Annotated in this window: 43 protein-coding genes, 2 tRNA genes and 3 rRNA genes (1 of these 48 cut by a window edge); 35 read left to right on the plus strand and 13 right to left on the minus strand. The window is 66.5% G+C overall.

Annotated features, from left to right (window positions below):
* Positions 1-439 precede the first annotated feature (439 nt).
* From ACTWJ5_RS10655 to ACTWJ5_RS10745, 19 genes are all read left to right on the plus strand, one after another.
* Positions 440-1,510, plus strand: coding sequence for an acyl-CoA dehydrogenase family protein (locus ACTWJ5_RS10655; RefSeq protein WP_444438455.1), 1,071 nt, complete (start codon positions 440-442; stop codon positions 1,508-1,510).
* A gap of 40 nt (positions 1,511-1,550) precedes the next feature.
* Positions 1,551-2,690 carry an acyl-CoA dehydrogenase family protein gene (locus ACTWJ5_RS10660; protein ID WP_444439566.1) on the plus strand — a complete coding sequence of 380 codons (1,140 nt, stop codon included), beginning with the start codon at positions 1,551-1,553 and terminating at the stop codon, positions 2,688-2,690.
* A gap of 21 nt (positions 2,691-2,711) precedes the next feature.
* Positions 2,712-3,617, plus strand: a complete 906-nt coding sequence (locus ACTWJ5_RS10665; protein WP_253391764.1) for an SDR family oxidoreductase — start codon at positions 2,712-2,714, stop codon at positions 3,615-3,617.
* 36 nt (positions 3,618-3,653) lie between these two features.
* Complete coding sequence (locus tag ACTWJ5_RS10670) at positions 3,654-4,820, plus strand: acyl-CoA dehydrogenase family protein (RefSeq protein WP_444438457.1); 1,167 nt, start codon at positions 3,654-3,656, stop codon at positions 4,818-4,820.
* A 10-nt stretch (positions 4,821-4,830) separates the two neighbouring features.
* The gene (locus ACTWJ5_RS10675) at positions 4,831-5,676 is read left to right on the plus strand and encodes an FAS1-like dehydratase domain-containing protein (protein WP_256514818.1); all 846 of its coding nucleotides are present in this window, start codon (positions 4,831-4,833) and stop codon (positions 5,674-5,676) included.
* A complete protein-coding gene (locus ACTWJ5_RS10680; protein ID WP_444438459.1) occupies positions 5,670-6,500 on the plus strand; it encodes an HpcH/HpaI aldolase/citrate lyase family protein in 831 nt (276 codons plus the stop codon). Before ACTWJ5_RS10675 ends, ACTWJ5_RS10680 begins: the two co-directional genes overlap by 7 nt.
* Positions 6,497-7,246 (plus strand): electron transfer flavoprotein subunit beta/FixA family protein, encoded by a 750-nt coding sequence (locus ACTWJ5_RS10685; protein WP_256514820.1) that lies wholly within the window; start codon positions 6,497-6,499, stop codon positions 7,244-7,246. The genes ACTWJ5_RS10680 and ACTWJ5_RS10685 overlap by 4 nt, the downstream gene beginning before the upstream one ends.
* Positions 7,246-8,175: an electron transfer flavoprotein subunit alpha/FixB family protein gene (locus ACTWJ5_RS10690; RefSeq protein ID WP_074985899.1), complete on the plus strand. Its 930-nt coding sequence runs from the start codon at positions 7,246-7,248 to the stop codon at positions 8,173-8,175. Before ACTWJ5_RS10685 ends, ACTWJ5_RS10690 begins: the two co-directional genes overlap by 1 nt.
* Positions 8,176-8,195: 20 nt before the next feature.
* Complete coding sequence (locus ACTWJ5_RS10695; RefSeq protein WP_074985901.1) at positions 8,196-9,392, plus strand: acetyl-CoA C-acetyltransferase; 1,197 nt, start codon at positions 8,196-8,198, stop codon at positions 9,390-9,392.
* 16 nt (positions 9,393-9,408) lie between these two features.
* A complete protein-coding gene (locus tag ACTWJ5_RS10700) occupies positions 9,409-10,644 on the plus strand; it encodes an acetyl-CoA hydrolase/transferase family protein (RefSeq protein ID WP_074985903.1) in 1,236 nt (411 codons plus the stop codon).
* A 179-nt stretch (positions 10,645-10,823) separates the two neighbouring features.
* On the plus strand, positions 10,824-11,729 hold the full coding sequence (locus ACTWJ5_RS10705; protein WP_074985906.1) for an alpha/beta hydrolase: 906 nt from the start codon (positions 10,824-10,826) through the stop codon (positions 11,727-11,729).
* Between the two features lie 37 nt (positions 11,730-11,766).
* The gene (locus ACTWJ5_RS10710) at positions 11,767-12,705 is read left to right on the plus strand and encodes an alpha/beta hydrolase (protein ID WP_074985908.1); all 939 of its coding nucleotides are present in this window, start codon (positions 11,767-11,769) and stop codon (positions 12,703-12,705) included.
* Between the two features lie 292 nt (positions 12,706-12,997).
* Positions 12,998-13,465, plus strand: a complete 468-nt coding sequence (locus tag ACTWJ5_RS10715) for a MarR family winged helix-turn-helix transcriptional regulator (RefSeq protein ID WP_253392655.1) — start codon at positions 12,998-13,000, stop codon at positions 13,463-13,465.
* On the plus strand, positions 13,462-15,480 hold the full coding sequence (locus ACTWJ5_RS10720) for an FUSC family protein (protein ID WP_444438463.1): 2,019 nt from the start codon (positions 13,462-13,464) through the stop codon (positions 15,478-15,480). Before ACTWJ5_RS10715 ends, ACTWJ5_RS10720 begins: the two co-directional genes overlap by 4 nt.
* The gene (locus tag ACTWJ5_RS10725; RefSeq protein ID WP_256514824.1) at positions 15,477-15,686 is read left to right on the plus strand and encodes a DUF1656 domain-containing protein; all 210 of its coding nucleotides are present in this window, start codon (positions 15,477-15,479) and stop codon (positions 15,684-15,686) included. Before ACTWJ5_RS10720 ends, ACTWJ5_RS10725 begins: the two co-directional genes overlap by 4 nt.
* Positions 15,683-16,558 carry an efflux RND transporter periplasmic adaptor subunit gene (locus tag ACTWJ5_RS10730; RefSeq protein ID WP_074985917.1) on the plus strand — a complete coding sequence of 292 codons (876 nt, stop codon included), beginning with the start codon at positions 15,683-15,685 and terminating at the stop codon, positions 16,556-16,558. The genes ACTWJ5_RS10725 and ACTWJ5_RS10730 overlap by 4 nt, the downstream gene beginning before the upstream one ends.
* A complete protein-coding gene (locus tag ACTWJ5_RS10735) occupies positions 16,555-17,991 on the plus strand; it encodes an efflux transporter outer membrane subunit (protein ID WP_444438466.1) in 1,437 nt (478 codons plus the stop codon). Before ACTWJ5_RS10730 ends, ACTWJ5_RS10735 begins: the two co-directional genes overlap by 4 nt.
* A gap of 49 nt (positions 17,992-18,040) precedes the next feature.
* Positions 18,041-19,003, plus strand: a complete 963-nt coding sequence (locus ACTWJ5_RS10740) for a LysR family transcriptional regulator (protein ID WP_074985922.1) — start codon at positions 18,041-18,043, stop codon at positions 19,001-19,003.
* A gap of 32 nt (positions 19,004-19,035) precedes the next feature.
* Positions 19,036-19,971 carry a LysR family transcriptional regulator gene (locus tag ACTWJ5_RS10745; RefSeq protein ID WP_074985924.1) on the plus strand — a complete coding sequence of 312 codons (936 nt, stop codon included), beginning with the start codon at positions 19,036-19,038 and terminating at the stop codon, positions 19,969-19,971.
* Positions 19,972-19,995: 24 nt separating this feature from the next.
* On the opposite strand, the gene ACTWJ5_RS10750 is transcribed toward ACTWJ5_RS10745, so the two are convergent.
* Positions 19,996-20,265 carry a DUF2790 domain-containing protein gene (locus ACTWJ5_RS10750; protein WP_249919527.1) on the minus strand — a complete coding sequence of 90 codons (270 nt, stop codon included), beginning with the start codon at positions 20,263-20,265 and terminating at the stop codon, positions 19,996-19,998.
* Between the two features lie 1,041 nt (positions 20,266-21,306).
* On the minus strand, positions 21,307-22,239 hold the full coding sequence (locus ACTWJ5_RS10755; protein WP_074985928.1) for an AraC family transcriptional regulator: 933 nt from the start codon (positions 22,237-22,239) through the stop codon (positions 21,307-21,309).
* A gap of 531 nt (positions 22,240-22,770) precedes the next feature.
* On the opposite strand from ACTWJ5_RS10755, the gene mexA reads away from it, so the two are divergent.
* From mexA to ACTWJ5_RS10780, 5 genes are all read left to right on the plus strand, one after another.
* Entirely contained in the window at positions 22,771-23,907 is a 1,137-nt protein-coding gene (gene mexA / locus ACTWJ5_RS10760) for a multidrug efflux RND transporter periplasmic adaptor subunit MexA (protein WP_444438469.1), read from the plus strand.
* 15 nt (positions 23,908-23,922) lie between these two features.
* Positions 23,923-27,063 (plus strand): efflux RND transporter permease subunit, encoded by a 3,141-nt coding sequence (locus ACTWJ5_RS10765; RefSeq protein ID WP_444438471.1) that lies wholly within the window; start codon positions 23,923-23,925, stop codon positions 27,061-27,063.
* A gap of 1 nt (position 27,064) precedes the next feature.
* Positions 27,065-28,504 carry an AdeC/AdeK/OprM family multidrug efflux complex outer membrane factor gene (locus ACTWJ5_RS10770; protein WP_444438473.1) on the plus strand — a complete coding sequence of 480 codons (1,440 nt, stop codon included), beginning with the start codon at positions 27,065-27,067 and terminating at the stop codon, positions 28,502-28,504.
* Between the two features lie 89 nt (positions 28,505-28,593).
* Positions 28,594-29,049, plus strand: a complete 456-nt coding sequence (locus ACTWJ5_RS10775; RefSeq protein WP_261746511.1) for a MarR family winged helix-turn-helix transcriptional regulator — start codon at positions 28,594-28,596, stop codon at positions 29,047-29,049.
* Positions 29,050-29,191: 142 nt separating this feature from the next.
* On the plus strand, positions 29,192-30,277 hold the full coding sequence (locus tag ACTWJ5_RS10780; RefSeq protein ID WP_370311546.1) for an MBL fold metallo-hydrolase: 1,086 nt from the start codon (positions 29,192-29,194) through the stop codon (positions 30,275-30,277).
* 778 nt (positions 30,278-31,055) lie between these two features.
* Here the strand turns inward: ACTWJ5_RS10780 and ACTWJ5_RS10785 are convergent.
* From ACTWJ5_RS10785 to ACTWJ5_RS10810, 6 genes are all read right to left on the minus strand, one after another.
* Positions 31,056-31,727, minus strand: a complete 672-nt coding sequence (locus ACTWJ5_RS10785; RefSeq protein ID WP_253410462.1) for a YoaK family protein — start codon at positions 31,725-31,727, stop codon at positions 31,056-31,058.
* A gap of 55 nt (positions 31,728-31,782) precedes the next feature.
* A complete protein-coding gene (locus ACTWJ5_RS10790; protein ID WP_074985944.1) occupies positions 31,783-32,055 on the minus strand; it encodes a XapX domain-containing protein in 273 nt (90 codons plus the stop codon).
* Between the two features lie 75 nt (positions 32,056-32,130).
* A complete protein-coding gene (locus ACTWJ5_RS10795) occupies positions 32,131-32,823 on the minus strand; it encodes a hydrolase (RefSeq protein WP_253392636.1) in 693 nt (230 codons plus the stop codon).
* A gap of 96 nt (positions 32,824-32,919) precedes the next feature.
* Complete coding sequence (locus ACTWJ5_RS10800) at positions 32,920-34,197, minus strand: OprD family porin (RefSeq protein WP_444438476.1); 1,278 nt, start codon at positions 34,195-34,197, stop codon at positions 32,920-32,922.
* A 46-nt stretch (positions 34,198-34,243) separates the two neighbouring features.
* Positions 34,244-36,082: an amidohydrolase gene (locus ACTWJ5_RS10805; protein ID WP_444439568.1), complete on the minus strand. Its 1,839-nt coding sequence runs from the start codon at positions 36,080-36,082 to the stop codon at positions 34,244-34,246.
* A gap of 463 nt (positions 36,083-36,545) precedes the next feature.
* On the minus strand, positions 36,546-37,466 hold the full coding sequence (locus ACTWJ5_RS10810) for a LysR family transcriptional regulator (protein ID WP_074985952.1): 921 nt from the start codon (positions 37,464-37,466) through the stop codon (positions 36,546-36,548).
* Positions 37,467-37,783: 317 nt separating this feature from the next.
* Here ACTWJ5_RS10810 and ACTWJ5_RS10815 point away from each other — a divergent pair, with 317 nt between their 5' ends.
* The 4 genes from ACTWJ5_RS10815 (at position 37,784) to ACTWJ5_RS10830 (ending at position 45,912) form a co-directional block, all read left to right on the plus strand.
* Positions 37,784-38,587: a helix-turn-helix domain-containing protein gene (locus ACTWJ5_RS10815; protein ID WP_444438479.1), complete on the plus strand. Its 804-nt coding sequence runs from the start codon at positions 37,784-37,786 to the stop codon at positions 38,585-38,587.
* A 136-nt stretch (positions 38,588-38,723) separates the two neighbouring features.
* Positions 38,724-39,266, plus strand: coding sequence for a flavin reductase family protein (locus ACTWJ5_RS10820; RefSeq protein WP_444438481.1), 543 nt, complete (start codon positions 38,724-38,726; stop codon positions 39,264-39,266).
* 338 nt (positions 39,267-39,604) lie between these two features.
* A complete protein-coding gene (locus ACTWJ5_RS10825) occupies positions 39,605-42,574 on the plus strand; it encodes a DNA methyltransferase (RefSeq protein ID WP_444438483.1) in 2,970 nt (989 codons plus the stop codon).
* Complete coding sequence (locus tag ACTWJ5_RS10830; RefSeq protein WP_444438485.1) at positions 42,574-45,912, plus strand: DEAD/DEAH box helicase family protein; 3,339 nt, start codon at positions 42,574-42,576, stop codon at positions 45,910-45,912. Before ACTWJ5_RS10825 ends, ACTWJ5_RS10830 begins: the two co-directional genes overlap by 1 nt.
* A gap of 24 nt (positions 45,913-45,936) precedes the next feature.
* Here the strand turns inward: ACTWJ5_RS10830 and ACTWJ5_RS10835 are convergent, their stop codons facing one another.
* Complete coding sequence (locus tag ACTWJ5_RS10835) at positions 45,937-46,239, minus strand: hypothetical protein (RefSeq protein WP_249920242.1); 303 nt, start codon at positions 46,237-46,239, stop codon at positions 45,937-45,939.
* A 69-nt stretch (positions 46,240-46,308) separates the two neighbouring features.
* Between ACTWJ5_RS10835 and ACTWJ5_RS10840 the strand changes: the two genes are divergently transcribed.
* A complete protein-coding gene (locus ACTWJ5_RS10840; RefSeq protein ID WP_444438486.1) occupies positions 46,309-47,118 on the plus strand; it encodes a hypothetical protein in 810 nt (269 codons plus the stop codon).
* A gap of 123 nt (positions 47,119-47,241) precedes the next feature.
* Here the strand turns inward: ACTWJ5_RS10840 and ACTWJ5_RS10845 are convergent, their stop codons facing one another.
* Entirely contained in the window at positions 47,242-47,514 is a 273-nt protein-coding gene (locus ACTWJ5_RS10845) for a hypothetical protein (RefSeq protein WP_444438488.1), read from the minus strand.
* 136 nt (positions 47,515-47,650) lie between these two features.
* On the opposite strand from ACTWJ5_RS10845, the gene ACTWJ5_RS10850 reads away from it, so the two are divergent.
* The 5 genes from ACTWJ5_RS10850 to rrf all read left to right on the plus strand — a co-directional run bounded on the left by ACTWJ5_RS10850 (position 47,651) and on the right by rrf (position 52,807).
* Positions 47,651-49,187, plus strand: a 16S ribosomal RNA gene (locus tag ACTWJ5_RS10850).
* Positions 49,188-49,265: 78 nt separating this feature from the next.
* Positions 49,266-49,342 (plus strand) — tRNA-Ile (locus tag ACTWJ5_RS10855).
* 14 nt (positions 49,343-49,356) lie between these two features.
* A tRNA-Ala gene (locus tag ACTWJ5_RS10860) sits at positions 49,357-49,432 on the plus strand.
* Between the two features lie 234 nt (positions 49,433-49,666).
* A 23S ribosomal RNA gene (locus ACTWJ5_RS10865) occupies positions 49,667-52,557 on the plus strand.
* Positions 52,558-52,691: 134 nt separating this feature from the next.
* Positions 52,692-52,807 (plus strand): 5S ribosomal RNA (gene rrf / locus ACTWJ5_RS10870).
* The 16S, 23S and 5S rRNA genes sit together here with 2 tRNA genes alongside, the layout of an rRNA operon.
* A 642-nt stretch (positions 52,808-53,449) precedes the next feature.
* On the opposite strand, the gene fabB is transcribed toward rrf, so the two are convergent.
* The 3 genes from fabB to ACTWJ5_RS10885 all read right to left on the minus strand — a co-directional run bounded on the left by fabB (position 53,450) and on the right by ACTWJ5_RS10885 (position 57,364).
* Positions 53,450-54,667, minus strand: coding sequence for a beta-ketoacyl-ACP synthase I (gene fabB / locus ACTWJ5_RS10875; protein WP_061562189.1), 1,218 nt, complete (start codon positions 54,665-54,667; stop codon positions 53,450-53,452).
* A gap of 11 nt (positions 54,668-54,678) precedes the next feature.
* Positions 54,679-55,194 (minus strand): 3-hydroxyacyl-[acyl-carrier-protein] dehydratase FabA, encoded by a 516-nt coding sequence (fabA, locus tag ACTWJ5_RS10880; RefSeq protein ID WP_009618534.1) that lies wholly within the window; start codon positions 55,192-55,194, stop codon positions 54,679-54,681.
* A 241-nt stretch (positions 55,195-55,435) separates the two neighbouring features.
* Positions 55,436-57,364 carry an ATP-binding protein gene (locus tag ACTWJ5_RS10885; protein ID WP_043314254.1) on the minus strand — a complete coding sequence of 643 codons (1,929 nt, stop codon included), beginning with the start codon at positions 57,362-57,364 and terminating at the stop codon, positions 55,436-55,438.
* Between the two features lie 197 nt (positions 57,365-57,561).
* On the opposite strand from ACTWJ5_RS10885, the gene ACTWJ5_RS10890 reads away from it, so the two are divergent.
* A protein-coding gene (locus tag ACTWJ5_RS10890) for an NAD(P)H-dependent glycerol-3-phosphate dehydrogenase (protein ID WP_009618538.1) crosses the window boundary here: on the plus strand, positions 57,562-57,671 show its 5' end (the start). The gene runs 913 nt beyond the window's last position; only the first 110 of its 1,023 coding nucleotides appear in the window; its start codon is at positions 57,562-57,564; the stop codon falls past the right edge of the window.

The following is a 57,671-nucleotide window of genomic DNA, read 5'->3' on the forward strand; positions in this document are numbered from 1 at the left end:
GGGATTTTAGCGGCATCGTCGATTGAAATGAAATTTCAGATAATGAAATATCGATTTCAACCTCTGGCACGCAGCGAAGGCAACACGAAAGGGGGCGCCACATGATTGCTGGAACCAGCGCACGACACGGGGCCGTCGGGACTGCGGTGCGACGCGTCCGCCAGCGCCGGGCCGCCGTGATCCACGCGTTGCTCCTGGGTGTCGTGCTGGGGCAGCCGCCGCTGTGGAGCGGTGGCGCCGCGCTGCGATCCGGCCATGACGGCAATGCCGGCGGGCGAGAGGCGCGGGTGGCCCAGGCCAGGCTGGCACTGCAGCAACCCCTGCTGCCCGGACGCGAGCCCGGGCAGCACGAGGGCCAGGCGCGGCGTGGCGACTTGAAGCGTTATGCAACTGACATGGCTCGGCTGTGAGCGGCATGTCGGGTAATCGGGAGAACGGGATGTATTCGTCTGAAGAGCGTTTGGAAAATATCCGCATGATCCGCGACAGCGCCTCGGCCTTCGCCCCGGCGGGCGAGCTGGCGCGGGTGCGCGGGCTGCGCTACCAGGCCCCAGGGTTCGACAAGGCGGTGTGGCGCGAGATGGCCGACAACGGCTGGCTCGGCCTGCCGCTGGCGGAGGCGCAGGGCGGCGCCGGCCTGGGCATGGCCGAATATTGCGCGCTGCTGGAAGTGCTGGGCGCCGCGCTGGTGCCGGAGCCTTTCGTGCCGGCGGTGCTGGCCGCGCGCCTGTTGAACGGCGAGCTGCTGGCCGCCCAGCTGACTGGTGAGCGCCTGCTGCTGCCTGCGCTGCAGGAGCAGTACGACAGCCTGGAACCGCAGGCCGGGGCTACGCGCCTGGTCGATGGCAAGGTCAGCGGCAGTAAGGTCTGCCTGCCCATGGCCGCCGGCGCCGATGGCTTCCTGGTCAGCACGGACCGGGGGCTGGCGCTGGTCGAGGTGGGGGCGCCCGGCGTGACCCTGTACCTCGCCCAGACCCAGGACGGCGGCCACCTGGGCAGCCTGCTGCTGGAGCAGGCCCCGGCCGAGCTGCTGCCGCTGGACGCCGAGGCCCTGGCCGACGCCCTGGACGAGGCCGCGCTGGGCACCGCCGCCTATCTGCTGGGCGCCGCCGAGCAGGCCTTCGCCCTGACCCTGGACTACCTGCGCACCCGCAAGCAGTTCGGCCAGGCCATCGGCAACTTCCAGGCCCTGCAGCACCGCGCGGTGGACCTGAAGCTGCAACTGGCCCTGTGGCGCGCCAGCCTGGAGGCCGCCGCGGCCGCCTGTGACGCCGGTGCCCCCGTGGCCCAGCGCCGCGCCGCGGTGTCGCGGGCCAAGGCGCGCGCCGCCGACGCGGCGCTGCTGGTCACCCGCCAGGCCGTGCAGCTGCACGGCGCCATCGGCTACACCGACGAGTGCGACGTCGGCCTGTTCCTGCGCAAGGCCATGAGCCTGGCCAACCTCTACGGCTCGTCCGCCCAGCACCGACGCCGCTACGACGCCTGCATGCCGCGCCTGGGCGACGCCTGACATCCGCTGGAGGAGAACGACAATGAGCGACAAACCGCAACTGCCCGACTTCAACGCGCTGAGCGACGACGCGTTCCGCCAAAGTGTGCGCGAGTTCCTACGGGCGAACTTCCCCGAGGAGCTGCGCGACCTGCCCAAGCGCCTGCACTGGAACGAGGTCAAGGACTGGTACATGACCCTCTCCGAGCACGGCTGGCTGTGCCCGGGCTGGCCCCGCGAGTTCGGCGGCATGGGCCTGTCGGCGGCCAAGCAGCTGATCTACACCGAGGAGTTCGAGAACTACGGCGTGGCCCGCACCCCGGACCACGGCATCATGCTGCTCGGCCCGCTGCTGATCCGCTACGGCTCGCCCGAGCAGCAGCAGTACTTCCTGCCGCGCATCCTCTCCGGCGAGCACATCTGGTGCCAGGGCTACAGCGAGCCGAACGCAGGCTCGGACCTGGCCAGCCTGCGCACCGAGGCCGTGCTCGACGGCGACGAGTGGGTGGTCAACGGCCAGAAGATCTGGACCACCCTGGCCACCGACGCCGACTGGATCTTCCTGCTGGTGCGCACCGACAAGACGGCGAAGAAACAGGAGGGCATCAGCTTCCTGCTGGTGCCGATGGACAGCCCCGGCGTGACCGTGCGGCCGATCCTCAACCTCGACCTGCACGACGAGCTGTGCGAGGTGTTCTTCGACGACGTGCGCGTGCCGCGCGGCAACCTGGTCGGCGAGATGAACGCCGGCTGGACCATGGCCAAGGCGCTGCTGGGCTTCGAGCGCATCTTCCTCGGCTCGCCCAAGCAGTCGGCCAACGCGCTGACGCGCCTGGAGCTGCTCGGCGAGCACCTGGGGCTATCCGACGACCCCGGCTTCCGCGACCGCCTGACGCGCCTGCGCCTGGACCTGGACGACCACAAGCTGCTGTTCGAGAGCTTCGCCGAGCGCCTGCGCCGCGGCGAGAGCCTGGGCGCCGACGTGTCGCTGCTCAAGGTGCACCAGACCGAGCTGTTCCAGCGCATCACCGACTACATGCTGGAAATTTCCGGCGAGTACGCCGCGCTGCTGGAGCCCATCGAGGGCAACGGCAACCTCAACCCCACCGGCCTGTTCCTCCAGGCGCGCCCCGCGACCATCTACGGCGGCAGCTCGGAGATCCAGCGCAACATCCTGGCCAAGGCCGTGCTCGGCCTGTAAGCGAACGACGGAGAGAACGACATGCTCGACAACAAAGTAGTGGTGGTCACCGGTGCCGGTGGCGGCATCGGCCGGGCCATCGCGGTGGAAATGGCGCGCGCCGGCGCCTCGGTGGTGATCAACGACGTCGGCGTCTCGCTGGGCGGGGAGGGCGGCTCGGCCACCCCGGCGCAGGAGACGCTGAAACTGATCGAAGGCTTCGGCGGCCGCGCGGTGATCAACACCGACAGCGTCGCCGAGTGGAGCGGCGCGCAGCAGATCGTCGCCTGCGCCATGGACAGCTTCGGCCGCATCGACGGCGTGGTGAACAACGCCGGGATCATCCGCGACGTGATCTTCCACAAGATGAGCGTGGAGGACTGGCTGTCGGTGATCCAGGTCCACCTCAACGGCAGCTTCTTCGTCAGCCGCGCCGCCGCCGAACGCTTCCGCGCGCAGAACGGCGGGGCCTTCGTGCACATGGTCAGCACCTCGGCGCTGATCGGCAACGTCGGCCAGGCCAACTACTCGGCGGCCAAGCTGGGCATGGTCGCGCTGTCCAAGTCCATCGCCCTGGACATGCAGCGCTTCAACGTGCGCTCCAACTGCATCGCGCCCTTCGCCTGGAGCCGCATGACCAGCGCCATCCCCGACAGCACCCCGGAGGAGAAGGCCCGCGTCGAGCGCCTGAAGCAGATGACCCCGGAGAAGAACGCGCCGCTGGCGGCGTACCTGCTGTCCGACCAGGCCAAGGGCGTCAACGGCCAGGTCTTCACCGTGCGCCGCAACGAAATCTTCCTGATGAGCCAGAACCGCCCGGTGCGCTCGGTGCAGCAGGGCGAAGGCTGGACCGCGCAGAGCATCGCCGAGCACGGCATGCCGGCGCTGGCCGGCTCCTTCACGCCGCTGCAGGTCAGCGCCGACGTGTTCTGCTGGGACCCGGTCTGACCGGCCCGCTGCCACTGTATCCATGAGGTTGAGTTGATGAACGCTGAGCGTGCCCAAGAGAGCTACCAGGACATCCGTGAGGGCGTGCGCGCCCTCTGTGCGGAGTTCCCCGCCGAGTACTGGCGCAAGATCGATGAAGTGAAAGGCTTCCCCGAAGCCTTCGTCAAAGCCATGACCGAGGCCGGCTGGCTGTCGGCGATGATCCCCGAGGAGTACGGCGGCTCCGGCCTGGGCCTGGCCGAGGCCTCGGTGATCCTCGAAGAAGTGAACCACTGCGGCGGCAACTCCGGGACCATCCACGGGCAGATGTACAACATGTTCACCCTGCTGCGGAACGGCAGCGAGGAGCAGAAGCGCTACTACCTGCCGAAGCTCGCCAGCGGCGAACTGCGCCTGCAGTCCATGGGCGTCACCGAGCCGACCACCGGCACCGACACCACCAAGATCAAGACCACCGCCATGCGCCAGGGCGACAAGTACGTCATCAACGGCCAGAAGGTGTGGATCTCCCGCGTCCAGCATTCCGACTTGATGATCCTGCTGGCGCGCACCACGCCGTTGGCCGAGGTGAAGAAGAAGGCCGACGGCATGTCGATCTTCCTGGTCGACCTGCGCGAGGCCATCGGCAACGGCCTGACCGTGCAGCCGATCGCCAACCTGGTCAACCACGAGACCAACGAGCTGTTCTTCGACAACCTGGAGATTCCCGCCAGCAGCCTGATCGGCGAGGAGGGCAAGGGCTTCCGCTACATCCTCGACGGGCTCAACGCCGAGCGCACGCTGATCGCCGCCGAGTGCATCGGCGACGGCCGCTGGTTCATCGAGAAGGCCAGCCAGTACGCCCGCGACCGCGTGGTGTTCGGCCGCCCGATCGGGCAGAACCAGGGCGTGCAGTTCCCCATCGCCGAGGCGCACATCGAGGTGGAAGCGGCCGACCTGATGCGCTGGAAGGCCTGCGCGGAATACGACGCCGGGCGCAACGCCGGGGCGGCGGCGAACATGGCCAAGTACCTGGCGGCCAAGGCCAGCTGGGAGGCGGCCAACGCCTGCCTGCAGACCCACGGCGGCTTCGGCTTCGCCAACGAATACGACGTCGAGCGCAAGTTCCGCGAGACGCGCCTGTACCAGGTGGCGCCGATCTCCACCAACCTGATCCTGTCCTACGTGGCCGAGCACCTGCTCGAACTGCCGCGTTCCTTCTGAGGCGAATGCGATGACTGCCAACGATCTGGGCCCGCTGCAGGCCTGGCTGGGGCGCCAGGAGTCCTGCGAAGCGCTGATCACCCCGCAGATGCTGGAGGCCTACCGCGCCACCCTGGCGCCGCACCTGTGGGAAGACCAGGGTTTCGCCCCGCCCGGCCTGCACTGGTGCCTGGCGCCGAGCCCGGCGGCGGCGGGCATGGCCGAGCTGGGCGAGGACGGCCACCCGCGCCGTGGCGGTTTCCTGCCGCCGGTGCCGCTGCCCCGGCGCATGTGGGCCGGCGGCGAAGTGGAGACGCTGGCGCCGCTGCCCATCGGCGAGCCGATCCTGCGGGTGTCGAGCATCGACGACATCCGCTTCAAGGAAGGCCGCAGCGGCAAGCTGTGCTTCGTCACCGTCCGGCATGAACTGTCCTGCGCCGGCACCCTGGCCATCCGCGAGCGCCAGGACATCGTCTACCGTGGGCCGGCCTCTGCTGGGAACGTGCCAGTCGGGGGCGAACCGCGCGAAGGCGAGCGGCAATGCTGGGTGGAAACCCCGTCGACATTGCTGATGCGCTACTCGGCGCTGACCTTCAACGCCCACCGCATCCATTACGACCTGCCCTATGCCACCGAGGTGGAAGGCTACGCGGGCCTGGTGGTGCACGGGCCGCTGCAGGCCAGCCTGCTGTTCAACCTGGCCGCCAGCCATGCCGGGCGCGTGCCCCTGCGCTTCGCCTACCGCGGCCAGGTGCCGCTGATCGCCGGCCGGCCGTTCCGCGCGGCGGTGTCCTGGCAGCACAAGGGCGACAGCCTGCAGGCCTGGACCCAGGACGCCGACGGCAACCTCAACATGGAGGCCAGCGCAGCATGCTGAACGACGCCTTCCAGGCGCCGCTGGCGCCCCTGTTCGTACCCGGCGACCGCCCCGAGCGCTTCGCCAAGGCCGCCGCCAGCGGCGCCGATGCGGTGATCCTCGACCTCGAGGACGCCGTGGCCCCCGCCGCCCGCGCCGCGGCAAGGGAGGCCGTGGCCAACCACGGCATCGACGGCGTGCCGGTGATCGTGCGGATCAACGCCACCCGCACCGAGGATTTCCAGGCCGACCTGGCGGCCCTGCGCGAGGCGCGTTTCGACGTGCTGATGCTGGCCAAGGCCGAGGCCGCCATCGACGTCCGCCTGGTGCACTACCTGCTCGGCCGCCAGGTGCCGCTGATCGCGCTGGTGGAGACCGCCGGCGCCTTCGACGACCTGGCTGGCCTGCTGCGCGAGCCCGGCGTGGTGCAGGCCGCCTTCGGCTCGTTGGACCTGGCCCTGGACCTGGGCTGCCAGCCCAGCTGGGAGGCCCTGGCCTACTTCCGCGGCGCGCTGGTTTTGCAATCGCGCCTGGCCGGCCTGGCGCCGCCGCTGGACGGCGTCACCACCAGCTTCGACGACCCCGCCGCGGTGCGCCAGGACGCCCTGACCGCCAGCGGCCTGGGCTTCGGCGGCAAGCTGGCGATCCATCCGCGCCAGGTGGCGCCCATCCGCGAGGCCTTCCTGCCCGACGCCAAGGCGGTGGACTGGGCGCAGGCCGTGCTCGCCGCCGCCCAGAGCGGCGCCGCTGTCCAGCTCGACGGGGCGATGGTCGATCGTCCGCTGATCGAGCGTGCCCGCCGCATTCTTTCCCGTTCCAGCGTTACTGGAGAAAAACACCCATGAAAATCCTCGTCGCCGTGAAGCGCGTGGTCGATTTCAACGTCAAGGTCCGCGTCAAGGCGGACAACTCCGGCGTCGATCTCGCCAACGTGAAAATGTCCATGAACCCCTTCTGCGAAATCGCCGTGGAAGAGGCCGTGCGCCTGAAGGAAAAAGGCATCGCCAGTGAAGTGGTTGTCGTTTCCGTCGGCCCGAACGCCGCCCAGGAGCAGCTGCGCACCGCCCTGGCCCTGGGCGCCGACCGCGCGACCCTGGTGGAAACCAACGAAGAACTGAGTTCCCTGGCCATCGCCAAGGCCCTCAAGGCCCTGGTCGAGCGCGAGCAGCCGCAGCTGGTGATCCTCGGCAAGCAGGCCATCGACAGCGACAACAACCAGACCGGGCAGATGCTCGCCGCGCTGACCGGCTACGCCCAGGGCACCTTCGCCTCCAAGGTCGAAGTCGCTGGCGACAAGGTCAACGTCACCCGTGAAATCGACGGCGGCCTGCAGAGCGTTGCGCTGAACCTGCCGGCGATCGTCACCACCGACCTGCGCCTGAACGAGCCGCGCTACGCCTCGCTGCCGAACATCATGAAGGCGAAGAAGAAGCCGCTGGAGGTGGTCAGCCCGGACGCCCTCGGCGTGTCCACCGGCTCCACCGTCACGACCCTCAAGGTCGAGGCGCCGGCCGCCCGCAGCGCCGGCATCAAGGTCACCTCCGTGGCCGAACTGGTCGAGAAACTGAAGAACGAGGCGAAGGTGATCTGATGACTATCCTGGTAATCGCTGAGCACAACGACGGCGCCCTGGCCGGCGCCACCCTGAACACCGTCGCCGCCGCGCAGAAGATCGGCGGCGAGATCCACCTGCTGGTCGCCGGGCAGGACGTCGGTGGCGTGGCCGAGGCCGCCGCCCAGGTCGCCGGCGTGGCCAAGGTGCTGGTCGCCGACAACGCCGCCTACGCCCACCAGCTGCCGGAGAACATCGCGCCGCTGGTGGTCTCCCTGGCCGGCGGCTACAGCCACGTGCTGGCGCCCGCCACCACCAACGGCAAGAACTACCTGCCGCGGGTCGCCGCGCAACTGGACGTCGACCAGCTCTCCGAGATCATCGAGGTGGTCAGCGCCGACACCTTCAAGCGCCCGATCTACGCCGGCAACGCCATCGCCACCGTGCAGTCCTCGGCCCCGGTCAAGGTCATCAGCGTGCGCGGCACCGGCTTCGATGCGGCCAGTGCGCAGGGCGGCTCGGCCAGCGTGGAAGTCGTGAGCAGTGTGTTCGACTCGCGCAGCTCGGCCTTCGTCGGCGAAGAACTGGCCAAGTCCGACCGCCCGGAACTGACCGCCGCCAAGATCGTGGTCTCCGGTGGCCGCGGCATGCAGAACGGCGACAACTTCAAGCTGCTCTATGCCCTGGCCGACAAGCTCGGCGCCGCGGTGGGCGCTTCCCGCGCCGCGGTGGACGCCGGCTTCGTGCCCAACGACATGCAGGTCGGCCAGACCGGCAAGATAGTCGCGCCGCAGCTCTACATCGCCGTGGGCATCTCCGGCGCCATCCAGCACCTGGCGGGCATGAAGGATTCCAAGGTCATCGTGGCCATCAACAAGGACGAAGAGGCGCCGATCTTCCAGGTCGCCGACTACGGCCTGGTGGGCGACCTCTTCGAAGTCGTGCCGCAACTGCAGGCGGCGCTCTGAGCGCCCGGGAGACAACGACAATGAGAAGAGCAGCGATAGTCGCGCCGCGCCGTACCCCGGTCGGCGCCTTTGGCGGCAGCCTGCGCAGCGTGCCGGTGGAGCGCCTGGGCGCCGAGGTGGTCAAGGCCATCCTGGCGCAGACGCGCCTGGACCCGGCGCGCATCGATGACGTGGTGTTCGCCCAGTCCTACGCCAACTCCGAGACGCCCTGCGTGGGGCGCTGGATCGCCCTGGAGGCGGGCCTGCCGGTGAGCGTGCCGGGCATGCAGCTGGACCGCCGCTGCGGCGGCGGCCTGCAGGCCCTGGCCAGCGCCGCGATGATGGTGCAGACCGGCGCCGCCGACGTGGTCCTGGCCGGCGGCGTGGAGAGCATGAGCAACATCGAGTACTACTCCACCGACATGCGCTGGGGCGCCCGCGCCGGCTCCGTGACCCTGCACGACCGCCTCGACCGCGGCCGCGAGCGCTCGCAGCCAGAGCACCGCTTCGGGCGCATCTCGGGGATGATCGAGACCGCCGAGAACCTGGCCCGCGAATACGCCATCAGCCGCGAGGAGGCCGACGCCTTCGCCGCGCGCAGCCAGCAGCGTGCCGCAGCAGCCTGGGAAGCCGGACGCTTCGACGCCGAGATCGTGCCCATCAGCGTGCCGCAGAAGCGTGGCGAGCCCATCCTGGTGAACCGCGACGAAGGCGTGCGCGGCGACACCACGCTGGAAAAACTGGCCGGGCTGCGGGCGCTGGTGAAGGACGGCACAGTGACGGCCGGCAACGCCTCGCAGCAGAACGACGCCGCCGCCGCCTGCCTGGTGGTGGCCGAAGACAAGCTGGCCGAGCTGGGCCTGGAGCCGATCGGCTACCTGCACAGCTGGGCCGCCGCGGGCTGCGAGCCGGCGACCATGGGCATCGGCCCGGTGCCGGCGGTGCGCAAGCTGTTCGAGCGCACCGGCCTGGGCTTCGAGCAGATGGACCTGGTGGAGGTCAACGAGGCCTTCGCCTGCCAGGTGCTGGCGGTGCTCAAGGGCTGGGGCTGGAACGATGCGCAGCGGCTCAACGTCAACGGCTCGGGCATTTCCCTGGGGCACCCGGTGGGCGCCACCGGCATGCGCATCATGACCTCGGTGCTGCACGAGCTGCAGCGCCGCAAAGGGCGCTACGCCCTGGAGACCATGTGCATCGGCGGCGGCCAGGGCCTGGCGGCGATCTTCGAGCGGGCCTGAGCGGGAGCAGCCTGAGATGACGGAAGAAATCCGCCTGGAGGCGCTGGACTTCGCCGCCCTGATCCACCCGGGCGACCGGGTGGTGTGGGGGCAGGGCGGCGCCGAACCCACGGCGCTGACCGCGCGCCTGATGGCCCAGCGCGAGGCGATCGGCAGCTTCCGCGCCTTCGTCGGCATGAGCCTGTCCGCCAGCGTCGGCCCGGAACATGCCGCCCAGGTGCATTACCAGTCGTACTGCGGCGCCGGGCGCAACCGCCTGCTGGCGCGGGAGAAGCGCCTGGACATCCTGCCGTGCCACTACACCCAGCTGGCGGCGGCGCTGGCGCCGGTCGACGTGCTGCTGCTGCAGGTGGCCGAAGGGCCGGGAGGCTTCAGCTTCGGCATCGCCGCCGAATACCTGGTGCCGCTGCTGCGCAGCGCGCGGCTGGTGATCGCCGAGGTCAACGAGCAGGCGCCGTGGACCCACGGCGAATACCTGGACCCGCGCGACATCGACCTGCTGGTGCGCACCTCCAGCGCGCCGCTGGAAGTCCCGGCGGCGCCCGGCGGCGAGGTGGAGCGGGCCATCGCCCGGCACATCGGCGGCCTGGTGGAGGACGGCGCGACCCTGCAGATGGGCCTGGGCAGCCTGCCCGAGGCGGCGCTCGACGGCCTGCGTTCGCACCGCGACCTGGGCATTCATTCCGGCGCCATCGGCGACAAGGTGGCGGAGCTGATGGAGCTGGGCGTGATCACCAACGCGCGCAAGAACATCGACAGGGGCGTCACGGTCGCCGGGGTGTTGCTGGGCGGCGAGCGGGTCTACCGCCATGCCCACCGCAACCCGCGCATCCAGCTGCGCTCGACGGCCTACACGCATTCCCTGGCGGTGCTCGGCAGCATCGAGCGCCTGGTGACCATCAACTCGGCCATCGAGGTGGACCTGACCGGGCAGATCAACGCGGAGATCGCCGGCGGCGCCTACGTCGGCGCGGTGGGCGGGGCGATGGACTTCCTTCGCGGCGCCCAGGCCTCGCCGGGCGGCCTGCCGATCATCGCCTTGCCGGCCACGGCGCTGGGCGGTAGGCAGAGTAGGGTGGTGGAGTGCCTGTCCGGCCCGGTGAGCACGCCGCGGGCGGACGCCGCGCTCATCGTCACCGAATATGGCGTGGCCGACCTGCGCGGCTGCGACCTGCGCGAGCGAGCGCGGCGGATGCTCGCCATCGCCCATCCGGATTTCCAGGAATCGCTGGCCCGGGCGGCCGGGCTCTGACAGCGAACGCGCCAGCCGGCCGTGGCGCCGGCCGGCAAGCGCGCTCTTGAACGGGGAGTATTCATTCGGACCGTACGATCGAAAAAGAAATCTGTACTGAAAAGCATGGTCCGTACGGCGGGCGAGGAATAGCATTCGATGCCGCGTCCCTTGGTGAATCTCTGAGGAGGTAACTGGACATGAAATCGGTGAAATTCGACAACGGCCCGATCGGGATGGCCGCCAACCTGCACTTGCCGGCCGGCTTCGACGAGCGCAAGACCTACCCGGCCATCGTCGTCACCCATCCCGCCGGCGGCGTGAAGGAGCAGACCAGTGGGCTTTACGCTGCCAAGCTGGCCGAACTGGGTTTCGTCACGCTGGCATTCGACGCCTCGTACCAGGGCGAGAGCGGCGGCGAGCCGCGCCAGCTGGAGAATCCCTATGCGCGCGTCGAGGACATCAGCGCCGCCATCGACTACCTCACGACCCTGCCCTACGTCGACCCCGGGCGCATCGGCGCCATGGGCATCTGCGCCGGCGGCGGCTATACCGTGACGGCCGCCCTGGGCGACCGCCGCATCAAGGCCGTGGGCGCCGTCAGCGCCGCCAACTACGGCGCGATCCTGCGCAACGGTTGGGAAGGGCGCGACGACCTCGGCGGCGCCTTCGCCATGCTGGAGAGCGCCGCGAAGGCCCGCACCGACGAGGCCAACGGCGCCGCGACGGGCTACTACCCGATCGTGCCGAAGACCGCCGAGCAAGCGCCCAACGCCGACCTGGCCGAGGCGGTCGAGTACTACCGCACCCCGCGCGCCCAGTGCCCCACTTCGCCGAGCATCGCGCCGACGCAGAGCCTGATGCAGCTCGTCACCTTCGACGCCTTCCACCTGGTGGAGCTGTTCCTGACCCAGCCGATCCAGATCGTCGCCGGCGAGCAGGCGGGCACGCGCTGGATCAGCGAAGACCTGTTCCGCCGCGCCGCGAGCAAGGACAAGCACCTGCACATCGTTCCCGGCGGAACCCACATCGGCATGTACGACAAGCCGGAACTGGTGGGCGAGGCCATGGCCAAGCTCGGCCCGTTCTTCAAGGCCCATCTGTAATGCGCCGCTACGGGCGCCGACATTCGAGGAACCTTCCATGAGCCAGATGCAATCCGTCACCTTCAAACATGGCGCCTGGGACGTGGCCGCCACCCTGCGTCTGCCCGAGGGCTTCGATGCCGGCAAGCGCTACGCCGCCATCGTCTGCGCCCACCCGATCAGCAGTTGCAAGGAACAGACCGCGGGCGCCATCTATGGCGAGGCGCTGACCCGGGCCGGCTTCATCACCCTGGCCTTCGATGCCTCCACCCAGGGCGCCAGCGGCGGCGAACCGCGCTTCAGCGAAGACCCCGCCACCCGCGTCGAGGACTTCCGCTGCGCCGTGGACTACCTGGTGACCCTGCCCTACGTGGACGAGGAGCGCATTGGCGTGCTGGGCGTGTGCGGCGGCGGCGGTTACGCCGTCAGCGCGGCGATGACCGAGCGCCGCTTCAAGGCCGTGGGCACCGTGGTCGCCGCCAACTATGGGCGCCTGATGCGCGAAGGCGACATGACGCCCGACGCCGCGCTGAAGACGCTGGACGCCATCGCCAGGCAGCGCACCGCCGAAGCGCGCGGCGCCGAGCCGCTGATCGTGGGCTACATCCCCGCTTCGGAAGCGGAGCGCGCCAAGGTCGGCATCGACGACATCGACATCGTCGAAGCCGTGCAGTACTACACCACGCCGCGCGGCCAGCAGCCGGGCTCGCCCAACAAGCTGCGCTTCACCAGCACCGCGGCGGCGGTGGGCTGGGACGCCTTCCACTTCGCCGAGGTGCTGCTGACCCAGCCGCTGCACATCGTCATCGGCGGCGTGCCGGGCGGCTTCGGCTCCTACCGTGACGGCCTGGAGCTCTATGGCCGGGCGCGCTCCAGCCAGAAGAGCATCCAGATCGTCGCAGGCACGAGCCACTACGAGCTGTACGACCAGCCCGAGGCCACCGGCCAGGCGCTGGCGCAACTGGTGCCCTTCTACAGGAAGCACCTGGGCGCCTGAAGCCAAGGCCCTGCGCAGCGCCGACGACGGCGTTGCGCGGGGCCGTTTCGACATTCATCCGCCCACCCGGCCTGCGTCCTGTTTCCAGGGGCGTGTGCCGTTCGTGCGGGCGGTGGGGAAGCGATCTTCCTGTGGGGTTGCAGCGCTCGTGCGCCCTGCGTTGGAGCCCCGGGCACGGGGCTGGCGAAGGGGCGCGGGAGACCGGTGATCGGCTCGTTAAATGATTAGTTTGCAAACTAATTTAATGGCGGGTAAGGTCTCGGATATCCGATCCGAATGGCCCGAGGCGACCATGAAAAAGCTCGATCAGTTGCGCCAGCAGTTCACCAGCCACCTGCGCCCCATCGGCGAGTTATGGCGACGGGTCGCCCAGGAGTCGCTGCTGGCCCATGGCATCTCGGTGCCTTGCGGTTCCGCCCTGCTGGCCATCGCCCGGCTGGGGGAGGGCATCAGCCAGAGCGCGCTGGCCGAAGAGCTGGGCATCGAGGCCGCATCGCTGGTGCGCAGCGTCGACCAGCTCGCCCAGGCCGGCCTGGTGCGCCGGGAAAAGGGCCTGCAGGACCAGCGCGTCAAGACGCTCTGGTTCACCGACACGGGGCGCGCGCTGGCCAGCGGCGTCGAGCATGAACTCATCACACTGCGTGCGCGGATGCTCGCCGACGTGCCGCGGGAAGACCTGGAGGCGGCCCTGCGGGTATTCCGCATCATCGAGGGCTTCGCGCAGGCTTCGACTACGGTGGGAGCCGCCGCGAAATCATGACCCCGGCCCTGCCCCGCGCCCGCGACTGGTGGTTCTCGCTGCGCACCTTCGCGGCCTCGATGCTGGCGCTCTACATCGCCCTGGCGCTGTCGCTGCCCAACCCGGTCTGGGCCATGGGCACCGTGTACGTGGTGTCCCAGCCGATGATGGGGGCCATGCGTTCGAAGACGTTCTACCGCGTCGGCGGCACCTTGCTCGGCGTCTCCGTGGCAGTGCTGCTGGTGCCGCCCCTGAGCGATACGCCGATACTGCTGATGCTGGCGACTGCGTTGTGGTCGGGGACCATGCTCTACGTGTCGATGCTCGACCGGACGCCACGCAACTACCTGTTCCGTCTGCCGGCCTACACCATGCCGCTGGTCGCCCTGCCGGCGTTGCACGCGCCGCAGAACGTGTTCGAGATCGCCCTGGCGCGCAGCGAGGAAATCATCGTCGGCATCGTCTGTGCGAACGTCGTCGCCGGCCTGGCCATGGGCGAGCGCGTGACCCCGGTGATTCGCCAGCGCCTGGAACAGTGGTTCGCCGCTGTCTCCAGCTGGGCGGCCGAGGCGCTGTCGGCGAAGGTCAGCCAGGCCAGCCGGCATCCGCTGACGGCGGGCCTCCAGGCATTCGAACAGCTGATCGCCCACCTGGCCTTCGACACCGGCAATCAATACGCCGTGCGGGCCGCCCGGGAACTGCGTGCGCGCATGCGCATGCTGATGCCGCACATCTCGTCGCTGGCCGCGCTGCAGGAGGCCCTGGCCCGGCTGGGCGGCGCGAGCGAGGCGCAGCGGCAGCGGACGGAAGAGGTCAGCCGGTGGCTGATGGCGAGCGCGGACAGCGTCGAGCATGCCAGGTATCCGTCCGTTCCACCGCGGCTGTCCGCCACCGCCACCTGGCCCGAGCTGCTGGAGTGGACCCTCCGCATGCGCCTGGTCGGCCTGGTGGACCTCTGGCGCGATTGCCAGCTGCTGCGCCGCGGCGTCGAGAACGACGATGCGCTGCCGCGCTGGCAGCCGGCCTATCGGCGCTGGAACCTGAGCGGCATCTCGCACCATATCGACTTCGGCATGCTGCTCTTCTACGCCGGCTCCATTTCCCTGGGCATCTTCCTCGGCGGGCTGGCATGGCTGAGCACGGGCTGGGCGCCGGGGGCCAACGCGCTGGTCCTGGGGACGGTCGCCTGCAGCCTGTTCGCCTCCCTCGACGAGCCGGCCCCGCAGATGTTCCGCTTCCTGCTGGTGAACCTGGCCAGCAGCCTGCTCGGTGGCCTGCTGCTGTTCGTCGTGCTGCCCTCGGCCCATGAGTTCGAAACCCTGGTCGCCTGCTTCTTCGTGCCCTGCCTGCTGTTCGGCGTGCTGCTGGTTTCCCGGCCCCAGTTCGGCACCGAGGCCTTGCTGATGATCGTCTTCACCGGCAGTTTCGTCGGCCTGCGGGGCGCCTACACGGCCGATTTCCAGCTGTTCCTCGACAGTTGCCTGGCCAGTGCGCTGGGCGCGCTGGGGGCGTTGTTGTGGACGCTGCTGATGCGGCCGTTCGGCAGCGAGCTGGCGCTGAGCCGGTTGGTGCATGCCAATTGGCGCGACCTGGCGCACTGCTCTGCGGGCGGGCAGGGCAGCCACTACCCGGAATCGATGGCGCGCATGCAGGACCGCCTGGAACTGTTGCTGCCGCGGCTGGCGAACCAGCGCGGGCAGACGGCCACCGACGCGTTCCGCGACCTGCGCGTGGGCTTCAGCGTGCTGCACCTGCAGCGTGAGGAACAGCGCCTGGGCGGTGAGGTCGAGCAGACGATCGCCCGCCTGCTGGCGGCCATCGCCGCGCATTTCCGGGCCTGCGAAGCGGCGGATGCCTACCGGGCGCCCGACGCCGCGCTGCTGGCCTGCATCGACCAGGGCCTGCGCCAGGTGCTGCCCCTGGCCGGGCCGGCGGCGGACGAGGTGCGCAACGCCCTGGTCGAACTGCGCGTCACCCTGTTCCCGGAGGCCGCCGAACCGGACCTGTCGGGCGCGGCGTCAGGAGCCAGGCCATGATCGGTGAAATCGACCTCTATGGCGTGTTCCTGCCGAGCCTGCTGCTGATGCTGCTGCTCGCCTTCGTCATTACCCGGGTGCTGCGCGCTCTGCTGATGTACCTCGGCTTGTACCGCTATGTCTGGCACCACTTCCTGTTCAACTTCGCTCTCTATGTGATCGTCCTGGGCACCAGCGTGACCCTGACGCACGGCTGGCACCTATGAAAAACTCCATACGCAAGTTCCTCCCGGTCATTCCCACCCTGCTGCTGGTGGCGGTGGCCGTACCGATAGCGCAACACCTGTGGAACTACTACACCAACGCGCCCTGGACCCGCGACGGGCACATCGGCGCCGAGGTGGTGCAGGTCGCGCCGGACGTGTCCGGGCTGATCACCCAGGTCGACATCGAGGACAACCAGTTGGTCAAGCGCGGCCAACTGCTGTTCCTGGTCGACCGCAGCCGCTACGAGCTGGCGGTGCAGCAGGCCGAGGCGGTCGTCCGCCAGCAGCGCGCCAGCCTTGGCCAGGCGCGCCGCGAGGCCGCGCGCAACCACGTGCTGGCCGACCTGGTGGCCAAGGAAGTGCTGGAAGACAGCGATGCCCGTGTGCAGCAGGGCGAGGCGAGCCTCGCCAGGGCCGAGAGCGCGCTGGCCCTGGCGCGCCTGAACCTGGCGCGCACCGAGGTGCGCAGCCCGGTGGACGGCTACCTGAACGACCGGGTGCCGCGCGATGGCGACTACGTCAGCGCCGGCCGGCCGGTGCTCTCGGTGGTGGACCAGCATTCCTTCCACGTGGTGGGCTACTTCGAGGAAACCAAGCTGGACGGCGTGCACATCGACCAGCCGGTGGACATCCGCATCATGGGCAGCGGCCAACTGCTGCGCGGCCACGTGCAAAGCGTCGCCGCCGGCATCGAGGACCGTGACCGGGTCAACGGCGAGAGCCTGCTGCCCAACGTCAACCCGACCTTCAACTGGGTGCGCCTGGCCCAGCGGATTCCCGTGCGCGTCGCCCTGGACGAGGTGCCGGCGGATTTCCGCCTGATCGCCGGGCGCACCGCCACCGTCTCGGTGCGCGAGGTGGAACGGCCATGAGAACCTACCTTGGTCTGCTGGGCCTGCTCGGGCTGCTGGCGGGCTGTACCGAGGTCGGGCCGGACTACCGCCTGCCGCAGCAGGCCGCCTGGCGCGAGCCCACGGCTTCTGCCGCGTTCCAGGCCGCGGGCGCGGCGGACTTCGCAACGGCGCCGGTGCCCGACGGCTGGTGGCGCCTCTACCGCGACGCGCAACTCGACAGCCTGGTGCAGCAGGCGCTGGCGGCCAATACCGACCTGCGCCAGGCCAGCGCCAACCTGCGCAAGGCGCTGGCGCTGGAGGCCTCGGTGGCGGCGGACGCCAATCCGCACGCCACGCTGGAGGCCGACGCGCAGCGCGGCCAGGCGCCGCTGGAGGCCTCACAGGTCGGCGTCCGGCCGCCGGCGATCGACGATGGCGGCCTCGGCCTGTCCATCGGCTACGAGGTCGACCTGTTCGGCAAGCTGGCGCGCGCCGAGGAGGCCGCCCATGCCGATGCCCAGGCCAGCGTGGCGGCCGAAGACCTGGTCCGGGTGACGGTGGCGGCGCAGACGGTGCGGGCCTACGTGCAGGGCTGCTCGGCGACCCGCCAGCTGAATGTCGCGCAGCAGCAGCTGGACCTGCAGGCGCGCAGCGCCGAGGTGACCCAGCGCCTGGCCGCCGCCGGGCGCGGCAGCTCCGCGGACGTCGAGCGCGCCAGGGCCCAGCAGGAAACCCTGCGCGCGAGCCTGCCGCAGTTCAGCGCCAACCGCGATGCCGCGCGCTATCGCCTGGCCGCCCTGCTGGGGCGCACGCCGGCGCAGTTGCCGGCTGCCTCCCTGGCCTGCAGCGAGGAGCCGCGGCTGGACCAGCCCATACCGGTGGGCGAGGGCGCCGACCTGTTGCGCCGCCGCCCCGACATCCGCCAGGCGGAACGCCAACTGGCGGGCATGACCGCGCGCATCGGCGTGGCCACCGCGCAGCTCTACCCGAGCGTCACCCTGGGCGCTTCGGCCGGCCTGGCCGGGCGCTTCGGCGAGATCGGGGAGTCCTCGGCCAAGCACTGGAGCCTCGGCCCGCTGATCAGCTGGAGCATTCCCGACAGCGGCGCCCGGGCCAGGGTCAAGGCCGCCGAGGCGGACAGCGAGGCGGCCCTGGCCCGCTTCGATGGCGTGGTGCTCGAAGCCCTGCGCGAGACCGAGACCGCTCTGACCTTCTATGCCCGGGAGCTGCAGCGCAACCAGGCCCTGCGCGCGGCCCGCGAGCACGCGCAGCAGGCCGCCCGGGACAGCGAGCGCCTGTATGGCGCGGGGCGCCTGCCGTACCTGGCCAGCCTGGATGCCAACCGCACCCTGGCCGACAGCGAGGCGGCGCTGGCCGCTTCCGATGCCCGGGTCGCGCAGGACCAGGTCGACCTGTTCCTGGCGCTCGGCGGCGGCTGGTCCGGCCAGGCGGTGACGGCCGAGGCGCGCTGAGCGCTGGTCGTGCCGATGATTTCCATACTGTGAGCGCTGGAGTCGAATGATGGATCTGTTCGAAGGTATGCAGGCCTTCATACGGGTAGTGGAAAGCGGCAGCTTCACCGGCGCCGCGGAAGGCCTGGGCATGTCGACCTCGAAGGTTTCCCGGCTGGTCGCGGGGCTGGAGAGCGAGCTTTCCGCCCGCCTGCTGCAGCGCACCACGCGCAGCCTGGCGGTCACGGACATCGGCATGCGCTACTTCGAGCGCTGCAAGCGGATACTCGGCGAGGTCGCCGAGGCGGCGGCGGAGGTGGGCGGCGCGCGCGCCCAGGCGATGGGCCGGCTGCGGGTGCACGCGGTGACCGAGTTCGGCCTGGAGCACCTCACGCCCCTGCTGGTCGACTACCTGGAGCACTACCCGGAAGTCTCCATCGACCTGTCCCTCACCCAGGGCGCGCCGGCCATGCTGGAAGAGGGCTTCGACGTGCTCATCACCCTGGCCGAGGCGCTGCCTGATTCATCCTTCGTCGCGCAGCGCCTGGGGCAGGTGTTCAGCATCGTCTGCGCCTCGCCGGACTATCTCGCCAAGCACGGCGTGCCCCTGGCGGTGGAAGACCTGCATGGGCACCGCTGCCTGCAGCTGGCCGACTCGCTGTCGCCGCAGGGCTGGCGTTTTTCCGGCCCGCAGGGCGAGCAGCTGGTGGAGCTGGGCGACGTGCTGAAGGTGAACCTCCCGGAGGCCGCCTGCGTGGCGGCCGCCTCGGGCCTGGGCGTGTGCCTGCTGCCGAGCTTCGTGGCGGCCAAGGCCCTGCTGGATGGTTCGCTGGTGCGCATTCTTCCTGCCTATCGCCTGCATGCCCGGGACGTGTTCGCCCTGTATTCGTCGCGCCATTACCTGGACGAGAAGATCCGCACCTGGGTCGAGTTCCTCAAGGCCAGGCTGCCCGAAGCCTTCGACAGGGACCGGCAGATACTGGACGACCCGGGCTTCTGGGCAGAGGCGGGGAAGGGGCGCTTGCGCGCCTGAACGGTCGGTCACAACACGGGGGAGCCCGCACCATGGACCTTGTTCATTCGATGGAGATTTTCGTTCGCGTGGTCGAGCTGGGGAGCTTCACGGCCGCCGCGGATTCGCTGGGGCATTCCACGCCCCACGTCTCGCGCAGCGTCAGTGAACTGGAAAACCACCTCAAGGCCAGGCTGATCAACCGGACCACCCGCAAGCTGGCCCTGACCGAGGTGGGCAGGCGCTACCTGGAGCGCTGCAAGAGCATTCTCGATGACCTGCGCACGGCCGAGATGGAGGCCGCCGGCGCCCACCTGGAGGCCTTCGGCAAACTGCGCCTGCATGCCCCCAACGGCATTGGCCAGTACCACATCATTCCCCTGGTTTCGCAGTATTCGGAGCTCTACCCGAGCGTGGACTTCGAGCTGACGCTGTCCCACGCGACGCCGGACCTCCTGGCGGAGGGCTATGACCTGCTGATTTCCGGCGACAGCAACATCCCCGACTCGGGGTTCATCGCCCAGGGGCTCGGCGCGACCTACAGCGTCCTCTGCGCCGGCCCCGGCTACCTGGCGCGCAACGGGGTGCCGCGGAGCATCGCCGAGCTGTCCGGGCATACCTGCCTGCAACTGGACGACCCCGCGTTCCCGGGCGGCTGGGAGGTCAATGGCTCGGCCATCGACGTGATCGCATCATCGCGCCGGAAATTCCAGGTGAACGTGGCGGATGGCATCGCCCAGGCCGCCCGGGAAGACATGGGCATCTGCCTGATCCCCCTCTACGTGGCGGCGGCCTCGATCCGGCGCGGCGAGCTGGTCAGGGTGCTGCCCGACCTGATCGCCCATCAGCGCAACGTTTCGGTGATCTATCCGTCCCGGCAGTTCCTCGATGCGAAGGTCAGGACCTTCATCGACTACCTGAAGAACCACCTGCCGGGCCGCCTGGCGGCCGACGAGGAAATACTGCTCGGCGGGGCGGGAAGCGCGTGAGCCGTCACGCCCGTTGGGCGGGCATCAGTCGATCCCGCATTGGCTCGGGAGCTTCTGGTAGGTGACGCTGTGCACGTCGCCGCGGTGGTCCTGGTAGGTGAGCGTCGCCGGCGCGCTGGCGCAGGCGTCCGCCGGCTCGGCATGCAGGGAAATGACCTTGGCGACGTCCAGGTTCATTCCATAGGCATAGGCGACGGTTTGCGCGGCGGCCGGCGCGCCGGTGTCATCCGGTTGGGCGGCAAGGGCCTGCTGGCTGGCGAAAAGGACGGCGGCGAGGGTGAGAGCGTATTTCATGGCGGGTCTTCCTGGGAATGGTGGCGCCCTTGGCCGGCAAGGATGAAGCGGGTGTTCCGCTGCCGGGTGAAAGGCTTGCGAGCAATGTTATCGCCGCGATTGTTCCGATAAATGCCGGGGCTCCTAAGACATTCTTTCTCTGGCGGTAAGAATGGGGAAACGTTGCTTGGGGGAAATGGAGTACGGGTTTGGCAGTGGAGTGTTGGCGAAGTCCGCAGCCCTCTCCCCAGCCCTCTCCCTGAAGGGAGAGGGGGCCGTTCGGAGTGGGTGGGTAACGCAGCGTTAGCCGGGAGGTTCGTAGGGCGCATAACCGTTCGCGGTTATACGCCGTTGGCCGTGCCACCGGAGCGTTCGGCGGTGCCGGTGAATCCAATCGCGGACAAAGTCCGCTCCTACGCCCGTGCTTCCTGGAACCGTAGGAGTGGACTCCGTCCGCGATGGGTTTGGCTGGACGGGTATGGAGTCAGGGAGCTTCGTGATTGCACTTCACGCCGAACGGTCCCTCTCCCGCTTGCGGGGGAGGGTTAGGGAGGGGGAGCGGAGTCAGGGTTGGCAGGGGTGTGGGGGGGGAGTCTGTTGCCCTCACCCCAGCCCTCTCCCAGAGGGAGAGGGGGTGTCCTGAGTGGCGTCGAACTCAGGCGCTGTCCTCACACCTCGTCACTCCCGCGAACGCGGAACGTAGGGCGTATAACCGTTCGCGGTTATACGCCGTTGGCCGTGCCACCGGAGCGTTCGGCGGGGCCGGTGAATCCAATCGCGGACAAAGTCCGCTCCTACGCCCGTGCCTCCTGGAACCGTAGGAGCGGACTCCGTCCGCGATGGGTTTGGCTGGACGGGTATGGAGTCAGGGAGCTTCGTGATTGCACTTCACGCCGAACGGTCCCCTCTCCCGCTTGCGGGGGAGGGTTAGGGAGGGGGAGCGGAGTCAGGGTTGGCAGAGGTGTGGGGGGGAGTCCGTAACCCTCTCCCCAGCCCTCGGCTGCGCGCCCCGTCCTGAAGGGAGAGGGGGCTGTCCTGAGCGAAGGGGGAAGACCGCAAGTCTCACCGCTCCACACCCTCCACAACGAACCCACGCCGATACTGCGAAGGCGAACGACTCATGGTGCGCTTGAACGCAGTACTGAAAGCACTCTCTGACTCATAACCCAGGGAAAAAGCGATAGAAGCAATATTCTCACTACCACTACGCAGACGATCCGCCGCCATGAGCATGCGCCAGCGGACCAGATATTCCATCGCTGTCCTGCCCACCAGTTGCTTGAAGCGTTGCGCGAAGACCGTGCGCGACATGCCGGCGACGCGTGCCAGCTCTTCGAGCGTCCAGCGGCGTTGCGGGGCGGAGTGGATCGCGCCGATCGCGCTGGCGACCTGGTGGTCGGACAAGGCGAGGAACCAGCCCGAAGGGGAACCCGGGGAAGTGTTGGCCAGGTGCAGCCGCAGTATCTGTACCAGCATCAGGTGGGCGAGGTGCGTGGAGACGAGGGTCGAGCCCGGTTCCTGGTGGCGCAGCTCGGTTGCCAGCTGATCCAGGGCCCAGCGCAAGACCTGCGCCTGGCTCGAACCGCCTTCGACATGAATCAGCGAGGGCAGCGCATCGAACAACACGGCGGCCTGGGAGTTGGAGAAATCGAAATGCACACTGATCAGGAAGACCTCGCCACCGCCGTTGTGCAGGGCGATGCCGTCATGGGCTATCGCTTCCATGATGTCCGAGGGGTCTTCCGGCGCCAGGTCGGGGCTTGAAGACAGGATCAGCCGCTGCCCGCTGTTGAGCAGGTAGCAATCGCCTTCGGCGAAACGCATCGGCTGCTCCTGCCCCGCGGTTCTTCCCCAGCACGTGCCCTTCAGGACGGCGGTGAACTTGATGCCCTGGTGCGGGGGAAAATCGAAGGACCAGGCTCCCGCGGCATCCAGGCCGGCGTAAAACTGGCTACGCGGTTTGAGCAGGGAAAGCACATCGGAAAGAGGGTCCATGGTTCCGTACGATCTCGATAGAAAACCGTACCCTATAGCATGGATGGTCCGGCATGCCAGGGGTAAGGTTACGCCACTGTCTTTTCTCGCCGTTGTTTGCATCGACCTGCCGCTGGCGCATGGGCAAGTCCGTCGGGTATGCCGTTTTTCATTGGTATTCATTCTGCATCGGGCAACTCGACGCGGTCTCGGAAGATGCTGAAGTTCCGCGTGGACGAACAAGCCCTTCGAACAAGAAACAGCCCAAATAGACTCGAGCAATATATTCCAGGCCTTGGACCGGAACTGAAACTCCGAGAGCCCAGGGAATAGGCTCTATCGCTATTTTTCCGTCCTGCTCACGCATTGAAAGTTGAGCGCTTCAACTTTCCGACTGCTCTGCCGGAAGACTTTCTCCAATTGATCGGAAGTTCATTCGAACCTGCTCTTCGAGAGTGCGGGAGGGCTTCCGTATTGCCGGCTTCAACTGAAAAACAGTGAAAGCGCCAGCTCGACCTGGCAATGGAAAATATCAACATGAGGACAAGCGCTATGCGTCGAAAGCCAGCCAAATCCGTCTTGGCGTCGGCCCTGCTCATCGCCATGGCGGGCCTGGCCGGGTGCGACAAGCACCAGGCCGCCGCCCAGGCCCAGTTGCCGGAGGTGGGGGTCGTCACCCTGCAGGCCAGGACGGTGACCCTGAACAGCGAGCTGCCCGGCCGCACCAGCGCCTACCGCGTCGCCGAGGTGCGCCCGCAGGTCAACGGCATCATCCTCAAGCGCCTGTTCAAGGAAGGCAGCGACGTCAAGGAAGGCCAGCAGCTCTACCAGATCGACGCCGCGCCCTATGAGGCCGACTACCAGAGCGCCCAGGCCAACCTGGTCTCCAGCCAGCAGCAGGCCGAGCGCTACAAGCTGCTGGTGGCCGACGAGGCAGTGAGCAAGCAGCAGTACGCCGACGCCAATGCCGCCTACCTGCGCGCCAAGGCCGCGGTCGAGCAGGCGCGCATCAACCTGCGCTACACCAGGGTGCTGTCGCCCATCTCCGGGCGCGTGGGCCGTTCCGGTGTGACCGAAGGCGCGCTGGTGACCAGCGGCCAGGCCACCGCCATGGCCACGGTGCAGCAGCTGGACCCCATCTACGTCGACGTCACCCAGCCTTCCACCGCCTTGCTGCGCCTGCGCCGGGAACTGGCCGAAGGGCAGCTGCAGAGCGCCGGCGACAACGCGGCCAAGGTCAGCCTGAAGCTCGAAGACGGCAGCGAATACCCGCTGCAGGGGCGCCTGGAGTTCTCCGAGGTCTCGGTCGACGAGGGCACCGGTTCGGTGACCCTGCGCGCCGTGTTCCCCAACCCGAATGGCGAGCTGCTGCCGGGCATGTTCGTCCATGCGCAGCTGCAGGAAGGCGTGCGCCAGCAGGCCATCCTCGCCCCGCAGCAGGGCGTGACCCGCGACCTGCGCGGCCAGCCTACCGCGCTGGTGCTGGGCGCCGACGACAAGGTCGAGCTGCGCAACATCAGGACCGACCGCACCCTCGGCGCCTACTGGCTGGTCATCGACGGCCTGAAGCCTGGCGACCGCCTGATCACCGAAGGCCTGCAGTTCGTCCAGCCGGGCGCCCAGGCCAAGGCCGTGCCGGCGAAGAACGTCGCGCCCGCCGAGGGCGCGAAAACGGACAGCCAGGGTTAACCAAGGGATTCCAGCATGTCGAAATTCTTCATTGACCGGCCCATCTTCGCCTGGGTGATCGCCCTGGTGATCATGCTGGCCGGGGGCCTGTCGATCCTCAAGCTGCCGGTGAACCAGTACCCGGCCATCGCGCCGCCGGCCATCGCCATCCAGGTCAGCTACCCGGGCGCTTCCGCCGAGACGGTGCAGGACACCGTGGTGCAGGTCATCGAGCAGCAGCTCAACGGCCTGGACCACCTGCGCTACATCTCCTCGGAGAGCAACTCCGACGGCAGCATGACCATCACCGTGACCTTCGACCAGGGCGCCGATCCGGACATCGCCCAGGTCCAGGTGCAGAACAAGCTGCAGCTGGCCACCCCGTTGCTGCCGCAGGAAGTGCAGCGGCAGGGCATCCGCGTGGCCAAGTCGGTGCGCAACTTCCTCATGGTGGTCGGCCTGGTTTCCACCGACGGCAGCATGGGCAAGGAAGACCTGTCGAACTACATCGTCTCCAACATCCAGGACCCGCTGTCGCGGACCCCGGGCGTGGGCGACTTCCAGGTGTTCGGCTCCTCCTACGCCATGCGCATCTGGCTCGACCCGGCCAAGCTCAACAGCTACCAGCTCAGCCCCGGTGACGTGCGCACCGCGGTGCAGGCGCAGAACGTGCAGATCTCCTCCGGCCAGCTGGGCGGCCTGCCCGCGGTCAAGGGCCAGCAGCTCAACGCCACCATCGTCGGCAAGACCCGCCTGCAGACCGCCGAGCAGTTCGGCCGCATCCTGCTCAAGGTCAACGCCGACGGTTCCCAGGTACGCCTGAAGGACGTCGCCGAAATCGGCCTGGACGGCCAGGACTTCAGCATCGACGCGCAGTTCAACGGCAAGCCGGCCTCGGGCATCGCCATCCGCCTGGCCACCGGCGCCAACGCGCTGGACACCGCCAAGGCGATCCGCAAGACCATCTCGGGCCTGGAGCCGTTCATGCCGCCGGGCATGAAGATCGTCTACCCGTACGACACCACGCCGGTGGTCTCGGCCTCCATCCATGAGGTGGTCAAGACCCTCGGCGAGGCGATCCTCCTCGTGTTCCTGGTGATGTACCTGTTCCTGCAGAACTTCCGCGCCACGCTGATCCCGACCATCGCCGTGCCGGTGGTGCTGCTGGGCACCTTCGGCGTGCTGGCCGCGGCCGGCTTTTCGATCAACACCCTGACCATGTTCGGCATGGTGTTGGCCATCGGCCTATTGGTGGACGACGCCATCGTGGTGGTGGAGAACGTCGAGCGGGTGATGAGCGAGGAGGGGCTGTCGCCCCGCGAGGCCACGCGCAAGTCCATGGGCCAGATCCAGGGCGCGCTGGTGGGCATCGCCATGGTGCTGTCCGCGGTGTTCCTGCCGATGGCCTTCTTCGGCGGCTCCACCGGGGTGATCTACCGGCAGTTCTCCATCACCATCGTCTCGGCCATGGCGCTGTCGGTGCTGGTGGCGCTGATCCTCACCCCGGCGCTGTGCGCCACCATGCTCAAGCCCATCCACCAGGGCGACCACGGCGAGCACAAGAAGGGCTTCTTCGGCTGGTTCAACCGCCGCTTCCAGGTCATGACCGGGCGCTACGAGCGGGGCGTCGGCACCGTGCTGCGCTGCCGCCCGGCGTTCCTGCTGGCGTACCTGGTGATCGTGATCGGCATGGGCTGGCTGTTCACCCGCATTCCCACCGCCTTCCTGCCGGACGAGGACCAGGGCGTGCTCTTCGCCCAGGTGCAGACGCCGCCGGGTTCCACTTCCCAGCGGACCCAGGAGGTGGTGGACAAGATGCGCGAATACCTGCTGGACAAGGAAAGCGCCTCGGTCAGCTCGGTGTTCACCGTCACCGGCTTCAACTTCGCCGGCCGCGGCCAGAGCTCGGGCATCGCCTTCATCCTGCTCAAGCCCTGGGAGGAGCGCCCGGGCGCCGAGAACACCGTGTTCGCCCTGGCCCAGCGCGCCCAGCAGTACTTCTTCACTCTGAAGGACGCCCTGGTGTTCGCCTTCCCGCCGCCCTCGGTGCTGGAGCTGGGCAACGCCACCGGCTTCGACCTGTTCCTCCAGGACCAGGCCGGCCTCGGCCACGAAGCCCTGCTGCAGGCGCGCAACCAGTTCCTCCAGCTCGCCGCGCAGAGCCCGGTGCTGCAGCGCGTGCGCGCCAACGGCCTGAACGACGAGCCGCAGTACAAGCTGGAGATCGACGACGAGAAGGCCAGCGCGCTGGGCGTTTCCATCGCCGACGTCAACGATGCCGTCTCCATCGCCTGGGGTTCCAGCTACGTCAACGACTTCATCGACCGTGGCCGGGTGAAGCGGGTGTACCTGCAGGGCCGCGCCGATGCGCGGATGAACCCGGACGACCTGGGCAAGTGGTACGTGCGCAACGACAGGGGCGAGATGGTGCCCTTCACCGCCTTCGCCACCGGCAAGTGGAGCTACGGCTCGCCCAAGCTGGAGCGCTACAACGGCGTGCCGGCCATGGAAATCCTCGGCGAGCCGGCCCCGGGCCGCAGCTCCGGCGAGGCCATGGCGGTGGTGGAGGAGATCGTCAAGCAGCTGCCGGCGGGCATCGGCTATTCCTGGACCGGGCTGTCCTACGAGGAGCGGCTGTCCGGCTCCCAGGCGCCGGCGCTGTACGTGCTCTCGCTGCTGGTGGTGTTCCTCTGCCTGGCGGCGCTGTACGAGAGCTGGTCGATCCCGTTCTCGGTGATGCTGGTGGTGCCGCTCGGCGTGGTGGGCGCGCTGCTGGCGACCTTGCTGCGCGGGTTGTCCAACGACGTGTTCTTCCAGGTCGGCCTGCTCACCACCATCGGCCTGTCGGCGAAGAACGCCATCCTCATCGTCGAGTTCGCCAAGGAGCTGCACGAGCAGGGCAAGGGCTACGCCGAGGCGGCCATCGAGGCCTGCCGCATGCGCCTGCGCCCGATCATCATGACCTCGCTGGCCTTCGTCCTCGGCGTGGTGCCGCTGGCGATCTCCAGTGGCGCCGGCTCGGGCAGCCAGCACGCCATCGGTACCGGCGTGATCGGCGGGATGGTCACCGCGACCGTGCTGGCCGTGTTCTGGGTGCCGCTGTTCTACGTCGTCGTCGGTTCGCTGTTCAAGGGCAAGCGGCCCGCGCAGGACGCAACCGATGCAAAGGGGCAATGACATGAAGAAGTCCTTCCTTTCCCTGGCCGTGGCCGCCGTGACGCTGTCCGGCTGCTCGCTGATCCCCGACTACCGGCGCCCCGAAGCGCCGGTGGCGCAGGCCTACCCGCAGGGGCCGGCCTATGCGCAGGGCAGCACTGGCAGCGCGGTCGCCGACCTCGGCTGGCGCGAGTTCTTCCGCGACCCGCAACTGCAGCGGCTGATCGAGGTGGCGCTGGACAACAACCGCGACCTGCGCGTCGCCGCGCTGAACGTCGAGGCCTTCCGCGCCCAGTACCGCATCCAGCGCGCCGAGCTGTTCCCGCAGGTCGGCATCGACGCCAGCGGTTCGCGCCAGCGCCTGCCGGGCGACCTGTCGGGCACCGGCCGCGCGGGCATCAGCAGCCAGTACGGGGTGACCCTGGGCACCACCGCCTGGGAGGTCGACCTGTTCGGCCGCCTGCGCAGCCTGCGCGACCAGGCCCTGGAGCAATACCTGGCCACCGAAGAGGCGCAGCGCAGCGCGCAGACCTCGTTGGTGGCCAGCGTGGCCACGGCCTACCTGACGCTCAGGGCCGACCAGGACCTGCTGCAGCTGACCCGCGACACCCTCGGCACCTACCAGAAGAGCTACGAGCTGACCAAGCGCAGCAACGAGGTTGGCGTGGCCTCGGCCCTGGACCTGCGCCAGGCGCAGACCGCCGTGGACAGCGCGCGGGCGACCCTGGCGCAGTACACGCGCCTGCTGGCCCAGGACCGCAATGCCCTGACCCTGCTGCTGGGCGCCGGCGTGCCGGCCGACCTGCCGCAGGGCCTGGCGCTGGACCAGCCGCTGCTGGCCGAGGTGCCGGCGGGCCTGCCCTCGGACCTGCTGCAGCGGCGCCCGGACATCCTCGAAGCCGAGCACCAGCTCAAGGCGGCCAACGCCAGCATAGGCGCGGCGCGCGCGGCGTTCTTCCCGAGCATCAGCCTGACCGCCAACGCCGGCACCCTCAGCCGCCAGCTGTCCGGGCTGTTCGACGCCGGCTCCGGTTCCTGGCTGTTCCAGCCGTCGATCAACCTGCCGATCTTCACCGCCGGCAGCCTGAAGGCCAGCCTGGACCTGGCCAAGGTGCAGAAGAATATCCAGGTGGCGCAGTATGAGAAGGCCATCCAGACGGCCTTCGCGGAAGTCGCCGACGGCCTGGCCGCGCGCGGGACCTTCAGCGAGCAGCTGCAGGCGCAGCGCAGCCTGGTGCAGGCCAGCGACGCCTACTACCACCTGGCCGACAAGCGCTACCGCACCGGGGTGGACAACTACCTGACCCTGCTCGACGCCCAGCGCTCGCTGTTCGGCGCCCGCCAGCAGCTGATCGGCGACCGCCTGAACCAGCTCACCAGCGAGGTGAACCTGTACAAGGCGCTCGGCGGCGGCTGGCAGGCCACCACGGCCACGCGGGAAACGCCGCCGCGGCAGATGTGAGCAACCCGGCCAGCCCGGCGCCGCCGGCTGGCCATTTCTTCCAGGCGATGAGCATGACGCTTCGCCCTGTCTGACGATGGGACCGGCCCATGAACAAGACCGAACAACTGCGACAGCAATTCACCGGCGACCTCATTCCCCTCGGCGCGCACTGGCGCCACTGCGCCCAGGCGGCGCTCGAGCCCTATGGGCTGTCCCTGCTCGCCAGCAACGCCCTGCTGAGCATGGCGCGGCTGGGGGAGGGGGTGAGCCAGCGGGAACTGGCCGAGGCCATGGACATCGACGCGGCGACCATGGTGCGCACGCTGCATTGCCTGACGGAGGCGGGGCTGGTGCGGCGCCAGGTCGGCGACGACGACCAGCGGGTGCGCACCCTGTGGTTCACCGACGCCGGCCGGGCCATGCCGCACCGGATCCAGAAGGCCTTGGGCAGGGCGCGCGAGCAGGTGCTGGCCAAGGCCGACCAGGCCGACCTCGAGGCGGCGCTGCGGGTCTTCCGCTTGATGGAGCAGGCCACGCTCTCGTCGCCATCGGGGGCGGATTGAGCCGGCTGCCGCGCCGCCTGTGCCCTTATCCGGCGCCGGCAGGATCGGGCAGGAATGCCGAGGGAATGGGCAAGGCGCCGTTCCCGGGCAGCCCTATACTGCTGGCTTGTCCCTTTCCACCCACGGGATTGTCCTCTTGAAGATCCATCCGCTGCTGCGCGCGCCTATCGCCGACCATGGGTATTCGCCCCAGGCCAGGCAGGGGCGCTTCCACAACCTGACACCGCGCCCGGCGGACATGCCCAAGCCGGACGCCAGGGTCGTCTGGAACGCATTGTTCAACAAGCCGGCGCACACCGTGCCGCGGGCGCCGCTGCCCGTGCAGCGCCTGAGCCGCGCGGCGCTCGAGGCCGCGGCGGATGGCAGCCTGTTCCGCCTCGGGCATTCCACCGTGCTGCTGAAACTGCAAGGCGGCTGGTGGCTGACCGACCCGGTATTCGCCGAGCGCGCTTCGCCGCTGCCGTTTGCCGGCCCCAGGCGTTTCCACGAACCGCCGGTGGCCCTGGCCGAACTCCCGGCGATCCGCGGCGTGATCCTTTCCCACGACCACTACGATCACCTCGACCGCGCCACCATCAAGGCCCTGGCGCCGCGCGTCGAGCTGTTCCTCACGCCGCTGGGCGTGGGCGACCGGCTGCTGGCCTGGGGCGTGCCGGCGGCCAAGGTGCGCCAGCTCGACTGGTGGCAGGGCATCGAGGCCGGCGGCCTGCGCCTGACCGCCACACCGGCCCAGCACTTCTCCGGACGCGGGCTGCGCGACGGCAACCGCACGCTGTGGTGCTCGTGGGTGATCGAGACTCCCGCGTTGCGGCTGTTCTTCAGCGGCGACAGCGGCTACTTCGACGGCTTCGCCGAGATCGGCCGGCGCTTCGGCTCCTTCGACCTGACGCTGATGGAGACCGGCGCCTACAACGAGCATTGGCCCTACGTGCACATGCACCCGCAACAGACCGTGCAGGCCCACCGCGACCTGGGCGGGAACTGGTTGTTGCCGATCCACAACGGCACCTTCGACCTGGCGCTGCACGCCTGGCACGAGCCGTTCGAGCGGGTGTTGGTGTGGGCGGACGAGTATGAGGTGCGGGTGTCCACGCCAAGGATGGGGGAACGTGTCGACCTGCATGCGCCCCATGCGGGCGAGCGCTGGTGGCGTGCGGTCGTAGAAGGGGAGTGGGTCGAGGGTGGCGCGGGTGCTCGGCGTTGTTCGCGTTTGGGCGAGGTGCGGTGAGCGGGAGGTGTGTGCAGTGAATGGCCGAGAGCTGTGATGCTGTGTGGTGCGTTGGTTCAGCGAAGGTGATCAAGCCTGGCTCCGCCCCCTCACCCCAGCCCTCTCCCGGAGGGAGAGGGGGCCGTTCGGAGTGGGTGGGTAACGCAGCGTTAGCCGGGAGGTTCGTAGGGCGCATAACCGTTCGCGGTTATACGCCGTTGGCCGTGCCACCGGAGCGTTCGGCGGTGCCGGTGAATCCAATCGCGGACAAAGTCCGCTCCTACGCCCGTGCCTCCTGGAACTATAGGAAGGCTGCACCGAGGCGCTCTTCGTAGGATGGGTTGAGCTTGCGAAACCCATGCGGTTGCGGTGATGGGTATCGCTTCGCTCAACACCATCCTACGAAAAGCCATGCTCGCTCATGCGGTAGGAGCGGACTTTGTCCGCGATTCGGCGGATTTCCAGAGAAACCTCCGCGCACTCCGAAACGCCCCTTCAGAAGGCCGAGCGAAACCGGCGCTCAGGAGGTCATGCGACATGGATGTCGCGAGAGCCCCGTGACGTACCCTCGGAACGGCGCGCTACACCGAACCCAACCCGAAGAAGTCTCTGGGTTATTCCCCTTCGGGCCAGCGCAAGCGCTGTTCGCGATGGAGCCGCGTCCCGCGTTCGCGGGAGTGACGGGGTGGAGATCGGAGCGCGGGGCCAAAGCGCCACACTCCGCAAGCCAAAAGCCAAGCCCCACCCCATATGAAAAATACCGTTCCCCTGTGAAAAAACAGCACTCCCAGCCCGGAACCTACGCAACCCGCCCCTCACTACCACGCACACCGACAAGCGCCACAGCCAGGGCGACGACGGGCGGCACGATGAAGCACCACATCCCCACCCAGACATAAACGAGCGCCGCCAGCCCGCAGCCAGCGGCAAAGGTCAGCACGGCAAACGCCATCCTGCGCATCCTGCCCAGGATGAGGGCACGCGCCGAACCCTCCACACCACGCAGCAGGTCGGCCAGATCGAGCATGATCTGCGTAGTAGTCCCGGTCATCAGCGTCGACGGCGGCGCGCTGGCCAGGTGCATGCGCTGGAGCGCGTTCTGGATGGCCATGGCTGCCACCAGCAACATGCCCGCGGTGAAGGCCGGAGCTGCGTCGGCGTCCTGAATCGGCCCGGAGGCGATCAGGATCGCCGCGGCGGCCAGCAGCAAGGGAATCTTGGCGAGCATCAGCCAGCCCGGTGAGCGGATCAGCCTCGACAGCACCACCACCACGCAAAAGACCGGCAGGGCCGAGAGCTTGGCCAGGGCGCCGCTGCTCCCGTGCACGAGCGTCGCGCCCAGGGTGACGAAGTTGCCGGTGACGTGGGCCGTGAACAGCCCATGCAGGGCGAGAAAGCCGGCGGTGTCGACATAGCCGGCATTGAACCCCAGCAATCCGCTGAGCGTGGGCGAGACGGCGGGCTGTTCCATGTTGGCTCCTTGGAAACGGTGGCGGACAGTGCGCAGTCGGATGGAGTGACGCCGTTCAGGTCCGCTCCCGTTCGGCGGCCTCTTCCGACGCCTGCCGGCCAGGCAACTGGCCGAGCACGTGGTTGGTCGCCTGGGCCTTGTCGCAGGCCGTGCTGAAGGCCGTGCCGCTCAACAGCTGCTTGCCGACCGGAATGACCTGCTCGCCGACCAGGATGCCGAGCAGTCCGACCAGGGCCACCAGCGGCGGGGCGGGCGAGCGTACGTTCAACAGACTGTAGATGATGCCGACCAGCAGGCCGGCGCCCAAGGACAGGACATACAGTTTCATGGTGCACCTCGATGCCGGGGCGGACGTGGGCACCGGGGGATCGCAGCGCGACGCCCCCGGGGCCGGTTTACGGCCTTACTTGGCCGGGTTCGGGCCGATGCGCTCACCGTGCTGCACGCGCTCGGGCGCCTTGTGGACCATGGTGTAGGCGTAGTCCACGCCCATGCCGTAGGCGCCGGAGTGGTCCTTGACCAGCGCCATGACGTCTTCGTAGGTCTCCTTGCGGGCCCAGTCGCGCTGCCATTCCAGCACCACCTGCTGCCAGGTCACCGGGACGATGCCGGCCTGGATCATGCGGTCCATCGCGTACTTGTGGGCATCCGCCGAGGTGCCGCCGGAGGCGTCCGCCACCATGTAGATCTCGTAGTCGGTGTCGTGCAGGCACGAGAGGGCGAAGGTGGTGTTGCACACCTCGGTCCACAGCCCCGAGACGACGACCTTCTTGCGGCCCTTGGCGGCGTTCGCGGCCAGTGCGTCGCGCACGTTCTGGTCGTCCCAGGAGTTCATCGAGGTACGTTCCAGGATCCTGTTTTCCGGGAACACTGCCAGCAGCTCGGGGTAGGTGTAGCCGGAGAAGCCTTCGGTCTCGACCGTGGTGATCGTGGTCGGGATGGCGAAGGCCTTGGCGCCCCGGGCCAGCCCGACGACGTTGTTCTTCAGCACCTGGCGGTCGATCGACTGCACGCCGAAGGCCATCTGCGGCTGTTGGTCGATGAAGATGAGCTGGCTGTTCTGCGGGGTCAGGAGTTCAAGGTATTTGTTGCTCATGGTTCTCTTCCTTCATGGGTCGAGTGGATGGAGCGCGGCACATGCATGCCGCGCCGGGTGGCAGGCGGCCTGGTCCGGGCCTGGGGGCTTCCGGGCTCACAGGGCGCCCTTGAGGGGGTATTCGATGATCAGGTACAGGCGGTCGATGTCGTCGCCGCCCTGGGCCGCGTCGGCGCGGTGGCTGACCTGGGAGAGGTACAGCGACAGGTCCTTGGCCGGGCCGGACTGGAAGACGTAGCGCAGCTCGCTGTCGCGCTCCCAGTGGCGCCCGCCGCGGCCGTACATGCCGGCGTAGGCGCCGTCGGCGGGGGCATGGCTGCCGTCGATGCCGCTGCCGCGCACGTAGCGGGCCATGAAGCCCAGGCCGGGGATGCCGAACACGCCCAGGTCGAGGTCGTAGCGCAGTTGCCAGGACTTCTCGCCGGGGCCGTTGAAGTCGGCGTACTTGATGGAGTTGGCCAGGTAGATGGAGTCGCCGCCGACGAAGTCGAAGGGGGTGTCGCCGTCGACCTGCTGGTAGCCGAGGGTCAGGGCCTGGGCGCCGAAGCGCTGGCGCGCCGACAGGCTCCAGGTGGTGGTGTCGATCGCCCCGGCGCGGGCCTGGCCTTCGTCGCGGGTCCTGTACAGGTTGCCGTCGACCAGCAGGCCGGCATGGCCGTAGTGCAGGTTCAGGTAGTACTGGCGCCAGGCGTCGTCGAGCTGGCCGGCGAACAGCGCGCCGCCGAAGTCGCCGGGCGGGGCGAAGTCGGCGCCGGCGAAGCTCACCGCGCTGCCGTGGGTGCTGGCGCCATAGCCGTCGAAGTCGCCGTGGCCGGAGGCCGAGTCCTGGTTCCTGAAGGCGGTGAAGCGCCCGGCCTGCAGGTGCACGCCGGCCAGCTCGCGGGAGTCGAGCAGGGCGCCGCTGGCGTATTCCGGCTGCAGGCGCTTGTCGCCGGTGTCGAAGACCGGGGTTTCCACGGTCATCTCGCCGAGCTTCAGGGTACTGCGGGAGAAGTCCAGCTTCAGCGCGCCGCCGGCGTCGGAGTAGTCGTCGGCCGCGGAACCGTCGGCATTGCGCGGCAGCAGGCCGGTGCCGGCGTGGCCGCGGCCGCCGTCGAGCTTGACGCCGAGGAAGGCGTGGGCGTCGAAGCCCAGCCCCAGCGCGCCCGGGGTGAAGCCCGAGCGGAAGTCGGCGATGAAGCCCTGGGCCCATTCCTGGCGCAGGCTCTGGCCGCTGGGCGAGGGTTGGGTGCGGTAGTCGTTCTGCAGGAAGTAGTTGCGCCCGAGCAACGACCATTGCGCACCGTCCAGCAGGCCGTCGTGCGGGGCCGCACGGGTCGGCGAGGCGACGCAGGCCAGGGTGGCCAGCAGCAGGGTGGGGGAGCGTCGGACCATCGCGGGCTCTCGGTGATGGCGCGGGCCGCCAGGCCCGCGCCGGCTTTCAGAAGGCGAAGCAGGAGCAGCCGAAGGCGCCCCAGAAGCCCTGGAAGTCGCTGACCGGCACGTTCGACCGGCGCGCCCGCCCGTGGTCGTGGGCATGCACCGCGCAGGCGCCGACGCACTGGTGCACCTGGGCGGCGAGCGGCGCAGCCGGCTTCCAGTGGCCGGGGACCTTGGCCACCGGCGACCACTCGGGCAGCACCGGCAGCGCGGGCGGCGCCAGCTTGTCGAACTCGCCCGCGGCGTAGACGACCTTGCCGCCGACCACGGTCAGCACCGATTCGAGCCACTTGATCTGCTCCGGCTCGACGCTGAAATAGTCCGCGCTGAGCGCCGCCAGGTCCGCCAGTTGCCCGATCTTGATCTGCCCCTTCTTGCCCTGCTCGCTGGAGAACCAGGCGCTGCCGTGGGTGAACAGCTGCAGCGCGGTGTCGCGGGACAGGCCCTCGGGGTACAGGCTCAGGCCGCCGACGGTCTTGCCGCTGACCAGCCAGTACAGCGAGGTCCAGGGGTTGTAGCTGGAGACGCGGGTGGCATCGGTGCCGGCGCCCACCGGCACGCCCTCGGCGAGCATGCGCTGGATCGGCGGAGTTGCCTCGGCGGCCTTGGCGCCGTAGCGGTCGACGAAGTATTCGCCCTGGAAGGCCATGCGGTCCTGGATGGCGATGCCGCCGCCCAGGGCCCGCACGCGCTCGATGTTCTGCGGGGTGATGGTCTCGGCGTGGTCGAAGAACCACGGCAGGCCGTTGAAGGGAATGTCGCGGTCGACCTTCTCGAACACGTCGAGCATGCGCGAGATGGATTCGTTGTAGGTGGCATGCAGACGGAACGGCCAGCGCTGTTCCACCAGGTGGCGCACCACCGGCTCCAGGTCGGCTTCCATGTTCGGCGGCAGGTCCGGGCGCGGTTCGAGGAAGTCCTCGAAGTCGGCGGCGGAGAACACCAGCATCTCGCCGGCGCCATTGTGGCGGAAGAAGTCGCTGCCCTGGCCGTACTTCACGCTGCCGGTCCAGTTCCTGAAGTCCGCCAGCTCTTCCCTGGGCTTCTGGGTGAACAGGTTGTAGGCGATGCGCACGCTGAGCTGGCCGGCGTCGGCCAGTTGCTGGATCACCTGGTAGTCGTCCGGGTAGTTCTGGAAGCCGCCGCCGGCGTCGATGGCGCTGGTCAGGCCCAGGCGGTTGAGCTCGCGCATGAACTGGCGGGTGGAGTTCACCTGGTATTCCAGCGGCAGCTTGGGCCCCTTGGCCAGGGTGGCGTAGAGGATCATCGCGTTGGGCCGGGCGATCAGCATGCCGGTGGGGTTGCCGCTGCTGTCGCGGACGATCTCGCCGCCGGGCGGGTTGGGCGTGTCCTTGGTGTAGCCGACCACGCGCAGGGCGGCTCGGTTGAGCAGGGCGCGGTCGTACAGGTGCAGGACGAACACCGGGGTGTCCGGCGCGGCCTGGTTCAGCTCGTCGAGTGTCGGCATGCGCTTCTCGGCGAACTGGAACTCGGTCCAGCCGCCGACCACCCGCACCCACTGCGGCGAGGGCGTGCGCTCGGCCTGCTCCTTGAGCAGGCGCAGGGCGTCGGCCAGGGAGGGCACGCCTTCCCAGCGCAGTTCCAGGTTGTAGTTGAGCCCGCCGCGGATCAGGTGCAGGTGCGAGTCGTTGAGGCCGGGGATGACGGTGCGGCCCTTCAGGTCGACGACCTGGGTGGCGCTGCCGCGCAGGGCCATGGCCTGGGCGTCGGTGCCGACGGCGAGGAACTTGCCGTCCTTGATGGCGACGGCGCTGGCGGTGGGGTTGTCGCGGTCCACGGTGTGGATGCGGCCGTTGTGCAGGATCAGGTCGGCGGTCATGGGTTTGCCTCGGGTTTCGACAGGCGTGGAACCAGCCGCGCCGGCCAGGGGCAGGGCGGACAGCAGCGCCCCCGCGGCGCCGAGCACGGAGCCGGCGGCGAGAAAGTGGCGGCGGCTGGGGTTGGATGGGTCTTGGCTCATCGGGCGTTCCTCGGGCGGCGGGCAGGCAGCCGGGGCGGCCGGAGGCCGTTGCCGCGCCGGGGGCGCCCGCATGCCGGATCGAGCATGGCGTTCAGCAGCCTGCGCAGGCGCCCGGGGAGGTGCTGGTGAAGGGTAGCCGCGGGCGGCAGTCGAGCCTGGTCAGGAGACGATCGGTTGGGGTCGGCAACGAACGGCCGGGGGCTTTCGCAGTAGCCATGGCGAAGGGGCTCCGGTGGGGTGTGGAGCGCAGACTGTGCGCCGGCCGGCTACCCCCGGTCTTGTCGCGATGCGCGCATTTGGGATGTTTGTGCGCCGCGCTCGCTCAAGCGCCGTTCAGGGCCCAGGGCGCGCGGGCCAGGTGTTCGCCGAGGAAGTCGAGGAGGGCGGTGACCCGCGCCGGGCGCAAGGGGCCGGGCGGCGTCACCAGGTTGATGTGGATCGGGGCGATGTGCCAGTCCGCCAGGACTTCTTCCAGGGCCCCGCTCTTGAGGGCCTCCCAGACGATGAACTCCGGCTGCAGCGCCAGGCCCTGGCTGGCCATCAGCACGGGGCCGATGACGTCGGCATTGTTGCTGCTGAGCCGGCCGCGCACCGGCACGGCGCATTCGCCCTGGAGCGGGTGATGGAACTTCCAGACCTCCGGCGTCGGCAGGTTGCTGTAGAGCAGGCAGCGGTGCTGCGCCAGGTCTTCCGGGTGGCGCGGGCGGCCGTGCCGGTCGAGGTATTCCGGGGTCGCGACCAGCGGCCGCCGTACCGCGCACAAGCGGCGGGACCTGAGGCTGGAGTCGGGCAGCTCGGCGATGCGCAGGGCGACATCGAAGCCGCCGGCCACCACGTCGACCACCTGGTCGTCGAGGGACAGGTCGAGTTCTATTTCCGGGTAGCGCTGGAGAAACGCCGGGACCAGCGGCGCGAGGTACTTCAGGCCGAACGACATGGGCGCGGTCATGCGGATGCGGCCGCTTGCCGTGCTGGCCTGGGCGCAGGCCTCGGCCTCCGCGGCGCGCCCTTCCTCGAGGATACGCAAGGCCCGTTCCCAGGCCTGGGTCCCGGCGGCGGTGAGGGACAGCCGGCGCGAGGTGCGGTGCAGCAGGGCCGTGCCCAGGCGGCGCTCCAGGCGCGCGATGGCCTTGGACACCGTGGGCTGGGAAATGCCCAGCGCCTCGGCCGCGCCGGCGAAGGAACCGCTGTTGGCCACCTGGGCGAAGATCGCCCAAGCTTCCAGGTCGGGAAGGCGTTTCATGCATGAAAGGGAATGGATGAAATTCCATTGATTCTATTTGTGCTGGCCTGGACGCTCAATATCATCTTCCTCTAACGGTCCGGGAGTGGCCGGGTGGCGGGGCGTCTATCCTGCAGGCTGTCGTCTCGTTGCAATGCGGGGGCTCTATACCGGGCTCAGCGGGTGTCGCTCCCCAGGGCGCCCTGCGAGGCGATTGGACAGATGAATTCGAGCCGGGAGGGCAGGCCATGCGCTTGGACAATAAGGCAAGGCAGGAGGCGGCCCGGGACGGGCAGGCGCGGGCAGCGGCGGCCCTCGGCGGCGGGAGCTGCTCGATTGTGCGCAGAAGCGAGGAGCGCCCGGACGCCGGGCAGGTGCTGAACATCCCCTGCGACGATGCCTTCTCGGTCATCGTCCAGCTCCGCGACTTCGCCTCGCACCGCCTCTGGCGCGGCGGCCGCCTGGTGTTCGACGGCGGCCATGCGCGGCAGAGCATGGCCATCGCCTACCTGGGCGACGAGGTGCGCTGCCAGCACCTGGCGGCCTACGACAACCTGCGCTTCACCCTGCCGTGCACCGCCATGAACGAGTGGCTCTACGAGGAAGGCGTCGCCACGCCGGTGGCGTTCGACAGGCTCACCGGGCAGGACGACCCCGTCGTCTATCACCTGGCGCAGGCCCTGCTGCCTGCGCTGGGCATGCCGGGCCAGGCCAACCAGCTGTTCGTCGACCAGGTGTTGCTGGCCCTGTGCACCCACCTCAACGCCCACTACGGCGCGGCCCCGGCGCCGCGGGAGTCGGCCAAGGGCCTGGCCGGCTGGCAGCTGCGGCGCGCCCAGGAACTGATCGCCAACCATTTGAGCGACGGCCTGTCGGTAGCCCGCCTGGCTGAAGAGTGCGCGCTGTCCCGCAGCTACTTCACGCGCGCCTTCAAGCTCAGCACCGGCCTGTCGCCCCACGACTGGTTGCTGAGGATGCGCGTGGAGAAGGCCAAGGCGCTGATGCGCGACACCCCGCTGGGCCTGTCGCAGATAGGCCTGGACTGCGGCTTCGCCGACCAGTCGCATTTCTCCCGGGTGTTCCTCCGCCTGACCGGCATGTCGCCGGCCAGCTGGCGGCGTTTCCAGCGGCTGGAGCGCTAGCGCGCGGCGCTCCCGAAGAAGAGGCGCCGGGGCTGGCAGCCACCCGTAAGGCGCCTCATGGGCAATCCATGGGAAAGCGCCTACGCTATGCCTTCCCGCCCCCTGCGTGGAACCTCTGCGACGAGGAGCATCCTTTATGAAAGCGCTGAAGCTGGAGAAGGCCTTCACCCTGCTGGAGCCCGGCCCGGTGGTGCTGGTCACCACCTGCGACGGTGAGCGGCCCAACATCATGACGCTGTCCTGGACCATGGTGGTCGACTTCACCCCGCGCTTCGCCTTCACCACCGGGCCCTGGAACCACTCCTACGCCGCGCTGGAAAAGACCCGCGAGTGCGTCATCGCCATTCCCGCCGTGGACCTGCTCGACACCGTGGTCGGCATAGGCACCTGCTCGGGCGCCGACACCGACAAGTTCGCCCGCTTCGGGCTGACCGCCCTGGCGGCCCGGCATGTCGGCGCGCCGCTGATCGGCGAGTGCCTGGCGAACATCGAGTGCCGGGTGGTCGACGTGGTCGAGCGGCACAACATAGTGGTGCTCGACGGCATAGCCGCCTATGTCGATTCCAAACGCGAGGAGCGCCGTACCCTGCACGCGGTCGGCGACGGCACCTTCGTGGCGGATGGCGAGAAGTTCGACCGGCGCAAGGCGATGCGCTCGAAGCTGCCGCCCGGCGTCTAGTCGAGCTCCCTTGGCGCAGCCCGGCCCCCGCCGGTCGCGAATGACGCGCTTCTCTTGTAAGATCAACGGTTTGGATTGGCAGGGCGCGGCCCAGGTTGCCAATCGCAAGTCAGTTGAGATTCACTGCCTGCCGGATCGCAGAGGGAGCTGAATCCTGATTCCGCCTGCCACCCCGGTCGTCATGCCGCCGAAGCGCCTCGCCACTGCGGCGCGGACCGGCGGTGCGTGCATCCCGAGCATAGTCCGAGCCCGCCATGCCGAACCTGGCTGCGGGCGCGGCGTGCGTTTTCCCGGCGCTGAACCCGGACAGATACAGCGGTATTGAAAAAGGCCAAGTCATGAGCGACATCCCTAATCCCAAGCACCAGGCCCTGGTCGCCAAGCTGCGCGAGATCTTCCAGATCGACCGCCCGGAGCTGGACTTCGGCGTCTACCGCATCCTCAATGCCCGCGCCGGCGAGATCAACGACTACCTGGAGCGGCGCCTGCCGCGCAAGATCCAGGAGCACCTGGCGGGGGGCGATGGCGCCGAGCACGAGAATGCCGTCTTCAGCCACCTGCTGACCTTCTTCAGCCGTTACTACAACAACGGCGATTTCGTCAGCCAGCGCCGCTACAAGGGGGACACCTATGCCATTCCCTACGCCGGCGAGGAAGTCATGCTGCACTGGGCCAACAAGGACCAGTACTACACCAAGAGCGGCGAGAACTTCGCCAACTACAGCTTCCGCCTGGAAGACGGCCGCGCCGTGCACTTCCGCCTGGTGGCCGCCGACACCGCCAAGGACAACCGCAAGGACAACGACAAGGAACGCCGCTTCGCGCTGATCGAGCCGATGACGCTGAGCCGCACCGACGAGCACGGCCACGAATACGACGAAGCGCTGCTGCCCATCGAGGAGGGCGACGGCGCCGACGGCCAGCCGCTGCTGACGCTGCGCTTCGAATACCGCGCGGTGGCCAAGGGCACCAAGCAGGAGACGCTGATCGGCAAGGCCGTCGAGACCGTGCTGGGCGACGCGGCGGTCAAGGCGCGCTGGGCCGAGCTGGCCAGGCGCGAGCCGACCGAGAAGAACCCGCAGCGCACGCTGCTGGAGAAGAATCTCACCGACTACGCCAGCAAGAACACCGCCGACTACTTCATCCACAAGGACCTCGGGCGTTTCCTGCGCGGCGAGCTGGACTTCTACATCAAGAACGAAGTCCTGCACCTGGACGACCTGCAGAACGCCACGGCCATCGCCGACATCGACAAGAGCCTGCGCATGACGCAGTGCCTGCGGGCCATCGCCCGGGAGCTGATCGACTTCCTGGCGCAACTGGAGGAGTTCCAGAAGAAGCTCTGGCTGAAGAAGAAGTTCGTGGTCTCCAGCCATTACTGCATCACCCTGGACCGGGTGCCGGAGGCGCTGTATCCGGCCATCGCCGGCAACCCCCGGCAGTGGGAGCAGTGGCGCCAGCTGGGGCTCTGGACGGGCGCGGCGAACGGCACCGAGCAGGACCTGCGCAACGCCCCCTTCCGGATGCTCGACACCAGCCTCTACGACGCCGCCTTCAAGGCGCGGCTGCTGGCTTCCATCGCCGACCTGGATGGCAGCGTCAACGGCACCTTCGTCCACAGCGACAACTTCCAGGCCCTGAGCTTCCTGCAGGAGCGCTACCGCGAGCAGGTCAAGTACATCTATATAGACCCGCCCTACAACACCAACTCCACGCCCATCCTCTACAAGAACGAGTACAAGCACTCGTCCTGGATGAGCCTGATGCAGGACCGCCTGCTCAAGGGCATGAGCCTGCTGCGCTTCGACGGCGTGAAGACGGTGGCGATCGACGACTCCGAGATGGTCAACCTGTCCAAGGTGATGGAGCAGGTGGCGCCGGAGCACACGCTGTCGCGGGTCACCGTGGTGCACAACCCCAAGGGCTCGATCACCCGCAACTTCAACCGTACCCACGAGTACGCGCTGTTCCTTACCCGCGACGGGCTGTCGAGCATCGCCAGGACCCTGGAAGAGAACGGCACCCCGCGCAAGATGCGGCGCTGGGGCGAGAACTCCCGGCGCATCGACCGGCGACCGTCGTTCTACCCGATCTACGTGCTGGACGGCCGCGTGGTCGACGTCGGCACGGTGCCGGACGACGATTTCCACCCCGCCGGCAAGAATGTCCTGCTGGCCGATGGGCGCGTCGAGGTGTGGCCTATCGACCAGGAAGGCGTCGAGCGGCGCTGGAACTTCGGCCTCGACTCCATCCGCCAGAACCTGGAGCGCATCGCGGCGCTCAAGGTCGGCGACGACTGGGACCTGTTCGTCACCCATGAACAGACCGTGCCCAAGACCGTCTGGAGCGGCGGCGAGTTCGACGCCGGCAAGTATGGCAACAGCCTGCTCATCGACATGCTCGGCGAGAAGCGCTTCGACTTCCCGAAGTCGATCCACCTGGTGAAGAAGTGCATCTCCCTGGCGGTCCAGGCCGACGAGCAGGCCCTGGTGCTCGACTACTTCGGCGGCAGCGGCACCACCGCCCATGCGGTGGTGGAGCTGCGGCGCGAGGCTCAGGCCGCGGGCCTGGAGCCCAAGCTCGGCTTCATCCTGGTGGAGCAGGGCGAGTACTTCGAGACGGTCACCAAGCCGCGGGCGATCAAGGCCATCTACTCCGCGCAATGGAAGGACGGCGAGCCCACGGCGCCGCAGACCGGCCTGTCCGGCTGTTTCAAGGTGCTCAAGCTGGAGAGCTACGAGGACGCCCTGAACAACATCCAACTGGCCCGGCCGCCGGCGGTGGGCGACCTGTTCGGCTTCCTCCCGGACCACGCGCGGGACGACTACCTGCTGCGCTACATGCTGAACGTGGAAAGCCGCGCCTCGTTGCTGTCGATCGGCGATTTCCGCAAGCCGTTCGACTACGCCATGGACATCGCGGTGGACTCCGCCGGCGCCTTCGAGCGGCGCCCGGTGGACCTGGTCGAGACCTTCAACTACCTCCTCGGCCTGCGCGTCGGCCAGGTGGATGCGCAGCTGGAACGCGGCTTCGTCAAGGTCACCGGCAGCCTGCCGGGCGGGGAAAGCTGCCTGGTGCTCTGGCGTGACTGCGAGGTCCTCGACTACGAAGGCATCAGCCGGCTCTGCGAGGAACTGGCGATCGACCCGGCGAACAGTCGCTTCGACGTCATCTACCTCAACGGCGACCACAATATCCCCTCGGTGCTCACCCAGACCGCGGCGCAGGGCGGCGCCACCCGCGAGCTCAAGCTGCGCCAGATCGAACCGGAATTCCTCGAACGCATGTTCGCCGTGGAGGCGCTCTGATGGCTCGTGCACCACGGGGCGCGGCCGGCAAGCGGAGCTTCCACCAGGAACTGGTGCTCAACCGCTGGATGCTGGGCTTCTTCAAGGGCGGCAGCCTGGGGGCGCTGAAGCTGCGCCTGGGAGACGATCGCCACGAGGGCATCGACGACGACGGCCAGACGCTGTTCTTCCACGAGCTCGCCGGCAACCTCTTCGAGCCGCAGCGCATCGGCGAGGCGGAGCTGCGCCGCTACGACCTGAACATCGTCGCGCACTGGCAGCGCATCACCGCCCAGCGCAACAAGCGCGAAGGCCACGAACTGCAGATGAAGTACTTTCAGTACCTGTCGCTGCTGTTCACCGAAATCTACCTGGACTGGTACTTCAATCGCCGCGAAGCGCTGCTCGATGGCCTGAACGAAACCCTGGCGGCCTACCGCGGGGAGGCCGGCGCCGATCCGTTCCGCGACTTCGACGCCGACGACCTGAACAAGATCGCCTTCTGGAACGCCACCGGCAGCGGCAAGACGCTGCTGCTGCACGTCAACATCCTGCAGTACCTGCACTACTTCCAGGCCGGCAACGGCGACCGCTACCCGAGCAAGGTCATCCTGCTGACGCCCAACGAAGGCCTGTCGCGCCAGCACCTGGAAGAGCTGCACCTGTCCGGCTTCGGCTTCGCCCAGTTCTTCAACAAGAGCCAGACGCCGCCGCGCGGCACCATCGAGATCATCGACATCAACAAGCTCGGCGACGAGATGGGCGACAAGACCGTGGCGGTGGAAGCCTTCGAAGGCAACAACCTGGTGCTGGTGGACGAAGGTCACCGCGGCACCGGGACTGCCGCGGGGGCCTGGATGAGCCGGCGCGACGCCCTGGTGCGCGGCGGCTTCGCCTTCGAGTATTCGGCCACCTTCGGCCAGGCGGTGGCCAAGGGGCTGACCGTCGACGCGGCGGAGGAAGAGCTGAAGAAGAAGCGCGCGAAGATGCTGTTCCAGACCGCCAGCCTGAAGAAGCTGGACGAGGACCAGCTGGCGCAGTTGCAGCTGACCGCGGAGGAACTGCGCCAGGCGCGCATCACCGCGACCCGCGAGGTCTATGCCAAGTGCATCCTCTTCGACTACTCGTACAAGTTCTTCTACGAGGATGGCTACGGCAAGGACTCGCTGATCCTCAACATGAACGGCGAGGCCTACGCCGAGGGCGACAACGCCTACAAGTATTTCGCCGCCTGCCTGCTGGCCTTCTATCAGCAGACCTGGCTGTGGGGCCGTCATCGCGAGCAGTTGCAGGATTTCAACATCGAGAAGCCGCTCTGGGTGTTCGTCGGCAACAAGGTGGCGGACGAAGACTCCGACATTCTCGAGGTGGTGACCTTCCTCGCCGAGTTCCTCAACCGCGAGGCGCAGATCAAGGCCTGGCTGGCGGACCTGGTCAACGACAAGGCGCAGTTGCTGGACGCCAAGGGCAACAACATCTTCCAGGGGCGCTTCGCGCCGTTGCTGGGCTATGGCGACAGGATCGACGAGCTGTACGCCGATATCCTCCAGCGGGTGTTCAACGCCCCGGCCCGCCAGCGCCTGAAGCTGGTCAACATCCGCAGCAGCAAGGGCGAACTGGCCCTGCGGGTGGGCGATGGCGAGCCTTTCGCACTGATCAACATCGGCGACGACTCCGCCTTCTTCCGCCAGGCCGAGGCCTGCGCGGCCTTCGACAGCGAGGCGGACGACTTCAGCGGCGCGCTCTTCGGCACCCTGAACCACAAGGACAGCCGGCTGAACGTGCTGATCGGTTCGCGCAAATTCACCGAGGGCTGGAGCAGCTGGCGCGTTTCCACCATGGGCCTGCTCAACATGGGGCAGGGCGAGGGTTCGCAGATCATCCAACTGTTCGGCCGCGGCGTGCGGCTGAAGGGCGAGGGCTTCTCGCTCAAGCGCACCAGCCCCCAGGAGCGCCCCAAGGGCCTGCACCTGGACAAGCTGGAAACCCTGAACATCTTCGGCGTGCGCGCCAACTACATCGCCGCTTTCAAGGACTACTTGAAGGAAGAGGGGATCACCCCCAGCGACGAGCTGATCGAGCTGGAGCTCCCCACCCGGGCGAACCTGCCGCAAGGCAAGCTGAGGACCCTGGCGCTCAAGGACGGCTACAAGGACAACCAGCAGAAGGGCTTCAAGCGCACCCATTTCCCCTGGCTGTACGAAGTGCCCGCGGCGTTCGCCGGCAAGGTCAAGCTGCCCCATGTGACGCTGGACCTGTATCCGCGCATCGAGGCGCTGAGCACCACGAAGGCGGCGGGCTCCGTGGCCCAGGCGCGCAACCGCGCCAGGCTCAACCCGGCGCTGTTCGGCCTGTTCGACTGGGACCGCATCTATGTCGAGCTGCAGGACTGCAAGCTGCAGCGGGGCTGGAGCAACCTGCGCCTGGACCGGCAGAAGCTGATGGAGTTCTGCCAGGGACCGGCCGACTGGTACACGCTGCTGATCCCGGCCAGCGAGCTGGCGATCACTGGCTATGCCGACGTCCGCAAGCAGGAAGACATACTGGTCCGCCTGCTGGTCGACTACACCGAGCGTTTCTACAAGGCCCTGAAGAGCGGTTACGAAGGCCAGTTCTACGACGTGGTCCAACTGGACGCGGGGCACGGCTCGATGCTCAAGGGCTACCGCTTCGAGATCGAGGGCAGCGAGCAGGGCCTGGAGTATTTCCACAAGCTGGAGGAGCTGAAGGCGCTGGTGGCGGAAGGGCGGATCGACCAGGCCGGCCAATGGAGCGCGCCGCACATGGTGGCCATCAGCTTCGATCGTCACCTGTACTACCCGCTGCTGTCGCTGGACGACAAGGACGCCGTGCCCTTCAAGCTGCGCCCGCTGGCGTTCGACGCGCCCAGCGAGTGGGATTTCGTCAGGGACCTGGAGGCTTTCCACGGCTCGCCCGCCGGCAGGCAGGCCATCGGCTCGCGCAGACTGTACCTGCTGCGCAACGCCGCCACCCAGGACAAGGGCCTGGGGTTCGCCACCGCGGGCAACTTCTATCCCGATTTCCTGCTCTGGCTGGTGGACGATGCGACGGGGCAGCAGTGGCTGACCTTCGTGGACCCCAAGGGCCTGCGCAACCTGGACCTGGGGCACCCGAAGCTGGGCCTGTACAAGGAGGTCAAGTCGATCCAGGCCACGTTGGCCAAGCCGGGCGAGCAGGCACTGGTGCTCAACGCCTTCGTGCTGTCGCCGACGCCCTATGCGGAGCTGCTGAACGTCGCGGAGCATTGCCCGAAAGCGGAGCTGGAGGATCGCCACATCCTCTTCATGGAGGATGGTGCCGGCAGCTATCTGGAGAAGATGTTCGCGAGGATAGGGTAGGGCGCTGCTGGCTGTAGCCGGGGGCTACAGCCAGTGGGCGGGAACTTCGATCTCGTAGTTCTTGGCCACGATGGCCAGGGTCCGGGCGATTTCCGCGTGACGCGCCTGCTGTGCGCCATCCCAGCTTTCCCGGTTGGCCAGCAGGGTCTTGAGTTCCTCCAGGTTGTACATGCCCAGGCGGAGGAAGTTGCCCCAGGTCGGGGCGCCGAAGAGGTTGTAGATGGTGGTGGTGTCGTCGCGCTCGCTGGCCAGGCGCTTGGGGCCGGTCAGCTTCTCGGCGGCGGCTTCCGCCTCGTCGCGGTCTTCGTAGGTGTTGAGCAGCTTGATCATGAAGAACGTGCGATCTCTTCGTGTAGCATGACTGAGGGGCGTCGATTGTAGGGAGTAGATGTGCGCATGTCGAATCCATGGAAGGCCTGCAACCTGTACCAGAACCTGCTGGAGTCGTTGCCGCCGGGGCTGGTCGCCCGCGTTCCGGCGGGGCACTCCAGGCTGCTCGCCTGGCAGCGGGAGTCACGCCACTACTACCAGACGATGTATCTCGATGAGGCGCAGGGCGTTCCAGCGCTGAAACGACCCGGCGACGCGGTTTGTCGGGAATGCGAGAAGTTTCACCTCTCCACGCTCAAGCAGATAGACAAGAACCCGGACATCGACCTGGGCAATGAACTGGAGGCGGTGTTCGAGGCCTACTTCCAGCAAGTCCTGGATACCCTCGTTCCGGGGCTCGTGATCGAAAGGGCCGATCAGCAGGAGCTGCACATGCCGGATTTCCAGGTGCGGCATGTGCAAAGCGGCGAAGTTCTGCTGCTGATGGAGTTCAAGGTCATATTCCGGCCGTTCCTGCGGATCTCACAGAAGGTCAATCCGGCCTACGAGTGTTATTCCCACTCGATGACGCTGGACGTCGCCGGCAAGTTGAACGCCCAGCGCGAGCTCGTGGTCAACGGCCCGGGCGCGCGCAAGTGCGCCTACGTCTATTGGTACGACCTGCCTTGCGTGAAGGGCGTGTTCTGGATGTCGGCGGAAGACGTGTACCGGCACCAGGACGAGCAGGTTGCCTATAAGAGGAAGGTGGTCAGCGGCGACATGGGCTCGGCAGGGCAGGTGAGGGGCGCGGTCAGGAAGCTGTACCTGCCGCTCTATCAGATGAATGACTTCGACTCGCTGGTCTCGCTGCTGCAGGAAAGAGTGCCGCTGAAATAAAAGTTTCAAAAAGTCGTTGACGGGGGGTTTTAACTCCCTATAATGCGCACCACTTCCAGCGGCGAAGCGCTGAAAGAGCTTGAAAATCAAGCACTTAAGCGGGTTCGAAATTGGGAGTGGTGATCAGGCGGGTGATTCACTTGCCGCCTTTGGGTTCGACAGCTGCTCCGGCAGCGAGCCAAAAGGAAGATCGCCGAGGTGCTTGACAGTGATCCTGATCGCTGTAGAATGCGCCTCCCGCTGACGAGAAGCTCCGGCCGATCGACAGCGCAAGCGGTTGAGTAGGAACGAAAAATTCTGAAAATAACGCTTGACGAAATAAGAGGTTAGCGTAGAATGCGCGGCCTCGGTTGAGACGAAAGAATCAACCAACTGCTCTTTAACAAGTTGAATCAAGCAATTCGTGTGGGTGCTTGTGAGTTAAGACTGGTGATCGCAAGATTATCAGCATCACAAGTAACACTCGTGAATTCGAGAGTTTTTTGCGATTGCTGAGCCAAGTTTAGGGTTTTCTCAAAACCCGATCAGTATTGAACTGAAGAGTTTGATCATGGCTCAGATTGAACGCTGGCGGCAGGCCTAACACATGCAAGTCGAGCGGATGAAGGGAGCTTGCTTCTGGATTCAGCGGCGGACGGGTGAGTAATGCCTAGGAATCTGCCTGGTAGTGGGGGACAACGTTCCGAAAGGAGCGCTAATACCGCATACGTCCTACGGGAGAAAGTGGGGGATCTTCGGACCTCACGCTATCAGATGAGCCTAGGTCGGATTAGCTAGTAGGTGGGGTAATGGCTCACCTAGGCGACGATCCGTAACTGGTCTGAGAGGATGATCAGTCACACTGGAACTGAGACACGGTCCAGACTCCTACGGGAGGCAGCAGTGGGGAATATTGGACAATGGGCGAAAGCCTGATCCAGCCATGCCGCGTGTGTGAAGAAGGTCTTCGGATTGTAAAGCACTTTAAGTTGGGAGGAAGGGCAGTAAGTTAATACCTTGCTGTTTTGACGTTACCAACAGAATAAGCACCGGCTAACTTCGTGCCAGCAGCCGCGGTAATACGAAGGGTGCAAGCGTTAATCGGAATTACTGGGCGTAAAGCGCGCGTAGGTGGTTTGGTAAGATGGATGTGAAATCCCCGGGCTCAACCTGGGAACTGCATCCATAACTGCCTGACTAGAGTACGGTAGAGGGTGGTGGAATTTCCTGTGTAGCGGTGAAATGCGTAGATATAGGAAGGAACACCAGTGGCGAAGGCGACCACCTGGACTGATACTGACACTGAGGTGCGAAAGCGTGGGGAGCAAACAGGATTAGATACCCTGGTAGTCCACGCCGTAAACGATGTCGACTAGCCGTTGGGATCCTTGAGATCTTAGTGGCGCAGCTAACGCGATAAGTCGACCGCCTGGGGAGTACGGCCGCAAGGTTAAAACTCAAATGAATTGACGGGGGCCCGCACAAGCGGTGGAGCATGTGGTTTAATTCGAAGCAACGCGAAGAACCTTACCTGGCCTTGACATGTCCGGAATCCTGCAGAGATGCGGGAGTGCCTTCGGGAATCGGAACACAGGTGCTGCATGGCTGTCGTCAGCTCGTGTCGTGAGATGTTGGGTTAAGTCCCGTAACGAGCGCAACCCTTGTCCTTAGTTACCAGCACGTTATGGTGGGCACTCTAAGGAGACTGCCGGTGACAAACCGGAGGAAGGTGGGGATGACGTCAAGTCATCATGGCCCTTACGGCCAGGGCTACACACGTGCTACAATGGTCGGTACAGAGGGTTGCCAAGCCGCGAGGTGGAGCTAATCCCAGAAAACCGATCGTAGTCCGGATCGCAGTCTGCAACTCGACTGCGTGAAGTCGGAATCGCTAGTAATCGTGAATCAGAATGTCACGGTGAATACGTTCCCGGGCCTTGTACACACCGCCCGTCACACCATGGGAGTGGGTTGCTCCAGAAGTAGCTAGTCTAACCGCAAGGGGGACGGTTACCACGGAGTGATTCATGACTGGGGTGAAGTCGTAACAAGGTAGCCGTAGGGGAACCTGCGGCTGGATCACCTCCTTAATCGAAGATCTCAGCTTTCTCATAAGCTCCCACACGAATTGCTTGATTCACTGGTTAGACGATTAGGCAACCCTTTATGGGTCTGTAGCTCAGTCGGTTAGAGCGCACCCCTGATAAGGGTGAGGTCGGCAGTTCGAATCTGCCCAGACCCACCAAATCGTAGTGATTTGGGGCCATAGCTCAGCTGGGAGAGCGCCTGCTTTGCACGCAGGAGGTCAGGAGTTCGATCCTCCTTGGCTCCACCATCTCCGAATCGTCGTAAAGCTCAGACAGGAATGTTCGAAGAAACGAACCTTGCTGTCTGGTCTTTGTACCGGAACCGTTCTTTAAAAATTTGGGTATGTGATAGAAGTAGACTGAATGATCTCTTTCACTGGTGATCATTCAAGTCAAGGTAAAATTTGCGAGTTCAAGCGCGAATTTTCGGCGAATGTCGTCTTCACGTTCGAGACGTATGACCAGATTGCTTGGGGTTATATGGTCAAGTGAAGAAGCGCATACGGTGGATGCCTTGGCAGTCAGAGGCGATGAAAGACGTGGTAGCCTGCGATAAGCTTCGGGGAGGTGGCAAACGACCTGTGATCCGGAGATCTCTGAATGGGGGAACCCAGCCAGCATAAGCTGGTTATCACACACTGAATCCATAGGTGTGTGAGGCGAACCAGGGGAACTGAAACATCTAAGTACCCTGAGGAACAGAAATCAACCGAGATTCCCTTAGTAGTGGCGAGCGAACGGGGACTAGCCCTTAAGCTTCTTGGAATCTAACAGAACGCTCTGGAAAGTGCGGCCATAGTGGGTGATAGCCCCGTATGTGAAAGGTTCCAGGAAGTGAAATCGAGTAGGACGGCGCACGTGAAACGTTGTCTGAACATGGGGGGACCATCCTCCAAGGCTAAATACTACTGACTGACCGATAGTGAACCAGTACCGTGAGGGAAAGGCGAAAAGAACCCCGGAGAGGGGAGTGAAATAGAACCTGAAACCGTATGCGTACAAGCAGTGGGAGCCCACTTTGTTGGGTGACTGCGTACCTTTTGTATAATGGGTCAGCGACTTATATTCAGTGGCGAGCTTAACCGAATAGGGGAGGCGTAGCGAAAGCGAGTCTTAATAGGGCGTTTAGTCGCTGGGTATAGACCCGAAACCGGGCGATCTATCCATGAGCAGGTTGAAGGTTAGGTAACACTGACTGGAGGACCGAACCCACTCCCGTTGAAAAGGTAGGGGATGACTTGTGGATCGGAGTGAAAGGCTAATCAAGCTCGGAGATAGCTGGTTCTCCTCGAAAGCTATTTAGGTAGCGCCTCACGTATCACTCCAGGGGGTAGAGCACTGTTTCGGCTAGGGGGTCATCCCGACTTACCAAACCGATGCAAACTCCGAATACCTGGAAGTGTCAGCGTGGGAGACACACGGCGGGTGCTAACGTCCGTCGTGAAAAGGGAAACAACCCAGACCGTCAGCTAAGGTCCCAAAGTTGTGGTTAAGTGGTAAACGATGTGGGAAGGCTTAGACAGCTAGGAGGTTGGCTTAGAAGCAGCCACCCTTTAAAGAAAGCGTAATAGCTCACTAGTCGAGTCGGCCTGCGCGGAAGATGTAACGGGGCTCAAACCACACACCGAAGCTACGGGTGCGTCGCAAGATGCGCGGTAGAGGAGCGTTCTGTAAGCCTGTGAAGGTGAGTTGAGAAGCTTGCTGGAGGTATCAGAAGTGCGAATGCTGACATGAGTAACGACAATGGGAGTGAAAAACTCCCACGCCGAAAGACCAAGGGTTCCTGCGCAACGTTAATCGACGCAGGGTTAGTCGGCCCCTAAGGCGAGGCAGAAATGCGTAGTCGATGGGAAACAGGTTAATATTCCTGTACTTCTAGTTACTGCGATGGAGGGACGGAGAAGGCTAGGCCAGCTTGGCGTTGGTTGTCCAAGTTTAAGGTTGTAGGCTGGACACTTAGGCAAATCCGGGTGTTCAAGGCCGAGAGCTGATGACGAGCTTTCTTTTAGAGAGCGAAGTGGTTGATGCCATGCTTCCAGGAAAAGCTTCTAAGCTTCAGGTAACTAGGAACCGTACCCGAAACCGACACAGGTGGTCGGGTAGAGAATACCAAGGCGCTTGAGAGAACTCGGGTGAAGGAACTAGGCAAAATGGCACCGTAACTTCGGGAGAAGGTGCGCCGGTGAGGGTGAAGTATTTACTGCGTAAGCCCACGCCGGTCGAAGATACCAGGCCGCTGCGACTGTTTATTAAAAACACAGCACTCTGCAAACACGAAAGTGGACGTATAGGGTGTGACGCCTGCCCGGTGCCGGAAGGTTAATTGATGGGGTTAGCGAAAGCGAAGCTCTTGATCGAAGCCCCGGTAAACGGCGGCCGTAACTATAACGGTCCTAAGGTAGCGAAATTCCTTGTCGGGTAAGTTCCGACCTGCACGAATGGCGTAACGATGGCGGCGCTGTCTCCACCCGAGACTCAGTGAAATTGAAATCGCTGTGAAGATGCAGTGTATCCGCGGCTAGACGGAAAGACCCCGTGAACCTTTACTGTAGCTTTGCACTGGACTTTGAGCCTGCTTGTGTAGGATAGGTGGGAGGCTTTGAAGCGTGGACGCCAGTTCGCGTGGAGCCAACCTTGAAATACCACCCTGGCATGCTTGAGGTTCTAACTCTGATCCGTTATCCGGATCGAGGACAGTGTATGGTGGGCAGTTTGACTGGGGCGGTCTCCTCCTAAAGAGTAACGGAGGAGTACGAAGGTGCGCTCAGACCGGTCGGAAATCGGTCGTAGAGTATAAAGGCAAAAGCGCGCTTGACTGCGAGACAGACACGTCGAGCAGGTACGAAAGTAGGTCTTAGTGATCCGGTGGTTCTGTATGGAAGGGCCATCGCTCAACGGATAAAAGGTACTCCGGGGATAACAGGCTGATACCGCCCAAGAGTTCATATCGACGGCGGTGTTTGGCACCTCGATGTCGGCTCATCACATCCTGGGGCTGAAGCCGGTCCCAAGGGTATGGCTGTTCGCCATTTAAAGTGGTACGCGAGCTGGGTTTAGAACGTCGTGAGACAGTTCGGTCCCTATCTGCCGTGGACGTTTGAGATTTGAGAGGGGCTGCTCCTAGTACGAGAGGACCGGAGTGGACGAACCTCTGGTGTTCCGGTTGTCACGCCAGTGGCACTGCCGGGTAGCTATGTTCGGAATAGATAACCGCTGAAAGCATCTAAGCGGGAAACTAGCCTCAAGATGAGATCTCACTGGGAACTTGATTCCCCTGAAGGGCCGTCGAAGACTACGACGTTGATAGGTCGGGTGTGTAAGCGCTGTGAGGCGTTGAGCTAACCGATACTAATTGCCCGTGAGGCTTGACCATATAACACCCAAACAATTTGTGTGTTGGACGGTGAAGTCGACGAACCGAAAGTTCGTGTGAACCGCAAAGAAGACCTGTCACATACCCGAATCTGGGTGAGCGTGAGCGCAAGCCACGAGCATCCGAAAGAATTGCTTGACGACCATAGAGCGTTGGAACCACCTGATCCCATCCCGAACTCAGCAGTGAAACGACGCATCGCCGATGGTAGTGTGGGGTTTCCCCATGTGAGAGTAGGTCATCGTCAAGCACCTATCCCAAAACCCCTGATCAGCCTGGCTGGTCGGGGGTTTTGCTTTGGGGCGCGGAAAAGCCGGGGCGATGGGAGCAGATACCCGCGCCATTGCATTCCCCTTGTAGGAGCGCGCCCTGCGCGCGAATCGCGGGCAGGGCCCGCTCCTACAGGGGGGGCGGGGCCATGGCGATGGGTATCGCTCAACGCCATCCTACGAGGGTGTGTCTCCTGCGCCCGTAGGAGCAATTGTCTACAGGCTGTAGTGCTCTTGGTAGGAGCGAGCTTGCTCGCGAACCGAGGTTTCAGGTCGACGCCAAACGTGCCGACAACGCCGAACGGCCCCCTCTCCTGCTTGCGGGAGAGGGCTGGGGAGAGGGAGCGGAGTCAACCCGAAACCCCGCTGACGCCGGCAAACACCGTTCGCGAGCAAGGACTAAGCGTCTCCTGCGAAAAGCAGAGCCGATGCGCAGGCGTAGGGCGCATAACGCCCCAAGCGTTATCTGCCGTCGGCTTCGGCACCAGGGCCATCGGCGGGTAACCGCGAACGGTTATCCGCCCTGCGTGTTTCGCTTCCCTTCCGCGGGCCTTCGGCGACCAAGAAACGCAGGCAACAAAAAAGGCGCCCCGAAGGGCGCCTTTTCTGTATCGAGCGAACGATCAGCCGTTGAAGCGGCGCAGCACCAGGGTGGCGTTGGTGCCGCCGAAGCCGAAGCTGTTGCTCATCACGGTGTCGAGCTTGGCGTTCTCGCGGGTCTCGCGCAGGATCGGCATGTCGGCGACTTCCGGGTCCAGCTCGTCGATGTTGGCGGAACCGGCGATGAAGTTGCCCTGCATCATCAGCAGGCAATAGATCGCCTCGTGCACGCCGGCGGCGCCCAGGGAGTGGCCGGACAGGCTCTTGGTGGAGCTGATGGCCGGGGCCTTGCCGCCGAAGACTTCGCGGATGCCGCGGATTTCCGCCACGTCGCCCACCGGGGTGGAGGTGCCGTGGGTGTTCAGGTAATCGATCGGGGTGTCGACGGTGGACAGCGCCTGCTGCATGCAGCGGATGGCGCCTTCGCCGCTCGGGGCGACCATGTCGTAGCCGTCGGAGGTGGCGCCGTAGCCGATGATCTCGGCATAGATCTTGGCGCCGCGCTTGAGCGCATGCTCCAGTTCCTCGACCACCACCATGCCGCCGCCGCCGGCGATGACGAAGCCGTCACGCTTGGCGTCGTAGGCGCGGGAGGCCTTTTCCGGGGTGTCGTTGTACTGGGTGGAGAGGGCGCCCATGGCGTCGAACAGGCAGCTCTGGCTCCAGTGCTCTTCTTCACCGCCGCCGGCGAAGACGACGTCCTGCTTGCCCATCATGATCTGTTCCATGGCATTGCCGATGCAATGCGCGCTGGTGGCGCAGGCCGAGGAGATGGAGTAGTTCACGCCCTTGATCTGGAAGGGAGTGGCCAGGCAGGCGGAAACGGTGCTGCCCATGGTGCGGGTGACGCGGTATGGGCCGATGCGCTTGACGCCCTTCTCGCGCAGGGTGTCGATGGCTTCCATCTGGTTCAGGGTGGAGGCGCCGCCGGAGCCGGCGATCAGGCCGGTGCGCGGGTTGGAGATCTGCTCTTCGGTCAGGCCGGAGTCCTTGATCGCCTGTTCCATCGCCAGGTAGGCATAGGCCGCGGCGTCGCCCATGAAGCGGAACACCTTGCGGTCGATCAGCTCTTCGAGGTTGAGGTTCACCGAGCCGGAGACGTGGCTGCGCAGCCCCATGTCGACGTACGACTGGTTATGGCGGATACCGGCACGGCCGGCGCGCAGGTTGGCGGAGACGGTGTCTTTGTCATTGCCCAGGCAGGATACGATGCCCAGGCCGGTGATCACGACGCGACGCATGCGGATTACCCTTAGAAGCTGTCAGTGGAGGTGAACAGGCCGACGCGAAGGCCTTCGGCGCTGTAGATTTCGCGGCCATCGACGCTGACGCTGCCATCGGCGATGGCCAGGACCAGCGAACGGTTGATGGTGCGCTTGATATGGATGTTGTAGGTGACTTTCTTGGCGGTCGGCAGGACCTGGCCGAAGAATTTCACCTCGCCCGAACCCAGGGCGCGGCCGCGGCCGGGGTTGCCCTGCCAGCCGAGGTAGAAGCCGACCAGCTGCCACATGGCGTCCAGGCCCAGGCAGCCCGGCATCACCGGGTCGCCTTCGAAGTGGCAGGCGAAGAACCAGAGGTCGGGGTTGATGTCCAGCTCGGCGACCAGTTCGCCCTTGCCATACTTGCCGCCGACGTCGCTGATGTGAGTGATGCGGTCGATCATCAGCATGTTCGGGGCGGGCAGTTGCGCATTACCCGGGCCGAAGAGCTCGCCGCGGCTGCAGCGCAGCAGGTCTTCTCGGGTGAAGGCGTGTTGTTTGGTCATGCGAGCTCCTCAAAAATCCTGAACGGCAGGGCGAAATCGATCGTCCTGCGGCTCCGCGCGCCTCATTCTTGTAGCGGCGTCCTGCGGCAGCCTAGTCATAGACTATTGCCTGTCGGTTAAAGTCACAGCACCGGGCGAACGGTTGTTCACTTTCTTCCGGTGCCTCTGTTGCTCCAGCTGGGCGTGCATTTTGCCGATCAGCCTCGCAGGCCCACGAGTTTGGGCGAACAGGCCCCGCGGATCAACGCCCGGAGGTCAACCAGCGCTGCAGAATTTTCTGTAGATCAGCGCGCTTGAACGGCTTGGCCAGGTAATCGTCCATGCCTGACTCCAGGCACAGCTCGCGATCGCCCTGCAGGGCATTGGCGGTCAGGGCGATGATCGGCACCTGCTGGCGTCCGGGAAGTGCGCGAATCTGTCGCGTGGCCTCGTAGCCGTTGAGCAGCGGCAGGCGGCAATCCATGAGGATGGCATCGAATTCGTTACGTTCTGCCGTGCGCACCGCCTGCGCGCCATCGCCGACCAGAGTGACGCGATAGCCGAGGCTGCGCAACATGGCTTCTATGACCGTTTGATTCACCGGGTTGTCCTCCACCAGCAGCACCGACTGGCCGGTGGCCTGCTCCGAAGCGCGCAGGGCGCGTTCGGCCGCTCCCAGGCTGCGTGCCTGGAAGGGCAGGGGAATCTCCAGGGTGAAGGTCGAGCCCAGGCCTTCCTCGCTGGATGCCTGCAGGGTGCCGCCCATGCGCTCGGCCAGGGTGCGGGCGATGGCCAGGCCCAGGCCGGTGCCGCCGTAGCGCCGCGAGGTGGACGAGTCGGCCTGCTTGAAGGCCTCGAACATGTGCTCCAGGCGTTCCGGGGAGATGCCGATGCCGCTGTCGTTGACCGCGCAGGTCAGCCACAGCACTTCGTCGTCCAGGGCCTGCCAGCGGACTTCCAGACGGATGGCGCCTTCCTCGGTGAATTTCAGCGCGTTGCCCAGCAGGTTGACCAGGATCTGCCGCAGGCGCGTCGGGTCGCCCCGCACCTCCAGGTGCTCCAGCCCGGGCTGGACGTCCATGCGCAGCGTCAGGCCGCGCTGCTGGGCGCTGTGCTGGAAGGCCAGCAGCGAGCCCTGGATCAGCTCCAGCACGTTGAAGGGGATGCGCTCCAGTTCCAGGGCGCCGCGCTCGATGCGCGAGAAGTCGAGGATGTCGTTGATGACCTTGAGCAGGTGCTCGGTGGACTCGGTGGCCAGCGCCGTGTATTCGGCCTGCTCGTGGTTGAGTTCGGTGGTCTCGAGCAGTTGCAGCATGCCCAGCACACCGTTCATCGGCGTGCGCAGCTCGTGGCTCATCATCGCCAGGAAGTCCGACTTGCTGCGGTTGGCCTGCTCGGCCTCCTCGCGGGCCGCCACCAGCTGGGCGATGGTGCGTTCCTGCTCCTTGCTGGCCTGCTGCAGGCCGCGCGCCAGGTTGTTGATGTGCCGCGCCAGGTCGCCGACTTCGCCGTTGTCCAGCACCGGCAGGCTGGTCTGGTAGTCGCCGGTCTGGATCGCCTGCACCGCGTTGGCCATGGTGCTGATCGGCGCCGCCAGGCGCTGCGCCAGGCGGCGGGCCAGCAGCAGCGTCAGCAGCAGGGCGAAGAAGGCCAGCAGGCTGGCCTTGAAGAGGATTTCCTGCTGGCGTTCGCTGAAGGCGTCGTTGGCCATGCCCACCACCACGCGCCCCAGGTAGTCGGCGTCGCTGGCCGGCTGGTCCTGGCGGCCCGGTGTGTGGCGCAGCGTGGCGGCGTCGCCCGGCACCTCGGGGGCGACGTGCTCGCGCTGGATGGCGGCGTGGAACACCTCGATCTTGGGCGCGACCTGGCCGTTGTCGCTGGGCGGCTGCTCGGCGTAGACGAGGATCTCGTCATTGCGGTTGCGCACCTCGATGAAGCGGACGTGCGGCGTGCCCAGGGTGGTGCGCAGCAGGCTCTGCAGCACCGGCAGGTTGCCCGAAAGCACGCCATACTCCGCTGCCGGAGCGAGCTGGTTGGCGATGAGCTGGCCGGTGTGGTTGAGCTCCTGGCGCAGGTCCTGCAGGCGCGAATAGGTGAAGTAGCCGGTCAGCAGCAGGGTCAACAGCAGCGCGGGGCCGAGGCTGATGGCGAGCATGCGGTTCTGGATGTTCCAGCCCTTGCGCGGAGTCATCGTGCCTCTCCGGCGGCTGGTCGATTCTGGCGATGGTGCGTGGCGTGCACGGAACGGCCCTGTTCTCGGTTTTCTACGGGGACGGATGTTAAACGAGGCGGGGCGCTTTGCCAGCGTGCGATGTGCACTGGCCGCCTGGCGGTGGCGCCTTATAATGCCCCAATCGCCGCCCGCGTGCGGCCCGTGATGGAAGTGACATGACTGAGCAGCAACCGATCGCTGTGCTGGGCGGCGGCAGTTTCGGCACCGCCTTCGCCAACCTGCTGGCGGAGAACGGCCAACGCGTGCGCCAATGGATGCGCGACGA

The organism is Pseudomonas sp. A6, assembly GCF_052367875.1.
Lineage (GTDB): Bacteria > Pseudomonadota > Gammaproteobacteria > Pseudomonadales > Pseudomonadaceae > Pseudomonas > Pseudomonas citronellolis.

Bases quoted from the DNA above. Each gene is read 5' to 3' on its own strand.
- ACTWJ5_RS10655 (WP_444438455.1), top strand. From the start codon at position 440: ATGTATTCGTCTGAAGAGCGTTTGGAAAATATCCGCATGATCCGCGAC.
- ACTWJ5_RS10665 (WP_253391764.1), top strand. From the start codon at position 2,712: ATGCTCGACAACAAAGTAGTGGTGGTCACCGGTGCCGGTGGCGGCATC.
- ACTWJ5_RS10670 (WP_444438457.1), top strand. From the start codon at position 3,654: ATGAACGCTGAGCGTGCCCAAGAGAGCTACCAGGACATCCGTGAGGGC.
- ACTWJ5_RS10675 (WP_256514818.1), top strand. From the start codon at position 4,831: ATGACTGCCAACGATCTGGGCCCGCTGCAGGCCTGGCTGGGGCGCCAG.
- ACTWJ5_RS10680 (WP_444438459.1), top strand. From the start codon at position 5,670: ATGCTGAACGACGCCTTCCAGGCGCCGCTGGCGCCCCTGTTCGTACCC.
- ACTWJ5_RS10685 (WP_256514820.1), top strand. From the start codon at position 6,497: ATGAAAATCCTCGTCGCCGTGAAGCGCGTGGTCGATTTCAACGTCAAG.
- ACTWJ5_RS10690 (WP_074985899.1), top strand. From the start codon at position 7,246: ATGACTATCCTGGTAATCGCTGAGCACAACGACGGCGCCCTGGCCGGC.
- ACTWJ5_RS10695 (WP_074985901.1), top strand. From the start codon at position 8,196: ATGAGAAGAGCAGCGATAGTCGCGCCGCGCCGTACCCCGGTCGGCGCC.
- ACTWJ5_RS10700 (WP_074985903.1), top strand. From the start codon at position 9,409: ATGACGGAAGAAATCCGCCTGGAGGCGCTGGACTTCGCCGCCCTGATC.
- ACTWJ5_RS10705 (WP_074985906.1), top strand. From the start codon at position 10,824: ATGAAATCGGTGAAATTCGACAACGGCCCGATCGGGATGGCCGCCAAC.
- ACTWJ5_RS10710 (WP_074985908.1), top strand. From the start codon at position 11,767: ATGAGCCAGATGCAATCCGTCACCTTCAAACATGGCGCCTGGGACGTG.
- ACTWJ5_RS10715 (WP_253392655.1), top strand. From the start codon at position 12,998: ATGAAAAAGCTCGATCAGTTGCGCCAGCAGTTCACCAGCCACCTGCGC.
- ACTWJ5_RS10720 (WP_444438463.1), top strand. From the start codon at position 13,462: ATGACCCCGGCCCTGCCCCGCGCCCGCGACTGGTGGTTCTCGCTGCGC.
- ACTWJ5_RS10725 (WP_256514824.1), top strand. From the start codon at position 15,477: ATGATCGGTGAAATCGACCTCTATGGCGTGTTCCTGCCGAGCCTGCTG.
- ACTWJ5_RS10730 (WP_074985917.1), top strand. From the start codon at position 15,683: ATGAAAAACTCCATACGCAAGTTCCTCCCGGTCATTCCCACCCTGCTG.
- ACTWJ5_RS10735 (WP_444438466.1), top strand. From the start codon at position 16,555: ATGAGAACCTACCTTGGTCTGCTGGGCCTGCTCGGGCTGCTGGCGGGC.
- ACTWJ5_RS10740 (WP_074985922.1), top strand. From the start codon at position 18,041: ATGGATCTGTTCGAAGGTATGCAGGCCTTCATACGGGTAGTGGAAAGC.
- ACTWJ5_RS10745 (WP_074985924.1), top strand. From the start codon at position 19,036: ATGGACCTTGTTCATTCGATGGAGATTTTCGTTCGCGTGGTCGAGCTG.
- ACTWJ5_RS10750 (WP_249919527.1), bottom strand. From the start codon at position 20,265: ATGAAATACGCTCTCACCCTCGCCGCCGTCCTTTTCGCCAGCCAGCAG.
- ACTWJ5_RS10755 (WP_074985928.1), bottom strand. From the start codon at position 22,239: ATGGACCCTCTTTCCGATGTGCTTTCCCTGCTCAAACCGCGTAGCCAG.
- mexA (WP_444438469.1), top strand. From the start codon at position 22,771: ATGCGTCGAAAGCCAGCCAAATCCGTCTTGGCGTCGGCCCTGCTCATC.
- ACTWJ5_RS10765 (WP_444438471.1), top strand. From the start codon at position 23,923: ATGTCGAAATTCTTCATTGACCGGCCCATCTTCGCCTGGGTGATCGCC.
- ACTWJ5_RS10770 (WP_444438473.1), top strand. From the start codon at position 27,065: ATGAAGAAGTCCTTCCTTTCCCTGGCCGTGGCCGCCGTGACGCTGTCC.
- ACTWJ5_RS10775 (WP_261746511.1), top strand. From the start codon at position 28,594: ATGAACAAGACCGAACAACTGCGACAGCAATTCACCGGCGACCTCATT.
- ACTWJ5_RS10785 (WP_253410462.1), bottom strand. From the start codon at position 31,727: ATGGAACAGCCCGCCGTCTCGCCCACGCTCAGCGGATTGCTGGGGTTC.
- ACTWJ5_RS10790 (WP_074985944.1), bottom strand. From the start codon at position 32,055: ATGAAACTGTATGTCCTGTCCTTGGGCGCCGGCCTGCTGGTCGGCATC.
- ACTWJ5_RS10795 (WP_253392636.1), bottom strand. From the start codon at position 32,823: ATGAGCAACAAATACCTTGAACTCCTGACCCCGCAGAACAGCCAGCTC.
- ACTWJ5_RS10800 (WP_444438476.1), bottom strand. From the start codon at position 34,197: ATGGTCCGACGCTCCCCCACCCTGCTGCTGGCCACCCTGGCCTGCGTC.
- ACTWJ5_RS10805 (WP_444439568.1), bottom strand. From the start codon at position 36,082: ATGACCGCCGACCTGATCCTGCACAACGGCCGCATCCACACCGTGGAC.
- ACTWJ5_RS10810 (WP_074985952.1), bottom strand. From the start codon at position 37,466: ATGAAACGCCTTCCCGACCTGGAAGCTTGGGCGATCTTCGCCCAGGTG.
- ACTWJ5_RS10820 (WP_444438481.1), top strand. From the start codon at position 38,724: ATGAAAGCGCTGAAGCTGGAGAAGGCCTTCACCCTGCTGGAGCCCGGC.
- ACTWJ5_RS10825 (WP_444438483.1), top strand. From the start codon at position 39,605: ATGAGCGACATCCCTAATCCCAAGCACCAGGCCCTGGTCGCCAAGCTG.
- ACTWJ5_RS10830 (WP_444438485.1), top strand. From the start codon at position 42,574: ATGGCTCGTGCACCACGGGGCGCGGCCGGCAAGCGGAGCTTCCACCAG.
- ACTWJ5_RS10840 (WP_444438486.1), top strand. From the start codon at position 46,309: ATGTCGAATCCATGGAAGGCCTGCAACCTGTACCAGAACCTGCTGGAG.
- fabB (WP_061562189.1), bottom strand. From the start codon at position 54,667: ATGCGTCGCGTCGTGATCACCGGCCTGGGCATCGTATCCTGCCTGGGC.
- fabA (WP_009618534.1), bottom strand. From the start codon at position 55,194: ATGACCAAACAACACGCCTTCACCCGAGAAGACCTGCTGCGCTGCAGC.
- ACTWJ5_RS10885 (WP_043314254.1), bottom strand. From the start codon at position 57,364: ATGACTCCGCGCAAGGGCTGGAACATCCAGAACCGCATGCTCGCCATC.